Source organism: Streptomyces sp. NPDC101151, from assembly GCF_044768335.1.
Classification (GTDB): Bacteria; Actinomycetota; Actinomycetes; order Streptomycetales; family Streptomycetaceae; genus Streptomyces.
This window is the reverse complement of record NZ_JBIWPP010000016.1, coordinates 55,764-113,096: the sequence shown is the minus strand read 5'-3', so window position 1 is coordinate 113,096 and position 57,333 is coordinate 55,764. Positions and strand designations below refer to the sequence as shown.

Here is a 57,333-nt window from a genome sequence, read left to right as displayed (position 1 = left end):
GCACGGAGAGATGGGCGGCCCGGCGCTCGTCGCCGGTGCCGGCGTTGCGCTCCACCAGCGCGACGATGTTCTCCAGTTCCACATCGCCCCAGGCGAACGCCATCTCGGTGGACTCGAAGGAGCCCAGGGCGGCCACGTCCGTCGCGTGCTCCGGCGGCTGGGCGGAGGTGGGCGTCCGGCGGTCGTCCTGGTCGAGACCGGGCTCCACGACGGCGACGAGGGCACGCTCGGCGACGGCGCCGTACCAGCGCAGGGCGATGAGGTCCGGATCGGCGCCGGTGCCCGAATCGGTGCTCCGGCCGGCCAGTTCGCGGGCGAAGTCACGGACCAGGGCGTGCGGGGCGTAGCGGCCGTACGCCGTCTCCTCCAGCAGGGCCACGTCGACGAGCCGGTCCAGGGCGGCCTCGGCGCGGCGCGGGTCGGTGCCGGTGAGGCGGGCGACCAGCGGGGCGCCGTAGGTGGGCAGGTCGAGCGCGCCGATGTGACGCAGGGCCAGGGCCGCGTCCCGGTCGGCCTCGCGCTCGGCGGCGGCGAGCGCGTCGTGGGCGACGGCGAGAGAGCGGCGGACGCTCAGGTCGTCGTACTCCAGGTGGTGCAAGCGGCCTTCCGTGGCGGCCAGTTGACCGGCCAGCACGTCGGGGGTGAGGGCCCGGCGGGCGGCCAGCCGGGCGGCGACGACGCGCAGCGCGAGCGGAAGTCTGCCGGTCAGCTCGACCAGGGGATGACCGGCGTCGAGCCCCTCGCGGCCGCTCACCGCGCGCAGCAGTGCCGCGCTGTCCTCACCGGTCAGCGGGCCGAGCGGGAAGCGCCGGGCGCCGTCCAGGGCCGTCAGCGGCGACCGGCTGGTGACGATCACGGCGCAGCCGGGCCCGGCCGGCAGCAGCGGCCGCACCTGGGCCGCGCTCGCCGCGTCGTCCAGCACCAGCAGGATGCGGGCCGGGGCGAGCAGCGAGCGGAGCAACGCGGCCGCGGCGTCCGGGTGTTCCGGGATGTTCCGGGGCTCGGCGCCGAGGTCCCGTAGCAGCGCGACGAGCGCCTGGGCCGCGGTGAGCGGCGGCATGCCGGGCGTCGCACCGTGCAGGTTGACGTACAGCTGGCCATCGGGGAAACGTTCCCGCAGCCCATGGGCGACATGCAGGGCCAGCGCGCTCTTGCCCACGCCGGCCATGCCGCTGATCACGGCGAGGTGGCTCCGCCGGCCGGCGAGGGTGTCCTGGAGCGCCTCGCTCTCGGCCGCTCTTCCGGTGAAGTGCGCCGGCGGTGCGGGAAGTTGGGCCGGTACAGGTGCGGCTGCGGTCGCGGATGCGGGGGCTTGGGCATGGGCGGGTACCCGGCCCTCGGCCGGATTCCGGTTCCCACCCGCATCGCCCGTACCGCCTTCGTCGCCGGGTGTGGGGTGCCCCTGCGGGGTGTGCTCGCCGTCGGCGGCTGCGGGTGCGTGGGTGCGCTGTGCGGGAACCCGGGCGGTGATGCCCCCGGCGCCCGGTGCCGACGGGCCCCGCAGGACCTCCACGTGGGCCTCGCGGACCCCCGCGCCCGGTTCGATGCCGAGTTCCTCGATCAGGCGGGCACGCAGGTCGCGGTGGACGGCCAGGGCCTCGGCCTGACGGCCGGTGCGATGCAGGGCCAGCATCAACTGGCGGTGGTACGCCTCGCGCAGCGGATGCTCGGCGACCAGGGCCGCCACCTCCGGGACGAGCTCGGCCAACCGCGATCCGCCGAGGGCCAGTTCGGCGTCGTACCGCCACTCCAGCAGGAGCAGCCGCGCCTCCTCCAGGCGCTGCACGAGGGCGTAGCCGCCGAGATCGGCGGGGAGGCCGCTGAGCGGTGTGCCGCGCCAGAGCGCGAGCGCGGCCGCACAGGGGCGCACGACACCCGCCCAGTCCCGCCGGGCGTGCGCGGCGCGCGCCTCGGCGACCCGGGCGTCGAACACGTGCACGTCCAGCTCGCCGTCGTCCACGCGCAGCAGATAGCCGGGCGCCACGGCCCTGAGGCGCTCGGGGTCGTCCAGGAGCCGACGCAGCCGGGTGACGTGGTTGTGCAGGGAGGCCTGCGCGGAGACGGGGGGCGCCCCGCCCCACAGGGCGTCTTTCAGCGACTCGACGGACACCACCCGGCCGGCCTCCAGCAGCAGCGCGGCGAGCAGGGCACGGACCTTGGGGCTGCCGATGGCGCGGACGAGGTTGTCGGAATGGTCGGCCGTGCTGTCGAGGGCGCCGGGGACGTCATGGGGGTCGTACGAAATCCCGTACGGCTGTCGGTCGTACAGGACAGGTGGTCCCAGCAGTCCGAACCGCAGCTCGCACCGCCGCATCCCGCTCCACTGCCTTCCCGCGCGATCCGTCCGACCACGCCGCACGATGGGTGCACACCCATCGTTCCCTGGCGGAAATCCGCCCTGCCCACAGCGGTTTCCCGCCACCTTCCACCTGCCGGCCGGGGCCGGAATCCGTTAGGGTTCCTGCCTACTGGCGCTGCCACCCGGCATCTTCCGGCCAACCGGTCCGCGACCTGCGGGCGAACCGTTGGCCACATGTTAGCGATCCGTTGGTGGGCCCTGATGTGATCTTTCCATCGGATCCGGCCCGACGGCGCGCGCGGCAAGTCGCGTAACTCGGGGGAGTGTCGCCGCAGGCCTGGTCCGGGGACGCACAGGGGTCCCGGTCGGCGGAGGTGAACGACCGGGGCCCTGTCCCGTACCTGTCGCGTCCTTCGCTCAGACGACGGGCGGGCGCCCGAGCCGGGTGAGCCGCCACACCGTCCGCCAGCGCATGGGCCGCCGCTCGCCGGCCGGCTCCCGCAGCCCTTCCATGAATCCGCCGAACCAGGCGCGCAGCCCGGCCGCGGAGCGGGTGCGGGCGAGGGTGAGCAGCAGCCACGCCCCGAGATGCACGGGGATGAGCGGCACGGGCAGCCGGCGCCGGACCAGCCAGACCCGGTTGCGGGCGTTGACGCGGTAGTAGATGGCATGCCGGGCCGGCGAGGTCTTGGGGTGTTGCAGGAGCAGCTCGGGGGCGTAGAGAATCTTCCAGTCGGCGTCGGCGGCCCTCCAGGCGAGGTCGGTCTCCTCGTGCGCGAAGAAGAACTCGGCGGGCCAGTCCCCGGTCTCGGCCAGCATCGCCGTCCGAAGGGCATGCCCGCCGCCGAGGAACCCGGTGACATATCCGCCGCGCAGGGGGTCGGACTTGCCGACCCGGGGCACGTGCCGCTGCTGGGTCTCGCCGTGCTCGTCGGCGATGCGGAAGCCGACGATGCCGAGGCGGGGGTCGGCCGCGTACAGCTCGCGCACCCGGCGCAGCACGTCGGCGTCGACGAGCAGCCCGTCGTCGTCCAGTTCCACGACCACGTCGACATCGCCGTACTCGCGCAGCCGGGCCAGGGCGATGTTCCGCCCGCCCGGGCAGCCGAGGTTGTCCTCGACGTCGATGGTGGTGACCTCGCCCGGCAGGCAGAGCCGCCGGGCGAACTCGGGCAGCCGGCAGCCGTTGCCGACGATCACGATGCGGGCGGGGGCGACGCCCTGCTTGGCCACGGACTCCAGCAGGGCGTCGACTTCGGCGGGCCGGTTGCCCATGGTCACCACGGCGACGGCGATCCTCGGCTCCACCACGTCCTCACCCCATCCGGCCGACGGCGGCACCGGCGTCCTGACCGCACGGCGCCCACCGTTCACCAAGATGTTGCCTCAGGTGCGCCGGTTCACCAGACGCCGATTCACTTTGCTGCGCCTTTGCTGCGGTTTTGTCCACACATTTCTCTGCGCCACAGGAACCTCGGCGCCGGCCTGACCAAGGCCCCGCTGGACAAGCGGCCGGAAAGGGGCGTGGGCGCAGGCTGATCCCCGGCCACGAGCGGCCGTCCGGGGCGCGGGCACAGTGCTCGTCCCACGGTCGCCGGCCCGTCGACCTGGGCCCTGGTCGACGACACCGTCGCCGTCCGGAACCGGCACCGCAAGCAGCGGCAGGCAACCGCGGCCGCCGCGCAGCGCCTAGTCGGCCTGTTCAAGCCTTTTGTCCGGCGCGCAGACCTCGCACGGCGCGAGGTAGCCGAGGGGATCGCGGAGCGCGATGCGGATCTGGTCCGGTGTGACGCGTGACGTCTTGCGTCGGGGCATGGCGCAGTCGGCCAGGTGGTAGAGCGCGGGCTGGGGGTGCTTCGGATGCTTTTTCGGCTCGACGACGAATCCGGTCGCCCGGGGCTCACCGGAGTCGGGTTGGGTGGCGAGGGGTGGCACTGGACGCCGTGGCCGGGATCGCCGCTGCGGCGAGGACGCGGCTTGCCGTTCGGCGGCAGCGAGGGCCTCGCGGGCGGCTTCGCGCTGGAGCCGCAGATAGACGCCGACGGTCTCGTTGTCGGCGACCCGGCTGTCGAGGTACGCCAGGATCGCTCTCAGGCGAGTCGGATCAGGCGGCAGCTCAGACACATGTTCGATTCTAGGGGGGACGGGGGCACCTGCAATCCCTGAGGCGTGTGTCCTGTGCCATCGGACTCCGGGTCGGGCTGCCCGGCCGTTCCGGTCGGCTACGGAGCGCCTTGCCCGGTCGGCGGAGGCCGGTCGAGGCGTTGGATCGCGCCGCGTGGGGTGTTCCCCGGACTGTCATGGCTGCTTCACTGAGCAACGAGACGCATTCGGAGGGTAGGCATGTCTGATCTGGAAGATGCTGCCGCTGCTCATGCACGCCGGCTGAGGAGGGAGGCCGAGGCCGCAGCCGCACAGCGCGCCGAGGCGCAGCGTGCCGCGGAGCAAGAGCTTGCGCGCTTGCGTGCGCGTGCCCGGGAGTTCTTTGCCTTCGCCCGTGACCATGGCGCCCCTGTGTTCCGCCGTTACGACCCTGCAGAACCCATGGCCAACACCAAGCTGACTCGTACTGACGAGGTCTGCGTAGTTGTTGTGTCCATCAAGTACGAGGTCGGGGGCCCGAAGGCGGTCACCAGCAGTGGCCTGGTCTACCCCTGGGCGCGGCTCCATCAGAAACGGAGATTCCTCAACCCCTGGTTCCAGGGCATTCGCGACAACGTCTTCGTCACCGCCGACATTCACTCACGCAGCTACGGCGCCCCCGGGAACCTCATCGACTGGGTGGCCGCCGCGGCGGCGTTGCTCGATCCAGTGGCAGGGGCCGGCGTGCAAAAGGACGGATCGATCAAGTACCTCTAGGGCGGAAGGACGCTCCCACCTGCCGAAGGACGCGATGCGCCGCACGGGCGACCGCCTCATGTCCGGCCCGGGGCCGACAACTGGGACCAGAACTGCCCACGGACACCCGCGCGGACCGCACCCGGCGTCGCCGCCGTATGTACTGAACGAGAAAACCCCAGGTCGGAGAAGATCCGATCCGGGGTTTCAGAAGAGCCGCCTTCGGGATTCGAACCCGAGACCTACGCATTACGAGTGCGTTGCTCTGGCCATCTGAGCTAAGGCGGCACGCCGTCCGCACTATGGTGCGATCAGCAACGTCGGTAAGTCTACACAGTTTCCGGAGGTGCTCCGTACCACCCCCCGGAGCACCCCGAGCCACCGCGCCATCAGGGCTATGAGCAGCGTTTTCCCTCCGCCGGAGGGGTTCCGTGGAGGAGGTACGTGTCGATCGCCGAGTCGATGCAGGTACTGCCGCGCCCATAGGCGGTGTGGCCGTCTCCGACGTAGGTCAGCAACCGGCCCGAGGAGAGTTGGCGGGCGAGGGACCTCGCCCAGGGGTAGGGGGTCGCCGGGTCACGGGTGGTGCCGACCACGACGATGGGTGCCGCACCCTTCGCCTCGATGCGGTGCGGCTCGCCCGTCGCCTTCACCGGCCAGTACGCGCAGTTCAGCGAGGCCCAGGCCAGGCCCTTGCCGAAGACCGGGGACGCCTTCTCGAACTCCGGCAGAGCCTTCTCCACCTGCTCGGGGCCGGCGAAGGCGGGCGGCAGGTCGAGGCAGTTCACGGCGGCGTTGGCCATCATCAGATTGCTGTAGTGGCCATCCGAGTCGCGTTCGAAGTAACTGTCGGAGAGGGCGAGCAGGCCCGCGCCGTCGTTCTTCTTCATCGCCGAGGTCAGCGCGTCGCGCAGCTGCTCCCAGGTCCCCTGGTCGTACATCGCCGCGATCACCCCGGTGGTGGCCAGCGACTCGCCGAGCTTGCGGTGCTCGGCGCCGCCCGCCGGGACGGGGTGGGCGTCCAGCTTGCGGAAGAAGGCCTGGAGGTGCTCGCCGACCTGCGCGGGCGTCGTGCCCTTGCCGCCGAGCGGGCAGTCGGGCTGCCGTACACAGTCCTTCGCGAACGCCTGGAACGCCGTTTCGAAGCCCGCCGTCTGGTCCAGGTTGAGCCTGCGGGCGTCGAGGGAGGGGTCCATCGCCCCGTCCAGCACCAGGCGGCCCACCCGGCCCGGGAACAGCCCGGCGTACGTCGCCCCGAGGAAGGTGCCGTACGACGCCCCCACATAGTTCAGCCTGGAATCGCCGAGCACCGCCCGCAGGATGTCCATGTCCCGCGCCGCCTCGACGGTGGACACGTGCCGCAGCAGCCGCGCCGAGTGCTCCCCGCAGCTCTCCGCGAACTTCTCGTACGCGCCGACCAGCGCATTCGTCTCCTTCTGGTCGTCGGGTGTGCTGTCCGTCTGCGTATAGGTGTCCATCTGGCGACGGCCCAGGCATTCGACGGGCTCGCTGCGGGCGACGCCCCGTGGATCCATCGCGACCATGTCGTACCGGGCGCGGACCCCGGCGGGATAGCCGACGCCCGCGTAGCTCTGGAGGTAGTCGATCGCCGAGCCGCCCGGTCCGCCCGGGTTGACCAGCAGTGAGCCGAGCGGCTTGGCCTTGCCGGTGGCCTTCTTGCGGGCGACGGCGAGCCGGACGTCACCCGAGCCGGGCATGGCGTAATCCAGCGGCGCCTTCATCGTGGCGCACTGGAAACCGGGGACACCGCAGCTGCGCCAGTGCAGCTTCTGGGTGTAGTACGGCGACAGCGCCGAGGGCGTGGCACGCGGCAGCGCGACCAGCGCCGCCTGCGCGGTGTCGCCGGACGGCGTGGTCGAGTTCCCGGGGGAACAGGCGGACACGAGCAGCGCGGCGGCCGCAAGAAGGGTGTCCGTGACGCGCACCGTCGCCCGGGTCCGGTTTCGGGTCCGAGTTCCGGTCCGGGTCCGGGGGTTCCGGCGGGGGGATGACCAGGTCTGCATCAGGCGAGCGTAACGCTGAGCAACAGAATGGGTGCGGTACGTGCGGACCGACGCCTCGTACGAGGGACGCGGTCCGTCAACCACCGTACGCCCGGCTCACCCCGCCCGCAGTGCCATCGTCATCGCCTCCACCGCCAGCAGCGGAGCCACATTCCGGTCAAGGGCCTCCCGGCAGGCGGCGATCGCCTCGATGCGGCGGAGCGTGGACTCCGGGCTGCTGCCGTGGGCCAGCCGCCCCAGGGCGTCCTCGGCGTCTCCGTTGGCGATCGCGACCTGTGAGCCGAGCTGGAGGGCGAGGACGTCGCGGTAGAAGCCGGTGAGGTCACCGAGGGCGACGTCCAGGCTGTCGCGCTGCGTACGGGTTCTGCGGCGCTTCTGCATGTCCTCGAGGTCCTTCATCACGCCGGCCGTACCGCGCGGCAGCCGGCCGCCCTGGGCCGCGCCCAGTGCCGCCTTCAGCTCCTCGGTCTCCTTGCCGTCCATCTCCTCGGCGAGCTGCTTGGCGTCCTCGGCGGCCGCGTCGACCAGTTCCTGGGCCGCCCTGAGGCAGGCGCCCACCTCGTCCAGGCGCAGGGGCAGCTTGAGGACCGCGGCTCGGCGCTCGCGGGCCGCCGGGTCGGTGGCCAGGCGGCGGGCCCGGTCGACATGGCCCTGGGTGGCGCGGGCGGCGGCCGCGGCGACCGCGGGTTCGATGCCGTCCCGGCGTACGAGCATGTCGGCGACCGCGTCGACCGAGGGCGTGCGCAGGTTCAGATGGCGGCAGCGGGAGCGGATCGTGGGCAGGACGTCCTCGATCGAGGGGGCGCACAGCAGCCAGACCGTACGCGGGGCGGGCTCCTCGACGGCCTTGAGGACGGCGTTCGCCGACTTCTCGTTCAGCCGCTCGGCGTCCTCGACGAGGATGATCTGCCAGCGGCCGTTCGCCGGCGCGGTGAACGACTTGCGGACCGTGTCCCGCATGTCCTTCACCAGGATCTCGGCTCCGACGGCGGCGACCGTGGTGACGTCCGCGTGCGTGCCGAGCAGCGCGGTGTGACAGCCGTCGCAGAAGCCGCAGCCGGGGGATCCGCCGAGGGCGCGGTCGGGGCTCACGCACTGCAGGGCCGCGGCGAAGGCCCGCGCCGCCCGGTTCCGGCCCGCTCCGGGCGGGCCCGTGAACAGCCAGGCATGGGTCATCTTCGACGCCTCCGGCAGCGGCCGGCCCGCTGCGGCGGCCGTGACGAGGGCGTCGGCGTCCCGCGCGGCGGCGTCGAGCACCGCGCCCACCTTCTCCTGCCCGACGAGGTCGTCCCACACGGTCACGGGTCACGCCGCCCTTCCGTCGCACTGCGCGTTCCGGTGTCCATTGTGCGGGTGGCCACTGACAACGAAGGCCGCCGCCCGTCAGCGAAGAGCGGCGCTTGTCGACGAAGAGCGGCGCCCGTCGGATCTCCGACGGGCGCCGCCCCATGTCCTCGCTCAGCCGCGGCGACCGCGACCCCGGCCCTGGCGGCCCGGGTCCTCGCCGGGCTCCCCGTACTCCTGCTCGTCGTACGACCCCAGCAGCTCGTCCGCCAGGGTCGGCAGGTCGTCCAGCGGGGTCTCCTCGGCCCAGTCCGAGCGCGGCCGACGGCGGGGCGTGCCGTCGGCGTCGACCTGGGGCATCTCGCGCGTACGCGGCTCGGAGCCGTCGGGCCCCGCCGCGGGCCGCTCGTCCCGGAAGAGACCGGGCGGCATCCGGTCCGCCGGGGCGTCACCGCGTACGGGCCGCAGTACGGCGGTCTCGTCCACCGCGCCCGGGGTCACAGGCGGAAGCACTGCCGTCTCGTCCGCCGCGCCCGGGGCCACCGGTGGACGTACGGCCCTGTCGCGGGCCGGGACGGGCGGAAGCACCGCCGTCTCGTCCACCGCGCCGGGGGCGACCGGCGGCTGCGGCAGCTCTGCCGTCACCTCGGATTCGGGGCCGGGCCCGGCCCGCAGTGCGTCGCCGCCCCGCTCCTCCCGCACCGGCCGCAGCACCGTCGTCTCCTCGGCACCCCGGGAATCGGCCGGCGTCGGCACAGTCCCGTCCGCACCCGGCGAGACCACCGGCGTCGGCACGGTCACCGCGTCCGGTGCCAGGCCCGGCACCGTCGGCTGCGGGGTGCTGGGCCGCAGTGCCGCCGCGTCGGCCGCAGCCGCGGCCTCGGCCGCCTGGCGGCGGGCCTCCTCGGCGCGCAGCAGGGCCTCCTCGGCCTTGCGCTGCTTCTCCAGGCGTCGCGCATCCTCCTCGGCGCGCAGCCGGGCCTGTCGTGCCTCTTCCTCGGCGCGCAGCCGGGCCTCCTCCTCGGCCTGCTTGCGCCGCTGCTCCTCCTCGGCCCTGCGGCGGGCCTCCTCCTCGGCGCGGGCCTTCTCCTCCGCGAGGAGTCGCTGTCGCTCCTCCTCCGCCCGGCGCCGGGCTTCCTCGGCCCGCTGCCGGGCCTCCTCCGCCTGCCGCTCGGCCTCGCGGCGCTGCGCCTCCTCCAGCTCGCGGCGCTTGCGCTCCTCCTCCTCGGCGCGCAGCTTGGCGAGCTGCTCCTGGCGCTCACGCTCCAGGCGCTCCTCCTCGGCCTTCCTCCGCGCCTCCTCCTGGGCCTTGATCTCGGCCTCGGACAGCGGCAGCACGGTGTCGAGCCGGCGCCGGATCACGGTGGTGACGGACTCGGGCTCCTGCCCGGCGTCCACGACCAGATAGCGGCCGGGATCAGAGGCGGCGAGCGTGAGGAAACCGGCCCGCACCCGCGCGTGGAACTCGGCCGGCTCCGACTCCAGCCGGTCCGGCGCCTCCGTGAACCGCTCGCGGGCAAGCTCGGGCGAGACGTCCAGCAGGACGGTGAGGTGCGGGACGAGCCCGTTGGTGGCCCAGCGGCTGATGCGGGCGATCTCGGTCGGGGACAGGTCGCGGCCCGCGCCCTGGTAGGCCACGGACGAGTCGATGTACCGGTCCGAGATGACGACCGCGCCGCGCTCCAGGGCGGGCCGTACGACGGTGTCGACGTGCTCGGCGCGGTCGGCCGCGTACAGCAGCGCCTCCGCGCGGTGCGACAGGCCCGCCGAGGACACGTCAAGCAGGATCGAGCGCAGCCGCTTGCCCACGGGGGTGGCCCCCGGCTCGCGGGTGAGCACGACCTCGTGGCCCTTGGCACGGATCCACTCCGCGAGCGCCTCGGCCTGGGTGGACTTGCCGGCGCCGTCGCCGCCCTCCAGGGCGATGAAGAATCCGTTCGCCGCCGGTGCCGTGACCGGGTCGTCGCCGCCCAGCAGCGCGTCCTTGAGGTCCTGCCGCAGCGGGACGCCCGAGCGGTCGTCGACCTTGGCGAGCACCAGCGCGGCCACCGGCAGCAGCAGCGCGCCGACCAGCATCAGCGTGAAGGCGGCGCCGCCGTGCTCGAAGACGAACTTGCCGTTCTCCATCCGGTGCGGGCCGATCAGGGCCGCGACCAGGGGCGCGATCAGGGCGCCGAGCGCTATGACGACACGTACGACCGCGTGCAGGTGCTCGGTGGCGCGGGCCCTGCGGTACTCCTCGGTCTCCTGGTCGAGCAGCGCATGCCCGGTGTTGGCGGCCACGCCCGCGCCGATGCCGGCCAGCGTGACGATCAGCAGCACCGTGGTGACGTCCGGGACGAGCCCGGCGGCCAGCAGGGCGATGCCGGTGAAGGCGATCGCCAGGGCGAGCAGCCGGCGGCGCGAGAGCGAGGGCAGCACCGAGGGCGCTGTACGGATGCCGACGGCGACGCCGCCGGTCAGGCCCAGCACGAGCAGGCCGTAGAGGACCGGGCCGCCGCCCAGGTCGGTGGCGTGCAGCACGCACACCGCGACCGCGGCGGCGATCGCTCCGGCCACGGCGGCGCAGGCCGGGACGAGCAGCGGAATGGCGCCCGTACGGCCCTTGTCGACGCCCGTGCCGGTGCGCGGGCGACGCAGTCCCTCCAGCGGGGACCGCGGGCGCGGAGTGCGCGTGTCGGGCAGCTCCAGGAAGGTCAGCACGGACAGGGACGCGGCGAACAGACCTGCTGCCACATACGACCCGAGGGCCGCCTGGTGCTGGTCGAACCAGGCCACTCCGGTGCCGAGCAGGGTGTTGAGCAGGGCGGCGACGACCAGGGCGGCGGCCGCCAGCGGAACCGCGAGGAAGCTGGTGCGCAGTGCGAGACGGCGCAGGGCGTCCAGATGGTCCGGGAGCGGCCGTACCGTCGCCCCCTCCGGCGGCGGGGCGGGCAGCAGGGCGGGGGCCGCGCTCTCCCGGCACACCGTCCACAGCCGCTCGGCGACGCCGGTGACGAAGACGGTGACCAGCAGGACGGCGAGTGCGTTGTCCGGGGTCCAGTCGATCCACAGGGGCGCGACGATCAGCATCGCGGCCCGCAGTCCGTCGGCGCCGACCATGGTCCAGCGGCGGTCGAGCGGGCCCTCCTGGGCGGTGAGCGTGGTCAGCGGGCCCAGGAGGACCGCGCCGAACAGCAGGGCGGCGACGATGCGCGCGGCGAAAACGGTCGCCACTGCGAACCCCACGCCGCGGTAGCCGCCGCCGAAGGAGCCCTCGGAGATGGCCGCCTGCAGGACGAGGACGATCAGCACGAGCAGCGCGAGGGCGTCACCGACGCCACTCACGAGCTGCGCGCTCCACAGGCGCCTCAACTGTGGTCGGCGCAGCAGGGAGCGGACAGCTCGCTCGCGGGAGTCCGCGACCAGGGTGTCGTCCGGTGCTGTGGTGGGGGCCGTTGGCTGCTCGGCTCGCGTCATGCGTTCAGCCTATCCGCAGCCACCGACACCACACCCAGGCCGTCCGGGCGTGCGCACGCCCCGACACCAAAGTGATGCCGGGGCGTTCGTCTCGCGAAACCGGAATGGCGCGGCGGGCGCCGCTCCGACGGAGCGTCAGTCCTCCGCTGCGGGAGCCGTCGTCTTCTTGGCCGTCGTCTTCTTCGCCGTGGTCTTCGCGGCCGCGGTCGTCTTCTTCGCCGCCGTCTTCTTGGCCGCGGCCTTCTTCGCCGGAGCGGCCTTCTTGGCCGTGGCCTTCTTCGCCGTCTTCTTGGCGGGCGCCTTCGCCCGCTTCTCGGCGAGCAGTTCGAAGCCGCGCTCCGGAGTGATCGTTTCCACACTGTCGCCGGAGCGGAGGGTCGCGTTGGTCTCGCCGTCGGTGACGTAGGGACCGAAGCGGCCGTCCTTGACCACGACCGGCTTGGCGGAGACCGGGTCCTCGCCCAGCTCCTTCAGCGGCGGCTTGGCGGCGGCCCGTCCGCGCTGCTTCGGCTGGGCGTAGATCGCCTGCGCCTCCTCCAGCGTGATCGTGAAGAGCTGGTCCTCGGACTGCAGCGAGCGCGAGTCCGTGCCCTTCTTCAGGTACGGGCCGTAGCGGCCGTTCTGCGCGGTGATCTCCACACCGTCGGCGTCGGTGCCGACGACACGCGGCAGCGACATCAGCTTGAGCGCGTCCTCGAGGGTCACCGTGTCCAGCGACATCGACTTGAAGAGGGAGGCCGTGCGCGGCTTGACCGCGTTCTTGCCCGTCTTCGGGGTGCCCTCGGGGAGGACCTCCGTGACGTACGGGCCGTAGCGGCCGTCCTTGGCGACGATCGCGTGCCCGGTCTGCGGGTCGTTGCCCAGCTCGAAGTCGCCGCTCGGCTTGGCCAGGTACTCCTCGGCAAGCTCGACGGACAGCTCGTCCGGCGCGAGGTCGTCGGGGATGTCCGCGCGCTGGTGGCCCTCGGAGTCCTTCTCGCCGCGCTCGATGTACGGGCCGTAGCGGCCGACGCGGAGCACGATGTCGTTGCCCACCGGGAACGAGGACACCTCGCGCGCGTCGATCGCGCCCAGGTCGGTCACCAGTTCCTTGAGGCCGCCGAGGTGGTCCCCGTCGCCGTTGCCGGCGTCGGCGGCCGCACCCGCGACCGTGCCCTCGCCGAAGTAGAAGCGCTTCAGCCACGGCACGGCCTGCGCCTCGCCGCGGGCGATGCGGTCGAGGTCGTCCTCCATCCTGGCGGTGAAGTCGTAGTCGACGAGCCGACCGAAGTGCTTCTCCAGGAGGTTGACCACGGCGAAGGACAGGAAGGACGGCACCAGGGCCGTGCCCTTCTTGAACACATAGCCGCGGTCGAGGATGGTGCCGATGATCGAGGCGTAGGTCGACGGGCGGCCGATCTCGCGCTCTTCCAGCTCCTTGACCAGGGAGGCCTCGGTGTAGCGGGCCGGGGGCTTGGTGGCGTGGCCGTCGACCGTGATCTCCTCGGCCGACAGCGGGTCGCCCTCGCCGACCTGCGGCAGCCGGCGCTCGCGGTCGTCCAGCTCGGCGTTCGGGTCGTCGGCGCCCTCGACGTAGGCCTTCAGGAAGCCGTGGAAGGTGATCGTCTTGCCGGAGGCGCTGAACTCGACGTTCCGGCCGTCGGCGGCGGTGCCGCCGATCTTCACGGTCACGCTGTTCCCGGTCGCGTCCTTCATCTGGGAGGCGACGGTCCGCTTCCAGATCAGCTCGTAGAGCTTGAACTGGTCGCCGGTCAGGCCGGTCTCCGCCGGGGTGCGGAAACGATCACCCGAGGGGCGGATCGCCTCGTGCGCCTCCTGGGCGTTCTTGACCTTGGCGGCGTAGGTGCGCGGCTGCGGGGGCAGGTAGTCGGCGCCGTACAGCTGCGTGACCTGGGCGCGGGCGGCCGCGATCGCGGTGTCGCTCAGCGTCGTGGAGTCCGTACGCATGTACGTGATGTAGCCGTTCTCGTACAGCTTCTGCGCGACCTGCATGGTCGCCTTCGCGCCGAAGCCGAGCTTGCGGCTGGCCTCCTGCTGCAGCGTCGTCGTACGGAACGGGGCGTACGGCGAGCGGCGGTACGGCTTGGACTCGACGGAGCGCACGGAGAAGCGGGTGCTCTCCAGTGCGGCGGCGAGGGCGCGGGCGTTCGCCTCGTCGAGATGGAGGGTGTTCTCGCTCTTCAGCTGTCCGACGGAGTCGAAGTCGCGGCCCTGCGCGACCCGCCTCCCGTCGACGGTCTGCAGGCGGGCGACCAGCGACGACGGGTCCGAGGAATCCCCCGCGCGGCCGGTCGCGAAGGTGCCCGTCAGGTCCCAGTACTCAGCAGAACGGAAAGCGATGCGCTCGCGTTCCCGCTCCACCACGAGCCGGGTCGCGACCGACTGGACACGGCCGGCCGACAGGCGCGGCATGACCTTCTTCCACAGGACCGGCGAGACCTCGTAGCCGTAGAGACGGTCGAGGATGCGGCGGGTCTCCTGGGCGTCGACCATGCGCTGGTTCAGGTCGCGCGGGTTGGCGACGGCCTCGCGGATCGCGTCCTTGGTGATCTCGTGGAAGACCATCCGCTTGACCGGGACCTTGGGCTTCAGGACCTCCATGAGGTGCCACGCGATGGCCTCGCCCTCGCGGTCCTCATCGGTGGCGAGGAAGAGCTCGTCGGAGTCCTTCAGCAGGTCCTTGAGCTTCTTGACCTGGGCCTTCTTGTCGGCGTTGACGACATAGATCGGCTCGAAGTCGTGTTCGACGTCCACGCCGAGACGGCGTACCTCGCCGGTGTACTTCTCCGGCACCTCCGCGGCGCCGTTGGGAAGGTCGCGGATGTGCCCGACGCTCGCTTCGACTACGTAGCCGGGGCCCAGGTAGCCCTTGATCGTCTTCGCCTTGGCAGGCGACTCGACGATGACGAGTCGGCGGCCGCCCTGTGCGGTCTCGCTGGTCGGGGACAACTTCGCTCTTCTCTCCGGTCGACGCTGGGGCCTCCCCAGGCCTGTGTCCCGGGGTTCGCGGCGTGCTTCTGGCTCGTGTGACGCTGCGGAGTGTGACGGTACATCCCGCCCCCGTGTCAAACGGGAAAAGCCCACAACGGCCACTCGAACGGTAACCCGACTACCGGCATTCCTGCCGCCCGGAGTGTTCGGCGACCCCTTGTCCCCTGTCCGGAGCGTGACGCTCCAATTACCTGTGATTACCCGTACGGCAGTACGGGCGCCGACGTCAGAGGCGGCTGAGGCAGTAAGCGCCCAGGCCGAGCGCGATGACGCCGACGGCGCCGGCGAGGGTGGCCGATGCGACCGGACTCACACCGTGGGCGACCGGCTCGTTCCGCCGCACCCGGGTGCCGGTCCATACCAGCAGGGCGCCCCCGAACAGGGCGAACACCACTCCCGCGAAGATCGCCGGCCCGCTCTCCATGCCCCGTCCGCCCCTTCCGTGCCGTCCGCCCGTACCCAGCGCGGGGAGGGTGGCACGCGCGGGAGACGGGCGGGCGACATCGGGGTGAACGCAAGGTCGACACCCCGCCGAACGATCACCCGAACAGGGCCGGCTCGGCCCGGCGCAGGTATTTTCCGGCCGTTTTGCCGGCATGGGCGCGTCCTGGCCCGTGCCACCGGCATACGACGTCGATCCGGACGCGGTACGACGGCCCGGGTACCCGTGTCCACGGCACCCGGCCCGGCGACCGTGAGGGCGTCACGCACCCCGCCTCACACCACCGGCTCCAGGAAGCCCTGCTCCACCAGCAGCCGGATCTGTGCGGGCGTGCGGTCGCGCAGCAACAGCGGGTCCTCGCCGACGAGTTGCGCGATGGCGTCCAGGATGCGGCCGGCGCTCAGCGTGCCGTCGCAGACACCCGCGAAGCCCGCGCCGACCGTGTCCACCTTCGTGGCGCGCCGCATCCCGCGGTGCTGGCGCAGCACCACGTGCTCCGGGTCCTCGGCGCCGGGCAGCCCGACCTGCTCCTGGACGACCTCGGCGACCAACTTGAAGTGACCTTCGAGCAGGGCCGCGTCGTCGTACTCCCGCAGGTAGTCGAGACGGTCGAAGTGCGCCCGGATCGCCTCCCCGAGCGGCTGTTCGACCGGGTGCGGCCACTCCTCCACGGTGACGGACGGCTCGGCGGCCCCGGTCCTGCGCAGGGTGATCCATCCGAAGCCGACCGCCTTGACCTTGCGCGCCTCGAACTCGTCGAGCCAGGCGTCGTACCGGGCCTGGTACTCCGCGGGGTCCCCGCGGTGGTCACCGGCGTCCCTGAGCCACAGCTCGGCGTACTGTGTGACGTCCTGCACCTCGCGCTGCACGACCCAGGCATCGCACCCGCGCGGCACCCATGACCTGAGCCGGTCCTGCCAGTCCTCCCCCGCGACGTGCTGCCAGTTGGCGAGGAACTGCGCGAACCCGCCCTCGTTCAGCCGCTCCCCCGCCTGTTGAACGAGCGAGCGGCACAGATCGTCCCCGCCCATACCGCCGTCGCGGTACGTCAGCCGGGCGCCCGGCGAGATCACGAAGGGCGGGTTGGACACGATCAGGTCGAACGTCTCGCCCTCCTTGACCGGCTCGAAGAGCGACCCCTCGCGCAGGTCCGCGGCGCGCGCGCCGGAGAGCGCGAGCGTGAGAGCCGTGATGTGCAGCGCGCGCGGGTTGAGGTCGGTGGCCGTCACGCGCGTGGCGTGCTGGGAGGCGTGCAGCGCCTGGATGCCGGAGCCGGTGCCGAGGTCGAGTGCGGAGGCGACGGGCGTACGGACGGTGATGCCGGCGAGGGTGGTGGAGGCGCCACCGACGCCCAGCACGACGCCCTCGTTCCGCTGTCCGATGCCGCCCGCGCCGCCGACCGCGCAGCCCAGGTCGGACACGATGAACCAGTCCTCACCGCCGGGACCTCCGTAGGGACGTACGTCCACCGTCGCGGCCACCTCGTCGCCGCCCACACGCGTGAGCCACCCGCACTCCACGGCCTCCTCGGCCGGCAGAACGGCCGCCACGCGCGCGTGGGGCACCGGTTGCTGGAGCAGGAAGAGCCGTACGAGCGTCTCCAGCGGCGTGTCGCCGCGGGTGGCCCGGAGGGCGGGCACGGTCTCGCTGCGGGCCAGCGCCGCGTAGGCGGGGGCGCCGAGCAGATCGAGCAGCCCGTCGGCGGTGAAGGAGGCCGCGAGCAGGGCGTCGCGCAGGCGTGCCGCGACGTCGGGCCGGTCGGTGGCGGGCAGGGGGGCGAGGCCGGAGTCAGTCACGCCCCCCATTGTGGCCCGCGGCGGGCGCCGGAGGCTGCCTCAGCGCGGGCCGTCTCCCGGCTCAGCCGGCCGCCGGCGAGGCCGCGGCCGACGCGGCGACCTTGCAGCTGGGCTGCTCAGCGATCGCCGCCTTGACGTCGCCCTGCTCCAGCCGCTTCAGCGCCTCCGTGCCGCTGTTGCTCTGGGTGCCGATCTCCTTGGTCTCGTCGGCGACCTCGTGCAGGCCCTTGGCGAACTTGCCCTGGTCCTTGGTGTCGAGTCCGTCGACCTTCTTCTGCAGGCCGGCGTACGAGGTGGCGAGGCCGCTGAGGTTCTTGGCCGCGTCCTGCTGCCGCTTGGCGCCGTCGTCCACCCCGGGAGGCGCCCCGGCGCTCTTGATGGCGGCGGCGAGCGCCTTGTAGCCGTCGGCCATGTCCTGGAAGGCCTGCGAGTACGTTTCCTTGGCGGTCTTGGGCGGCAGGTTGCCGTCCGTGGCGATCTTGGCGATCGACGCGTTCGCCGCCCGGATCTTCGCGTCCTGTGCGGGCACCGCGTCGCACACCGTCTTGGCCCAGGCCACCAGCTTGGGGTCGGGTCCGCTGTCCTTGTTGCTGCTGCACCCCGACAGCGCCACTACCAGTACCGCACCGCTGGACAGTGCGGCCGCGAGCTTCTTGTTCACCGGATTGGTCCCTTCCATGGCTCTCGGCCCCCGGAATCTACACGGCGGACCGACGCGCTCCACATGCCGAACGCATATAAGTCAGCTTTTGTGACTTTTTACACCATGCGAGAGAAGGCTCACGACGTGGACGGGCCGCACACGGGAGCGGAGGGGCCACACACGGAAAGCGGTTGGGTCCGCACACGGAAAGCGGTTGGGTCCGCACACGGAAAGCGGGCGGCCGGCGCGTCAGTACGCGCCGCCCGCCCGCCCGTTGAGCAGGCCCGACCGGGACTGCCTACGAAACCACCGCCGGATCTGCCGAGTTGGAGATCCGCTCGGCGCTCTCGTCGTCACCGACCGCGATGCCGCGCCGCTTGGACACGTACACCGAGACGACGATCACCACGAGCGCGAAGATCGCGATCGCGATCCGTACGCCGATGCTCTTGTCGCTGCCGTAGGAGAACTTGATCACTGCGGGCGCGATGAGCAGGGAGACGAGGTTCATGACTTTCAGCAGCGGGTTGATCGCCGGCCCCGCGGTGTCCTTGAAGGGGTCACCGACCGTGTCGCCGATCACCGTGGCCGCATGGGCGTCACTGCCCTTGCCGCCGTGATGACCGTCCTCGACCAGCTTCTTGGCGTTGTCCCAGGCGCCACCGGAGTTGGCGAGGAACACCGCCATCAGTGTGCCCGTGCCGATGGCGCCCGCCAGATAGGAGCCGAGCGCGCCGACACCGAGGGTGAACCCGATGAAGATCGGCGCCATGACGGCGAGCAGACCTGGCGTGGCCAGCTCCCGCAGGGCGTCCTTGGTGCAGATGTCGACGACGCGCCCGTACTCGGGCTTCTCGGTGTAGTCCATGATCCCGGGGTGCTCGCGGAACTGCCGCCGTACCTCGAACACCACCGAACCGGCCGAGCGCGACACGGCGTTGATGGCGAGTCCGGAGAAGAGGAAGACGACCGCGGCGCCGGCGATGAGGCCGACCAGGTTGTTGGGCTGCGAGATGTCCAACGACAGGCTCATCGGCGAGCCCGGCCCGGTGAGCCTCGCCCCGACCTCCTGCACGTTGGTGGTGATCGCGTCCCGGTACGACCCGAAGAGCGCCGAGGCCGCGAGGACGGCGGTGGCGATGGCGATGCCCTTGGTGATGGCCTTGGTCGTGTTGCCGACCGCGTCCAGGTTGGTGAGCACCTGCGCGCCCGCGCCCTCGACGTCACCGGACATCTCGGCGATGCCCTGGGCGTTGTCGGAGACCGGCCCGAAGGTGTCCATGGCGACGATCACGCCGACCGTGGTGAGCAGGCCGGTGCCGGCCAGCGCCACCGCGAACAGCGCCAGCATGATCGACGTACCGCCGAGCAGGAACGCGCCGTACACGCTCAGGCCGATGAGCAGGGCGGTGTAGACGGCCGATTCCAGGCCCAGCGAGATGCCGGAGAGGATGACCGTGGCCGGGCCCGTGAGGGAGGTCTTGCCGATGTCCCTGACCGGGCGCCGGTTGGTCTCGGTGAAGTAGCCGGTCAGCTGCTGGATCACAGCCGCCAGCAGAATGCCGATGGCGACCGCCACCAGGGCGAGGACCCGCGGATCGCCGTCCTTGGCCTTGATCGCCGCGTCACCGACACCCTTGAGGCCGGAGTACGTCGACGGCAGGTAGACGAAGACCGCGATCGCGACCAGGACGAGTGAGATCACCGCGGAGATGAAGAAACCGCGGTTGATCGCCGACATACCGCTGCGATCGGTCCGCCGCGGGGCGACCGCGAAGATGCCGATCATGGCCGTGATCACACCGATGGCGGGTACGAGCAGCGGGAAGGCGAGCCCGGAGTCGCCGAAGGCGGTCTTGCCGAGGATCAGCGCGGCCACCAGGGTGACGGCGTACGACTCGAACAGGTCGGCCGCCATGCCCGCACAGTCGCCGACGTTGTCGCCCACGTTGTCGGCGATGGTCGCGGCATTGCGCGGATCGTCCTCCGGAATGCCCTGTTCGACCTTGCCGACCAGGTCGGCGCCGACGTCGGCGGCCTTGGTGAAGATGCCGCCGCCCACACGCATGAACATGGCGATCAGGGCGGCGCCGAGGCCGAAGCCCTCGAGCACCTTCGGCGCGTCGGCCGCGTACACCAGCACCACACAGGAGGCGCCCAGCAGGCCGAGGCCCACCGTGAACATGCCTACTACGCCACCCGTGCGAAATGCGATCTTCATCGCGGTGTGTGAAACGGTGGTGAGATCCTTTTCCGGCTCTCCCGGGGCCGGGGTTGCTTCCCGGGCCGCCGCGGCGACCCGCACATTGCTGCGCACGGCCAGCCACATGCCGATATAGCCGGTGACCGCCGAGAACACCGCGCCGATCAGGAAGAACACCGATCGTCCGGCACGCTGATTCCAGTCGTCCGCGGGCAGCAGCAGGAGCAGGAAGAAGACGACGACGGCGAATACGCCGAGCGTGCGCAGTTGCCGTGCCAGATACGCCTTGGCGCCCTCCTGGACCGCCTCGGCGATCCGTTTCATGCTCTCGGTGCCCTCGCCCGCTGCCAGCACCTGGCGCACCAGGACTCCCGCGACCACGAGCGCGGCCAGGGCGACGGCCGCGATCACCGCCACGATGATCCGGTTGTCGTCGGTCAGAACTGCGGCTGCGAAGGTTGTGGGTTGGCCCAACTGATGAGGGGTAGAAAGCCCCGCCATTCGTCCTCCTTGACGCTTGGGCTGAGCTCAAGATGTGGACGGATTGTAGGTACCCGATCGTGATCTAAACAGGGCGCGGTAAGCGGAATTGGCCTTCTTGTGCTCTTCAGCAAATGATCGAGGTCGCACGAGGGGGCCCGAAAGAGGTAATGCCTCAAAGGCATTGACGGCCCGATTGATGCTTGATCAAATTATCGGGATATTGATCGTGAATTCCTTCACGAAATCGCGGGGCGTCCGGAAACAGCACGAAGGGCCCTGCTCAGCAGGGCCCTTCGATGCGCTGTACGGGGTTCAGGCGAGCGCGGCGGCCGGCGGAGCGGTGGGCCAGCTCATGCGGATCAGCCCGCCGTTCTCGCCCGTGGTGACCTCCACGTCGTCCACGAGGCCGCTGATGACCGCGAGGCCCATCTCGTCCTCCTCCGCCTCGACATCCGCGTCCGCGGAGGCACCGCCGGCCACCCGTTCGGCGGGGACGGCATGCGGAGCCTCGTCGCCGACCTCGATGGAGAACTGTTTCTCCTCCTCGATCAGCGCCACCTTCACAGGTGCGGTGATGCCACTGCTCTGGTGCAGTCCGACGGCACGGGAACAGGCCTCGCCCACGGCGAGCCGGACCTCGTCCAGGGCGGCCTCGTCCACTCCGGCCCTGCGCGCCACCGCAGCCGCCACCAAGCGGGCGGTCCGGACGTGCTCGGGTAGCGCGCTGAAGCGGAGTTCGACGGTGGCCATGCATCCCCCTCGCAACTACGGGCGTGCGGTTCGGGGGCGGGGCCGCCGAAAGCCCGCACCCCCTGTGAACTTCTGGCCCCGGCCGAACCGGCCCGGGCCGGGGCCGACCGGCGTCCGGACCGAGGTGCGGTCCGGACCCGGTGACCGGCCCGGGGTCAGTCGGTGGCCGCGACCGCTTCCTCGACCGAGGTGTGGATCGGGAACACCTTGGTGAGTCCGGTGATGCGGAAGATCTTCAAAATGCGCTCCTGGTTGCAGACCAGGCGCAGCGAGCCCTCATGGGCACGCACCCGCTTCAGGCCGCCGACCAGCACGCCGAGCCCGGTGGAGTCGAGGAAGTCCACGCCCTCCATGTCTACGACGAGGTGAAAATTCCCGTCGTTCACCAGCTCGACCAGCTGCTCGCGCAGCTTGGGCGCGGTGTATACATCGATTTCGCCACCGACCTCGACGACCGTACGATCGCCGACGGTACGGGTCGACAGGGACAGGTCCACGGATCCTCCAGCACCTTGCTATCGAGCGGTCGCCCCTCGGGACACCTCGGCTTGCGGCCCCCAAGACGCATCGCCAGCCGCGATGGCATTCAATCACTTACCGGCAGGCGTGCACGACGCCTTGGCTCCATTGTCCGTCACGCCAGTGACAGACTCGGTGCCAATGGCCAAGAATCACCGATCCGATCGACCCCTGGCAGACCCGGCGTCCCGCCCGTCTCCGGGCACGGTCCTGGACCGGCTCGCCTCGGGGCCGAGCCGCTCCGCGCGCATCACTCATACGGAGCATGTGCCCCCGCGCGCCGGTCGGCATGCCGTCTGGCCTGATCGAATTCGCTCGGAGGTGATCGCGGCCGTGCAGGCGTGCGGCATCGAGCACCCCTGGGCCCATCAGGCACTGGCGGCCGAGCACGCCCTGGACGGCGACTCGGTGGTGGTCGCCACCGGCACCGCCTCGGGCAAGTCCCTCGCCTACCTCGTGCCGGTCCTGTCGACCCTCCTGGACGGCTCCGAGGCCCCCAACGGCCGTGGCGCCACCGCCCTCTACCTCGCGCCCACCAAGGCGCTTGCGGCGGACCAGTGCCGATCGGTGAAGGAACTTTCACAACCGTTGGGCAGCGCCGTACGCCCGGCCGTGTACGACGGCGACACGCCGTTCGAGGAACGCGAGTGGATCCGCCAGTACGCGAACTACGTCCTGACCAACCCCGACATGCTGCACCGGGGCATATTGCCCTCCCACGCCCGCTGGTCCTCCTTCCTGAAGTCGCTCAAGTACGTGGTCATCGACGAGTGCCACACCTACCGGGGTGTGTTCGGCTCGCACGTCGCCCAGGTGCTGCGCCGGCTGCGCCGCCTGTGCGCCCGCTACGGCGCCTCGCCCGTCTTCCTGCTGGCCTCCGCGACCGCCGCCGAGCCCGCCGTCGCCGCCCGCCGGCTGACCGGCGTGCCGGTGGCCGAGGTCGCCGACGACGCCTCCCCGCGCGGAGAACTGGTCTTCGCCCTCTGGGAGCCCCCGCTCACCGAGCTGCACGGCGAGAAGGGTGCACCCGTACGGCGTACCGCCACCGCCGAGACCGCCGACCTGCTGACCGACCTCACGGTGCAGGGAGTCCGCTCGGTCGCCTTCGTGCGCTCGCGGCGCGGCGCCGAGCTGATCTCGGTGATCGCCCAGGAGAGACTGGCCGAGGTCGACCGCTCCCTGGTCCGGCGTGTCGCGGCCTACCGCGGCGGCTACCTGCCCGAGGAGCGCCGCGCCCTGGAACGCGCCCTGCACTCCGGCGAGCTCCTCGGTCTGGCCGCCACGACGGCCCTGGAGCTGGGCGTGGACGTCTCTGGCCTGGACGCGGTGGTGATCGCCGGATATCCGGGCACGCGCGCGTCCCTGTGGCAGCAGGCGGGCCGTGCGGGCCGCTCCGGACAGGGCGCCCTGGCGGTCCTGGTGGCCCGCGACGATCCGCTGGACACCTTCCTCGTCCATCATCCCGAGGCCCTGTTCGGCCAACCGGTGGAATCCACGGTCCTCGATCCCGACAACCCCTACGTCCTCGCCCCGCATCTGTGCGCCGCCGCCGCGGAGATCCCGCTGACCGAGGAGGACCTGGACCTCTTCGGCCCCGCCTGCACGGAGCTGCTCCCCCAGCTGGAGGCCGCGAAGCTGCTGCGCCGCCGGACCAGGGCCTGGCACTGGACGCGCCGGGAGCGGGCCGCCGACCTGACCGACATCCGGGGCTCCGGCGGACGGCCGGTGCAGGTCGTCGAGGAGGGCACGGGCCGCCTGCTCGGCACGGTCGACGCGGGCGCCTCGCACTCCACGGTCCACGAGGGCGCGGTGCACCTGCACCAGGGCCGCACCTACCTGGTGCGCTCCCTGGACCTGGAGGACTCGGTCGCCCTGGTCGAACAGGCCGACCCGCCCTATTCGACGGTCGCCCGCGACACCACGGCCATCTCCGTCCTGGAGACGGACGTCGAGGTGCCCTGGGGCGCCGGCCGCCTCTGCTACGGCTCCGTCGAAGTCACCAACCACGTGGTCTCCTTCCTTCGCAGACGACTCATCACGGGTGAAGTGCTGGGCGAGACGAAACTCGACCTCCCTCCTCGTACGCTGCGCACGCGCGCGGTGTGGTGGACGGTCACCGAGGACCAGTTGGACGAGGCCCGGATCAACCCGGAGATCCTCGGCGGCTCCCTGCACGCCGCCGAGCACGCCTCGATCGGCATGCTGCCGCTCTTCGCCACGTGCGACCGCTGGGACATCGGCGGCGTGTCGGTCCCGCTCCACCCCGACACGCTTCTGCCCACGGTCTTCGTCTACGACGGCCACCCCGGCGGAGCGGGTTTCGCCGAGCGCGCCTTCCACACCGCCCGCGCCTGGCTCGCCGCCACCCGGGAGGCCATCGCCTCCTGCGAGTGCGAGTCCGGCTGCCCGTCCTGCATCCAGTCCCCCAAGTGCGGCAACGGCAACGATCCGTTGCACAAGAGGGGGGCCGTACGGCTCCTCACGGTGCTGTTGCGCCAGGCTCCGGAGGAGAAGCCCGAGGAGAAGCCGGACGAGGGCTGAGCCGTGCGGCGCCCGGGGCATGTGCCCGATCCGGGAGCGCGGCCGGCACCGGCCCCTGCACCGGCCCCGCAGGCCCCGCTCTGGCCCTGACCTCCGCCGCGAACGGCCCCCGTCCGGACGCCGCCGTCACGTCCGAGGTCTCGCCGACGATCGCGCACCGCACCAACCGGGCCCCCTGGGCGACCGCCACCCGCTCCGCCCGGGCGCAGGCCCCCGAAGCGCCCTCGGCCCAGTGGTCCGCCGCCGCGAGCGCCGCCAGATCCGCGCCGCCGGCTGCCCGGTGACGGACGACGACGGCCTGCCCGAGGGCGAGCACGGCACCGAAGACCACGCACAGCACGGCGATCGCCCCGAGGCTCCAGATGGTGGCGGACCCGCGGTCCGAGCACCGGAGGTCACGTCGGCGGCGCTTCACGGCCCCGCCTCCCCCGCCGGACCCGGCCCCGCCGTGCCTGCATCCTCCCCCGCCGGCCCCGCCGTGCCTGCATCTTCCGCCGCCGGACCCGAACCAGCCCCGCCGGCCTCCTCCACCGCCGCTACGGCCTCCTCCCGCACTTCGAAGGGCAGCCCGGTCAGCACGGGCGGTTCGGCCACCACCGTCACCCGGACCTGGTCACCCTCCCGTCCGACCGTCACCCGCGCCCCACGCGGTGCCGCCTGCCGGGTCACCTCCACCACCGCATCGGCCGGATCCTGCCGGGCGGCTGCGCGGGCCCCCGTGCGGGCGGCGTCCACACACCGGATCTGCGCCGCCACCACGAGCAGTCCCCAGACCAGCGCCATGGTGAACGCCACCAGCACGCACAGCACCACGGCCGACTCCGCGGTCACGAACCCCCGGTCCGCCCCTCGTTCACATCCGCGCACTGAGGGCTCGCTTCACGATGGCCTGCAACTCCGCCTTGACCTGCCCGCTGGTGACGACCTCGTAGAGCAGCAACGCGAACCCGACCGCCGCGATGATCCCCATCGCATACTCGGAGGTCACCATGCCCGCATCCCTGCGGCACCGCTCCCGCAGGCGCGCCCACAGCCCTACGGCCCTCTTTCGCATCCTGAACCTCCGCATCTCAAACCCCTTTCGCTCCCGCTCTGTTGTCCGACGTCCGCATCACCTGTTGCCGCCCATCGCGGTCCTCTTCAGCCCCCACCCCCTCCCACCACGCCGCCCGCCAGCCCGATCACCACGGGCAGCACGCCGATCGCGATGAACGCGGGCAGGAAACACAGCCCCACCGGTGCGGAGACCAGCACGGCCGCCCGGCGGGCCCGGGCCGTGGCCTCGCGTGCCCACTCCGAGCGCGCGTCCGAGGCGAGACGGGCGACGGGCCCCGCCGCGGGCAGGCCCGACTCGTCGGCCCGCTCCAGCAGCCGGGCCAGCGCCCCGGCGCCGGGCAGCGCGGCCAACCGCCGCCAGGCGTCCGCAGGTTCACCACCGAGCCGGACCTCCGCCGCGCCCCGCGCCAGTGCGTCCCCGACGGGTCCGCCGAGGGCCTCCCCCACCGCCTGCGTGGCGATCACCGGACCGGCGCCGGCCGCGATGCAGGCCGCCAGCAGATCGGCTGCGAGCGGGAGTTGGCGGGCTGCCAGGCCGGTGTCGATCTCCTCCGCCGGGTTCGTCCGTGCCTGCGTGCGCCGCCATCGCCACAGTCCCGCGGCGAGACCGAACCCCACGACCGCGCCGGCAACCCCGCCGATCAGCACCCACGCACCGCACACCGCCCCGGCAACGGGCAGCCACCGCCGCACCGCGGGCCCGGCCTCGAAGGACGGCCCGGGCCCGGCCGTCTCCACGGCCAGCAGCTCCGCCACCCTGCGCCGCGCCCGGCGCCGGCGCCGGGCCATGTCCAGCCGCCGGACGGCCCAGCCGAGAGCCAGCACCGCGGCCACGACCGTCCCCAGCCTGTGGACGACATTCCCGCTCATACGGCCTCGGCTCCCCGTACGATCCGGGCCGCCCACCACATCCCGGCGCCCTCGAACACGGCTCCCGCCACCAGGCAGCCCAGTCCCGCCCCGCTGTGCAGCAGCACCCGCAGGGGGTCGGCGCCCATCGCCGAGCCGAGCAGCAGCCCGAGGACGGGCAGCGCGGCGAGCAGCAGTGCCGTGGCCCGGGCGCCCGCCAACTGGGCACGCAGGTCGGCACGCTGGTCCCGTTCGGCGCGCAGGGCCGCCTCCAGGCGGTCGAGTCCGGCGGCGAGTCCGGCGCCCTGGTCCACGGCCACCCGCCAGCAGGCGGCGAGCCCCAGCAGCCCCTCGGCCCCGGGTTGCCGGGCCGCGACTGCCAGCGCCCCCGGCGCGTCCCCGCCGAACCGGGCCGCCGCGACCACGGCCACCTGCGCGTCCCCCAGCCCGCCGGAGTCCCGTGCGGCCCGCAGCAGCGCCTCACCGGGCTGCCGTCCCGCACGCACCTCGCCGGCGAGCGCCCCGCACAGGCCGATCACCGCGTCCGCGCGTCCTTCCCGGGCCCGCCGGGCCCGGCGGGCAAGCCGCGTCCGACGCAGCACCGGCACCCCGGCCGCCCCCGCGACGACCGGAATCAGCGAGGCGCCCAGCAGCGCGAGCAGCAGCCCGGCCGCGAGGGACCACCACTCGGCGCCCAACCTCTCCCGCAGACGCCGCAGTTCGCCGACGGCCTGCTCCCAGGAGGGCGGTCCGGTCGCCACCACCCCGCCGCCCGCCAGCAGCAGCCTCGCGCGCCGCACCCCGTAGTGCCGGCCGCCCAGCAGCAAGACCGCGGCTCCGACGCAGGCGACCGCCGCGCCCATGGATGTCTCAGTGCTCACTTCCGTCGCTCCTCTCGCTCCCGAACTCACCGCGCAGCAACTCCCGCAGCCGCTCCCAGCCGCGCTCCCGGGCGAAGGCCGGCGCGCCCCACCGCAGCGCCGGCACCGTCCGCACCAGCCCCGAGGCGTCCCGCTCCAGCACGTGCACCTCGGCGATCCGGCGCCGCCCGGACCGGTCCCGTACAAGGTGGAGCACCACCGACAGCGCGGCCGCCAACTGACTGTGCAGCGCGGCCCGGTCGAGTCCGGCCGCCGTCCCGAGTGCCTCCAGGCGGGCCGGTACGTCCCCGGCCGCGTTGGCGTGGACGGTGCCGCAGCCGCCCTCGTGGCCGGTGTTGAGCGCGGCCAGCAGATGCACCACCTCGGGACCGCGCACCTCGCCCACGACCAGCCGGTCGGGCCGCATCCGCAGCGCCTGGCGGACGAGGTCCTCCAGGGTGACCCGGCCTGCGCCCTCCTGGTTCGCCGGCCGGGTCTCCAGCCGTACGACGTGCGGGTGTTCCGGTCTCAGCTCCGCCGAGTCCTCGGCGAGCACGATCCGTTCACCGGGCCCGACGAGGCCTAGCAGGGCGCTCAGCAGGGTCGTCTTGCCGGTGCCGGTGCCACCGCTGACGAGGAAGGACAGCCGGGCCGCCAGCAGCGCCCGCAGGATCCGGTCCCCGCCGGGCGGCACGGTGCCCGCCTCGACCAGCTCCTCGAGGGTGAACGCCCGGGGCCGTACCACCCGCAGGGACAGACAGGTGCAGCCGACGGCCACCGGGGGCAGCACCGCGTGCAGGCGGGTTCCGTCCGGCAGCCGGGCGTCCGCCCAGGGCCGCGCGTCGTCCAGCCGGCGTCCGGCCACGGCGGCCAGCCGCTGCGCGAGGCGTCGTACGGCCGCCGCGTCGGGGAAGGTCACCGGGGTCAGCTCCAGGCCACCGCCGCGGTCCACCCACACCCGGTCCGGGGCCGACACCAGGACGTCGGTGACGCGCGGGTCGGCGAGCAGCGGCTCCAGGGGACCGGAGCCGACGAGTTCGGACCGCAGCTGCTCGGCCGCGCCGAGGACTTCGGCGTCGCCCAGTACCCGGCCCTGTTCGCGCAGCGCCTGGGCCACGCGCGCGGGTGTGGGTTCGGCGCCGCTCTCGGCCAGCCGGCGGCGGACTCCGTCGAGCAGGGCCGCGCCGTCGGCCCGGTCGAGTCCGGGGAGCGTCATCGCGCGCCTCCCGCCTCGACCAGGGCCTGCTCCCAGAAGGTCGTGCAGAACCGGGCGAGCGGGCCGCGTCCGGTCGCGCCGGGCGGTTTCGCGGTTCCGTGGGGGCGCAGCAGGGCCGGTTCGACGGGCACCTCGCCGGCCAGGGGCAGACCGAGCAGCCGGGCCACCTCGCGGTCGTCGAAGCCGGGCGCGTACGGTCCCCGGACCGCCACACGCAGGTCCCGTACGACCATGCCGACCGCCGAGGCCACCCGGCCCGCGGCCGCGACCGCGCGCAGTTCGGCCGGGACGACGAGCAGGGCCAGGTCGAGCTGGGCGAGGGCCTCGGCGACCCCGTCGTCCAGGCGGCGCGGGAGATCGACCACGACCGTGCCGCCGCGCCGCCGGGCGGCGGCGAGCACCGCACGCACGGCCTGGGGCGGGATCGCCACGCTGTCGCCACGGTCCCAGCTGAGCACCCGCAACGAGTGCAGCCGGGGCAGCGACTCCTCCAGAGCGCCCCCGCCGACCCGGCCGCGAGAGGCGGCGAAGGCGGGCCAGCGCAGCCCCTCGGCACTCTCGCCGCCGAGCAGTACGTCCAGTCCGCCGCCCAGCGGATCGGCGTCCACCAGGAGTGTGCGCAGTCCCTCACGCGCGGAGGTGACGGCGAGCGCGCACGCCAGCGTGGACGCGCCGGCCCCGCCCCGGCCGCCGATGACCCCGACGGTGAGGGCCGGACGGCCGACGCCCTCGGCGACGTCGGCGATCCGGTCGACGAGCCACTGCTCGCCGTCGGGGAGGAGCAAGCGCAAAACACACATGCGAGACCAGCGGAGGACACGCAACATGGACCAGATGATCAGGACTGACTATGACGGGTGCGGTCGCTGCCTAGTCGGCGTGCGCCGTCTTTCTCGGAAGAGCGAGGCGAGCAGCAGCCCCGAGAAGCAGCTAGACCAGGTCCTGAGTGCGGCTGACTCCGTCGGTGGCCACATCATTGCGTGGGCCGATGACTGGGAGGTATCCGGCGCCACGGACCCTCTCACGCGGCCGGGACTTGGCCCGTGGCTCCGGGGCGAGGCAGGCCCGTATTCAGGGATCGTGGGCGCCGCCGTCGACCGAATCGGCCGGAACCAACGCGATGTGCTGAACACCGCGTACATGATCCACGAGTCGAATCGCCTGCTGATCACCTACGGCCATGACGGACCATGGGACCTCGACGACACCAACGACGAGATGCGCCTTTCCATGGAATCCTTCGGCGCGCAAATGGAACTTCGAGCAATCCAGAAGCGCAACCGAGAGGAGACCGAAAGGGCTCGTGCAGCAGGTCAGCCGAAGCAAAAGAACCGGTATGGATACCGATTCATTCGGCTTGTACCCACGGGAAAGGTTGATCACGTCGAGGTAGACCCCGACTCAGCCGAGGTAATCCGTAATGTCGCCCGGCGAATTCTTGCCGACGAGACCGGGGAAGTAACTGTTTTCACGGAAGCCGCAAGGCTTAACCGAGAAGGAGTCCTCTCGCCGGACGATTACCGCGCGGTTATGTATGGGCGCGAACCGAAGGGATCCATCTGGAAAAGTAGCACGGTAATCAGGCTGCTCACGGAGGAGGGATCTCTCGGATACCTAATGCATAAGGGGAGGCCGGTAATTGGCTCCGATGGTCACCCGGTACGTCTGGCCCCTCCGCTATGGGACCATGCGACGCGCGATGCGTTGATAGCAAAGACCGCACCAAGGCAAAGCCGGAAGCGCGCACAGAAGGGCACCCGTCTACTCTCTGGACTGTCTTTCTGCGGGAATTGCGGAGAACGGCTGTACGTCTATTACCGCGCAGGGAGGAAGATTGGCTATGCATGCACGGCTCGCCTAGACGGAGTGCGTACCTCCCAGGACTGCCGACCGGCCCCAGCAATGCAGGCGGTAAAGCTTGACAAAGAAGTTGGAGATTGGTTTCTCGCCAAGTACGGAAATGGTCAACTCATGCGCCGCGAGTTCGACCCTGGGACTGGCTATGCATCGCGAATTGCAGAATTGGAGGCGGATCGAAAGCGACTCCGGGACGACCGTTCAGCAGGTCTCTACGATTCCGAGGACGACGCCGATTGGTACCGGCGAGAGTACGCCCGCATGGGGCGGGAAATCGCCGAGCTCAAGAAGATGCCCGAGCGGCCCGCCGGAATGCGGATGGTACCCACCGGAAAGACGGTAGCGGATGAGTGGCGCGCCGCCCACGACGACGCGGCCCGCCGCGAGCTGCTGAATGGGTTCGACGTGCGTGTAACCCTTTTCCCGGCAAGCGCCGAGGCACGCTTCCGGATCACGGGCGCCGACATCTGGCCAAAGACCGCCTAGCACCTCATAACCCTGTAGGTGATGAGCGAGCCCCGGCAAGGACACAGACTTGCCGGGGCTTCCTTGCACCCCGAAATCCTAAACACCCGACGCGAGCAATTCGATTGACGGTAAAATGTAAAGAATCGTCAACCCGGTTCGCGTTTTGAATTCGATAGGCATTAGCCTCAACTCGCATCGCGCAAAATCGGAATCACCAACGACCGACATTCGAGATATCTCTTCGGGGTTCCACATATCGGAGCTGAACAAAAATGCTCCGATCCCTGCCTCTCCGAGCAAGGTGAAAGCAATGACCCCGTCGGCTACTTCGCTAACGAGAATCTCAACAGCAGGAGACTCGGTCAGCACTTCCCACCGACCATCGGGGGAATTCTCAATGCCGTGCACATCGCCGCCGAGTTGCCGAGCCATCACCTGCGCCACGTTTTGGGAATCTGTCGTCACGCGCCATGCGTCCAATGCCTCTGTTCGGCCGTTTGTTGCCCGGCTCGAATGAAAGTACCCCGCGTGTTCCTTACGCAGCATACTTCCACCCTTCTGCGATCAGGTCCCTTCTGATTTCCCGTAGGGTCGCTAGATCTTCGGCTATGCCGTATGCAATGTCTGCTTCAGCCGGCGAGTGCCCGGATCCCACATAACGCCAGGCCGATTCGGTGACCATCTCTCGGTCCTCCAGGGCGAGCAGGCCGCCTCCCTGGTAGTCCGCCCGGACCGCGCGCAGCGCCCCATACGTGGTGGAGTACTGGCGTGACTTGGTCAGCACGTGGCCCCGGTAGCCGAGCGTATGAGCCCAGGCCCGCAGGTTCAGAGCCTCCAGCTCCGACAGGCCACCCAGTCGCCAGCAGGCCGCCATGAGCGCCCGCAGGTGGGCATTCACCGGGGCCAGGCGGACGCTGTCGAAGTCCTCGATGCGGTAATCGATTCCGCCAGAGTCGCCCACACTCTTTGACACGTATTTCGCGACGTAGGCCGCAACGGCACTGTCAGTCACGGCTGAGGATTCCGTGAAAGCGTCACTGCGGATCGGGTGGATGTCGATCTGCTCGCCCCACTTGACGACCCGCTCACCGGTCGCCGGGGAATACGGGGTGTGCACCTCCACCAAGTCAGCCGCCGACCGCACCGCGTCTGACAGAAGGTCGGTCGTCGCCCAAAGAGGCGGGGGCGAGGAAGGGCCGTCGGGACCATCAAGCCGGATAACCGCATGAAAATGAACGGCCCCCCGCTTCTGATATTCGGCAACTTTCGCGAAGGACACCTTCAGGTGTTCGCTCAGGCGGGTTTGTGTGATTCCTGCCGACGTCGCCAAATGTCGCCTCAGCATGTGACAATAGCGATTCCACAGTGAGCCGGCACTCGCGTGCCACAGCACGTGTCCGGGGTAGTCGTAGCAGTTCCGGCACAGCGGTTGGCCTACCACGGAATCCGTGTCCGCGTGCTTCCGGCCGCAGCTCAGGGGCCGCCCGTGTTCGCAGACTCCGCCGTCCCGTCGAGGACGGCACAGAGCACCATCAGGGCCGCTCGCACGGTGCACGGGACCGAAAGAGGGAGCGGTAAGGGTGACGAAGAGCCGGGGGTGACGCCGGACGCTGTTCGTGACCCCCTTGCCGCCCAGCAGACCGGAGCGGACCAGGTGGAACGTGTCCCCCGCGTGCAGATACGAGCACGGCTCACAGCGCGTCTCACGCCGGTTGCGGCAGCGCACCGGCATACGGCCGCCAGGTTCGCCGCTGGTTTCGTAATGCCGTAGCACCTCACCCGTGACCGCATCACGCGTAGTCGTGTGCCCAGCAAGGTAAATCGGGTGCGCGCACCCGCCAATGGATTTGATCTGATCGAGCCAGCGCGAGAATCCGGGTTCGTGGACGAGCCGGATAAGGTCGCGCTCGGTAGGCGAAAGAAGGCGCAGACGCTCAGCTTCATTGAGGACTGAGCGCCGCGCCACATCCGACATCGGAAACATGGGAGGCCCTCTTTCGTGAGGGATAGGTGCGGCATTCATGGGTCAACTCCTGCTTTGACTTGGCTCAGCTATGAATTCGACTTTGCTTTAATGAGAAAGAAGAGAGTTTTTTGTTTTCACGAGAGAGGGGGATGCGGGTTATCGTTTTTTTTACGGGTTGAGGTACGCGTACTTGACCCAGCCCCTTTTACCCTTGTTCGGGCCACTGACGACCTTTCCATAGCTCCATTTGAAATCCTTGTTGCAGTACTCGGTGAATCGAGCACCCTTGTACAGAATTCCGAGAGACTTGTACTTCGTTGCGGGTCCGCTCCGCAGGTTCACGGCAGTGGAAACATTCTTGTTCTGCGGGTAGGCCCATTCCCAGTTGCATGCCTTGGGAAGGGACGTAGCCGAAGCCGCCGGGGCGACGAGTATGGAACTGCCGAGGAGCGCGGCAGCGGACGCGGCGCCCGCCGCAATGCGAGTGGCGATGAGCTTCATTGCTTCTTCTCTTCTGTGAGAGTTGCGAGGCGACCTGTTGCCGCCTCACAGGTTTTTCCTGTGTCAGCCGAAAAAAAGGCTTCCGATGGCCTGAACGATCGCCCAGACGGGATATGCGAAGGGTGTTCCGGCCAGGAGGAATCCGAATAGTGAGATCAGGGTTGCCTGATACCACTTGATTTCCCGTGACCGGGCGGTCAGGACGACGTACAGGAACAGGAATGAGTCGATAACCCAAATGTGTGTCTGTGTCATGCCGCTTCTGCTCCTTTCTGGAATGTCACGGGGTCGGGCTGGTCAGGAACGGGTTCACCGGCGGATCGGTGCGGGCGATCTCGGCCGCATCGCCAGTGGTGACCAGGCGGGAACGCGCCCGCATCCACCGGCCGCCCATGGCGACTACGGCCACGCCCTGTTCGTCTTCCGTGATGTTCTGCGCAGTGATCACGGCGTCCGGGTTGATGTCGCCCAAGGTCATCTCTGCTGACGCCTCGTCATGCGCGCGGTGGGCGACACGTCCGCCGAGCTGGGCACGGAGCGCGGTCACGCGGGGGCCGATGTCGGAGCCGACCCGCTGTCCCGCGATGACCAGGTGGACGCCGAGCGCTGCGCCGAGCTGGGCGACCCGCAGGAGCAGCGTTCCGCACCGCTCCGCCTCATCCTTCGATTCCCGCGAGCCGTCGGTGAGGTACAGCTCCGCCAGCTCATCCACGATCACGACCAGGGGCACCGGCCGCTCATCCTCGGGCAGGTCCCAGACCGAGCGTTTGCCCGCCTCACGGCACACCCGTATGCGCTCTTGGATCTCCTCGACCACGCCGGACAGCAGGCCGACCGCCTGCTTGCGGTCGATCGCCAGCGCCGAGAGCCGCCCGCCGAACAGGCCGAGTTCCATGCCGCCCTTGCAGTCGATGCCGACCAGGGCGACCGGCTGACGTGCCAGCGCGAGCACCAGCGAGGCCAACAGCGATGACTTGCCGGATTGCGTGGCTCCCGTGATCAGCCAGTGCGGAACGCGCCGCAGGTCGATCAGCCAGGGTTCCCCGTCTTCGATCCGGCCCACGTCTGCCGACAGGAGCGCGTGAGCCGGCCACCGGACAGAAGGGACATCACCCGTCAGCGGGTCCAGGGCCGTGACATGGATGACCACCTGTCCCCGGCGGGGCGAGGTGACCCGCACCCTGTGCACGTGCCAGGCGTGTTCCATGGCACGGGCCGCCGAGAAGTACGGCCCCGGAGTCTGCCCCGGATGCAGCAGCACCCGCAGCGTCACACCGGTTGCCGTCGGCACCGGCAAGGACAGCCGAGGAGGCTTGGGCCGCAGCGCCTGCCCCTGCACCACGAGATCACGGCCGATCACCCTCCGGTCCGGCCGCATGCTCACCGACAACCCGTTCAGGTAGGCCAGCCGCCGCCACGTCGACCAGATCCGCCACGTGGTACCCGGGTAGCCGACCAGCCACCACCGCCACGGCCACCGCCGGAGCACGACGCCTCGGGCCTCAAGACGCGGTTCCCACCAACGCTGAGTCATCACGCCGACCAGGAGCAGCGCCGACAGGATCCAGACCACCAGGGAGGCGGGCATCACTCGCCCCCGTCCCCGGTCTGCTCCGTGCGCGCCAGCACGAGGCGGGCGCGCATCATGGCCGCCTCGGCGTGACGAGCCGTCATGGCCAGGAGGAACCGGATCGTTGCGAGGTCATCGGACGTCGTCAGGAGCGCTTCGGTACCGGCCAGCGTACGCAGGTCCCGCAGCAGCGAACCGAAGTGACCATCCACACAGAACACCGGGTCATCCCGCCCGGCACCGTCCACGCCGTCCCCACTCTCCGGCGCTCCCGCAACTGTCCGCAGTTCATGGGCCATCTGCTCGGCCTCATCAGCGATGCGGCGCGCGCACGGCTCAGAGCACGCGAACACCTGTGACTCATCGTCGGGCGACCGGCCCACCGGAACCGAGGTGATCCGTTCCTTGAGGAAGTCGGCGCCGCACACCAGGCACGCCATGCCGTCCTTCTGCGCTGCACTCAGGTGCCAGAAGTAGCGCTCCATCAGGAGTCACCGCCCGCCGACTTGCCGCGCGGACCGGCCGCCGGAGCAGCCGAGGCCGAGCCGACCCCCGAACCCGATGCAGGCGTGATGGCATCAGCCCGATAGGTCGTACCGGAACGGCCATCCACGGCCCATTCATTCGCCCACAGGTTGGTGAGCCTGACCTCTGCACCCTCCGTAAGGCCGGTCGGCTGACCGCTGGTGACCACGTGGACGACGTCCGTGCGCCGCCCCTCCGCCTGCCGCACCGACAAGCCCGTGATCCACAACGGATTTCCCTCACGGTCCCGACGCGTCTCGCCTTCCGGAGTCGTGCGCGGTTCCGGAGCGATCACACAGCGGATCTGGCCTAGCCGCGCGACATCAATCGGCTTGTTGTCCATGACAGTTCACCTCATCTCGAATCGAACCCACCCAGACACTTATCCGGATGCGTTGAGGGGATCATCTTCAACCCGCACCGGAGTCAAGGTCAACCACTTATCCGGATGAGTGGAGTGAGGTGTACGGCGGGCGGCCAACCACTTATCCTCATGAGTGGCGCGTATACCACGGACCACTGACAAGCACCTCAGCCCACATACTCAGCTTCGAAGCGCCGATCATCCATTGACCTACTCACCGGCGACCCGAGAAGGACACCAACCATGGCAGCCCGAGAGCACATTGAGCGCGCCCCGTCGATGTACCTGCAGGTCGCTCAGCGCATGGCCAGCGACATCAAGCAAGGCCGCTACCGGCCAGGCGACCTGTTGCCGTCCGAGGCGGAGATGGTGGCGATGTACGGCGTTGGCAAGCACACTGCACGGTCCGCCGTCGCGGAGCTGCGCCGCATGGGACTGGTGGAGTCCCAGCAAGGGAAGGGCAGCATTGTGCTTCCCTCCGGCGGAGTCCTGCCCGCCACCCGCGTTGACCGCTCCATCCAGCGCACAGCAAAGGGTGATTGGCGCCTGCCCCAGATGACGGAGACCGAGGCCCCCGCAGTCAGCCGGACCACGCTCGATGGACCCCCCGCACTACTCTTGGATCAGTACGACCAGGACGCCATCAGCGTGGACCGCATGTGGCACGACCCGGCGACCGGCGCCCGTATGGCCCATCGTGTCCTCATCCCGATGGCCACCGCCGCAGACGTTCCCTCACTCGCCGAACAGCCCGACGTCGAGATCAGCGACCTGTACCGACAGCTTGCCGACGCCGGACTCAGCCTGTCGTTCACCGAGCACGTCACCGCCCGCACCCCGTTCCCAGACGAGCGCACCGCACTCGGACTCAGCGACGCCAGCCCCCTCCTGATCACCTACCGCATCACCGGCGACGCGGACCAGGACCGCCCGCTGCTGTGCGAGGAGCTGAAGGCCCCCGCCGCCACATGCCAGCTCACCTACCCCGTAACGCCGACGAAGGCCGCCGCCCAGCGCACCACCCGCCGCCGATCCCGATCGGAGTAACTTCTCTTTACTTGCTCAAGGGCGCGCCTTCGGCGCGCCGGGCGGCACTGCCGCCCCGGCCGGGCGTGCGGCCTTCGGCCGGTCCCGTCCGGTCGGCAGCCGCCCGACACCGTCACCGCACCCGACCAAGCAGAGAAGCCCCCCGCGGATTCGTTGCGGGGGGCTTAGCCGTCTGCTCTGTCGGCCACTGGGAATGTGAGCCGCACGACCGCCAGACCCACACTCCCCCATCACAGGCGCCAACTCCGCCCGATCACGCTGGTTCATGAAGGAGGCCAACGCCGCTCACCATGACATGGAACGCCGTGACGAACATGGTTGCGGGCGGTGGTACCAGGGGCGCTACAGCGCACCCCTGGACCCCGCCCAGGCGTGGCAACCTCACGCGCGAATGCTGGTTTCGTCGTGGTCAAGATCCATGCGCGCGTGAGGTCACCACGCACGTGATCAGTCGTCTTCGGCCGTCGAGGGGTAATGAGCGGACTTCTCGCCGTGAGCCGGCACTCCCTCCCTACGGCGCAGTATCCGCAGGGGGACGCCCAACTAATGTCAGGATCCGATGGGTTCACCGATCGGACGAACTCTAGTTCCGGCAGGTCCGCGCATGCTGCTCGGCTGCGAATCTGGCAGGCCCCGCACCCGTGATCAGGATCGGCCGTCGACACCCCTCGCACCGGATGAACTCCCCGCGCCTGTCCGTCTCGATCCACACGCGTGAACCCGCCGCCGTCCGCCAGTCGTCACGCCTCATCCCGTACCCCTTCCCGCTTATCCCACAGCCGCGCACCGTCACCCCGCCTGCCGCTGTTCACTCCCCACTGCACCCAGGGCCTGGGCAATCACCCGCACACCCTCCATCCGGAGCCACACCACCGGCTCACCGCGCGGCCCGGCGTGTGCGACTGCGCGCACCAGCTTTACGCCATACCCCAGTCGCTCAAGCGCAGCGTTCAGTTGCTGGGCCGCCTCGTCCGCCTCAAGCCAAGCCGACACATAGTCAACGCCCGGCACAAACACGGCGTCATCCGGACCGCCGCAGCCTCTGCCTGACGACGTGCTCTCTACCATCGCGCAACCTCCCCCAGCCACAGCCGAACTGTTCATGGGCGACCGGCCACCCTTGCGAGCCGAACCCTTTGCAAGTGGAAATCAGACCACGCAGTCTACTTTGGTTCAAGGGCATATGCACGGCCGTAGCCCCTCAACTTGCTTCCCATGTCGATCAATTCGACTCCACCAAGACGGCCCCCTCCCCGCCGAAGCAGAGAGGGGGCCCGCCCTTGTAGTGCAGACATACTGAATCGGTGATCAGTAGAGGTACTCTTCCGTGATCCAGCCGATGTATCCGCTCGGCAGTCCGCCCGCCGAGTCGCGCTGCAACATCACCTTGTCCCAGCGCTGACCGGTCCAGTCACGCGAAGACGTGATGACCTGCACCGGCTGACCTTCATAGACCAGACCGAGAACCGTCGACTGCGGACCCGGACCCGTGCGCACCCGCAGCCCGTCGACCGTTACCGACTTGAACACCGACCGATCCGTGGAATAGGTGGTCCCACCCCTGCCGGACGAATACCCCGGGTCCGGGATCATCGCCGACGCCGTCGAAACGCCCACCAGGCCAACACCGGCCACCAGGGCACCCGACACGACCAGCGTCCGCAGAGCCTTACGCCCCATGATCAATTCCCCTTCCTCGAAACAGCATGAGCGGTCTGATTCCACACCACTGCGGGGCGGTCAACCACTCATCCGAATGAGTTGCCAGCATGCGACACTCAGCCCTAGAGGTCAACCACTTATCCGGATGAGTGTAGCTCTGACGTGAGCCCTCAACCCGCAACAGATCTCAGGCAGGCGCAGAAATCACAGCTCAACCGCTGACAGACAAGGAGCGCTCATGCACGCTCATCGCCGCGCGGTTCCGGAGGTGCGGTCGAAGGAGTGCCTGCATGTTGCGGATCTTTTCGTCTGCACTCCCAGACTGGACAAGCGGATAGTCATCCAACACCTTGTCCCAGGTTGCGCACGCTTCTTCCAGGTGTCCCAGCTCTAGTTGACGCTCCGCCAAGAGCGAGTTATAGCGGACGCTGCTACGCCGGTAATGGCTGTGTCGCAATCGGTCCGACTCCTTCAGGGACTCCACAGACCCTCGCTTGTCGCCAAGGGCGTAGCGCACCTGGGAGACGTGGTAGGCCAGGGACGAGGGGGCGTAACTCCCGAACGCCTTTGCGCGGGACTCAGCCCGGTCCATGGCAACCTCCGCCTCTCTCATGAACGTGAGGGCATTGCGCCGATCCCCAGTTGCCGCGTACGAGTGAGCTTGCTGCCCGGCAAGGAAAGCGCGCATCCGAGGGCCAGCATTCGGGGACGCCGAAGCCGCAGCGTCGGCCAGACGAAGGGCGTGCGCCTCGTGGCCCAAATCCACGGCCTGAAGGCTCATGCCCCGCAAGGTCGTGCAGTACGTCAGATGATCTTCAGCAGCCCCGGCAAGTTCCAGCGCCTTCACGTAGTAGCGCTGAGCCAGCCCTTGAAGCCCTTCGTCCACGGCCATGAATCCCGTGAGGTACAGAAGGTCTGACGTTGCGGACAGCAGGGCCTTCCTCACGTCCTCCGACGCGTCCGCTTGCAGATGGGGAACCACCGTGTTCACGAGGAACGCAGCCGCCATGGGCCGAGCGTGGCGCCCTCCGAACTGATCGTCCAGTTCGGAGACCTTCTCAGTCATGGCTGCAACCGCGTCTACCTCTCGGTATCCGATGCGTCGGGCCTTACCGATCTGGACTGCTTCGAGCCGGCCGACGACATCCGGCCAGTCAGGAATGGTGAGCGCGACCGAGAACAGTGCAGCACCGAGGACGCCACGGCGGGACGGATCCATGTCTTGCCTCCCCAGCTCCATCAACCCTTCCAAGGTATCTGGACGGCTGGATGTTCCAGAAGCAGGAGAAGGGAGCCCGGCGTCCGCATACGTGATGGGGCGCCCGAGCTTTCGCGAGAACACTTCGAGGATGAACGGCCGGACGACCTTGCGCGGGATCGTGCCATCGAGCCAGTGACTCACTGCGGAGTCGTCATACCGCAAGGGAACGCCAGACTCAGTGCCAACGCGGTTCACGGCCATGGCGAACTGACCTTGGCTGCAAGCCGCTTCCGCAAGTAACCGCCCGAGCGCTGCGTTCGGTTCGCGCTTGCCCATGGTGTAACTCCCCGCGCTCCCAGAACTTTCAGGGCTTTCAAGTCCTCACGTGGTTGCCACCGTACCGCTCTCGGTGGTCGTGCGGTTGCGTAGTGACAGCGGGGCCGACCCGCAGAGTGAACAGCAATCTGACGACGGAGAAACCATGGTGCTGACGGTGGACGCCCCGGCATGGGGGCGTGTGCAAATGGGGTACCAGGCGCAGGCTGTCGCTCACCTTCCCGACGGACGGTCGGTGTACCTCGGAGGCGCAGACGCCAAGACACGGCGCCTAGCAATGCGCTGGCTCCACCGGCGCGCCGTACAAGTGGCGGACCAGTTGGACGTGCTCTATGCCCAACCCCTTCGGGCATGGCTCGACGACGACGCCGAACAGGAACGGGCGCTAGATGGTCTCGCGCGTGGCGAGCCCTACGGCACCCAAGCGAGTGACGACGGGGGGATCTATTACAGCCTCACCGTTTGGCCCGCCGTCCTGGACCTGTCCCCGTGCGGAGGCCCCATGAGAAAGGAGCGGGTGCCCTCGTGGCCGAGCGCCTAGACCACAACCTCACGAAGCGTGGGTTCTGGTACGAAAGGGTCAGGTATCGCTCGCTGGCTGACGAAGACATCTTGTCTGCTGCCTACTGGGCCACGACAAACCCCGCTCAGGCAGTCCGCAGAATCCGAATCGAGGTAAGGACGCTGGCGGGTGCCCTCCCAGAACGGGAGATGATGAGGGCCCTGTCATGGAGCGAAAGGGACGGCTGCATTGGAGCCGTCGCAGCCCTTCACCGTGGCGAGCCATGCGGGTTCTCTCTCAGCACTCATGATGCATGGGTCGAATGGACCGTCCGACCGGTCACCTTCCTCTTGGTGACCAGCTCCGACCCATTTGAGACATGCCCGCGAAGACAACGCCATTCGGAAGACGCAAGGTTGAACCCGACGCCTATCCGTCGGCGCCCTTGAGACTTCCGCCCTGTCTGGGCGTAACTCCGAATCACCGCAGGAAAACCGGCAGGGCGGGTTCACCAACAAACAGAAGGAGAGTGCAGCAGTGAGTACTACAGCTCAAATGCTCCCCTCCGCCGAGAGCGTGGCGGAGCGAGCAACGGAAATCCTCGCCGCAATCCAGGGCGACCCCGAGTTCTCGGCGTTCACGGCAGCATCGCTGAAGTATGACGCAGACTGGACGTGCTACAGCGGGACGCCGATCATCAGCAGGTACGACCAGGTAACCGATGCGCCTCCGCTTTTCGCCGAGGGTCTTCGGGCCCTCTGTCTGAAGGCCGCCGTATTCGAGAAGACCGGCGACGAGAAAACGGCGGAAATCCCGATCGCCATTCCCGTGGACGAGATGACGCACGCAATGATCGCTCAGCCTCAGATCCTCGCCCGCATCACCGCGCGGATCGGTGTTCAGGTCATCCACCAGACGGACCAGGAACACACCGACTACCGAGCCGGCGACTACACGTACCAGGCGTACGAACTGGCTTGGGGCGCACTGCCTGAGCGGTACTGGATCGGCCACGAGGAGGCACAGCGGCGGTTGGGCATTCTTCGAGTGAAGTACGAAGCGGCCGGGTTCCTCAACTTGGGCCAGGCCCACCTCATCGACTTCGCCGAAGCCGTTGCTGCGTAGCCGCTAGCTGAGTGCGCGGCGCAGCGTCGTGAGTGGGTCGAGGTCAGGGAACATTCGCCGAATCTCGGCCGATGCTTGCTCGATGAGGTCTTCGAGCAACACGGGCGCTGCGCCGTACAGCAATTCACGAAGATAGGGGATCACTTGCGCCTGCTCAGCAGGCAAGTGCACTTCAACAGCCAGCGGAGCATTCTCGCTCTTGTACCGGCCTGCCGGAAGCCCGACCTTTTCAGGGTGGACGCACACCGGCACCCCATCGGCCGTGTAGCGGTGCCCGTCCGCTGGATCGAACGGACAATCTTTCGTTGGCCGTTCGAACACGTCGAACTCCCCGACAGGAAAACGACGTGAGGGGCAGATGCCGCACGCAAGGTGGAGCGCGTCGCCACTGACGAAAGCCTCAGCCATGAACAGAGCCTAGCCCCAACGGGCAAGGCGAGACGCCCTATCCGGTCGACCCCGAATCCTTGGACAGGTCGAGCGGCCGGATCGGGTGCAGTGCCCTCTCAGGCAGCCATTGGGAGTGTGCCCGAGAGGAGGAAGAGCCCCGTTCGCCTGCCGTTTCCCCGTGGCGGTCGGGCGGGGCTCTTGCGCGGCCTCACTCTGGTGTATCCGTGGGTACCGCAGGCTCCCTTTCGGCAACAAAGGTCCCGCGCCCCGACACCGCGTAGACGAAGCCTTCTTCCGCAAGTGCAGCGAGCGCACGCCGGACCGTCGGGCGAGAGAGCCCGTACTCATCTGCTAGCGCGTTCTCGCTAGGAATGGCCCGGTTGGTCTGCCAATCGCCCCGCTCCAAGCGCGCTCGCAGAATCCCTGTCAACTGCTCAAACGGTGCGTCGGGCGCATCGCGCTCCACCTGGCCATCCGGACCGTACTTCATGCGTCGAAGGTATCCGGCCGGTGACAGGGCAGCACCCCTTGACAGGCCTTTACAGCCCTTTACAGGCTTTTACAGGTAGGGCTAGGGTCGCTCCACGAACAGACCCCGGCGACGGTGGCGACCGTCCCGGGGCGTGGCCCATCAGCTATCAAGGAGCTGACGAACGTGACAGACCTTATCGGGCGGGCACTCCACGCCCTCTGCACTTTGTTATTTCCCGCGACCGGCACCCGCCGCGCAGCGACACCCCTCACCACGGCCGAGCCGGCCACGAAGCCCCGTCGCACGACGCTGCCGTCCCACAAGAGCCCTTACGCGGTCGAGGCAGCCGCCAACCGACCTTTCGTTGACACCATCAACCCGGTGCGCCCCTACCTCAACGCACCGCCCCGAAGGCGCCCAACCACTCCAGAGCAGCGGGCTCAGGCAGAGCGCCTCTGGGCCCTCGACATGGCCACTCGCGGAATCGACGTCGGCCCCTCCGTCATCCACGGCGTCCGCATCACCTCTGGCAGCCGTACACACTGCGTGGAAGTCGCCGTATGAGCTTCCAAGTCTGCTGCCGATGCCAGCGCGCCACAGAAGCCGCCGTGCCCGTGCGTGACATCCCACGCCCGAGCGGCCCAGGTTGGACGCTGTACGCCTGCCCTGACTGCGTACACCTCATCGCACCGGGCCCGCTCACCACGGACGAACTGAGCATCAGCCAACCCCAGCGCTGACCCCGACCACAGAGCCCCGTCCGGCACCCCCTTGCCGGACGGGGCTCTCTTCTGTGTTCGTGACCACGCGAACCGAGAAGAGCCAGACTCCAAGGGATGGGGCAACGTAGAGTGTGTATAGCGTTCGCTCCTAGGCAGCATCAGGACGTGGTCGGCGCCGATCTGGACGGCTCGTTTCCACACCCCGGAGTCGTCCTGGTCACGGCCGACCAGCACCACTCCGGGCCGGCGCACGGCCCCGCGCACCCGGCGGGCGGCGTCGTCGCCGACCAGGACGAGCGGGGCCGCTTCCCAGCCGGCGCCGTGCTCCGGCAGGCCGTGGTGGACCTCTGGTGTGGCGCCCGCGGCCGCGCACAGGCGCAGCAGATCGTCGAGGAGCCGGGCGTCCTCGGTGACGATGAGCGGCCGTCCCGGCCGGCCTCCGGTGGCGGGCGGCGGGTCATGGGTGACGGTTCCGGCCACGTGTGGTCCCCCTTCGCTGTGTCTTCCGCGCAGTCCCTGCGGCCACGCGATTCCCGAAGATGTGAAGAACCGGCAAGCGGTCTCCATATGAACGGCCGATAGGAACCGGCCATACGCGCCCCGACAATCGGAACCGGCCATGAACTGCCGTGGTCGAGGCGCGCTGGAATCACGGTGCAGCGAACCGGAAAATCATGTGGATCTTGGTCCAAAACCGTGGACAACTCAGTGGTTGTGAATATCGCTGTCACCCATACCGGTGACCCCTGTACTGGCCGCTGTGCGACTTCCACAGAGCAGTCTTACGATTACGGTCAGTGACGGATCGCGGGCATGCCGAAGGGGCGGCATACGCCGCCCACTACCGGTCTCAAGACCGTTGAAAAGGGAAGAAAACCCATCCGGACATGCGACGACCCCCGCCGGGGGGGAGAGCGGGGGTCGTCCCCACGGCCGACTCGGGGGGGGAGGAGTCGGGCCGGGTTAGCACGGTCGCGAACGATCCGTGACTTCCATGGTGTACCCGAGAGCCCTCTCAGGCAAACCCACGCGCCCCACCTTACGCCGAATGGTGGGCGCCTATGCTCAGGGCGTGGAAAACCACTCCTTGCCCCGCGCAGCAGCCTTCTTCGACCTGGACAAGACGGTCATTGCGAAGTCGAGCACGCTCACCTTCAGCAAGTCCTTCTACCAAGGCGGGCTGATCAACCGCAGGGCCGCACTGCGTACCGCATATGCCCAGTTCGTCTTCCTGGTCGGCGGCCTGGACCACGATCAGATGGAGCGCATGCGCGAGTACCTGTCCGCGCTGTGCCGCGGCTGGAACGTCCAGCAGGTGAAGGAGATCGTCGCCGAGACCCTGCACGACCTGATCGACCCGATCATCTACGACGAGGCCGCCTCCCTCATCGAGGAGCACCACACGGCCGGCCGCGACGTGGTGATCGTGTCCACCTCGGGCGCCGAGGTGGTCGAGCCGATCGGCGAGCTGCTCGGCGCCGACCGGGTGGTGGCCACGCGCATGATCGTCGGCGACGACGGCTGCTTCACCGGGGAGGTGGAGTACTACGCCTACGGCCCGACCAAGGCCGAGGCGATCAGGGAGCTGGCCGCGTCCGAGGGGTACGACCTCGACCGCTGCTACGCCTACAGCGACTCGGCGACCGACCTGCCGATGCTGCAGGCGGTCGGACACGCGCACGCCGTGAACCCGGACCGGGCGCTGCGCCGCGAGGCCGTCGCGCGTGGGTGGCCCATCCTGGAGTTCCGCCGGCCGGTCCGGCTCAAGCAGCGGCTGCCCGCACTCTCCGTACCGCCGCGCCCGGCCCTGGTCGCGGCGGCGGCCATAGGAGCGGCGGCGGCCACCGCCGGCCTCGTCTGGTACGCCAGCCGGCGCCGCAGCATCGCATCCTGACCGTTTTCGCCCTGTTTGATCCTGAAAGTAAAGAAGTGCAGGCAAGGGTTCCGCTTGCCCCCTGCTTGCAGTACAAAGGAATCAGCGGCCCGCGAGACCAAAGGAAATCCGAGAGGATCCCTAACGCTACGCACATGGCCCCACGGACCCTGCATGAACACTGGGCACCCACGCGACGTCGACCCGTCGATTACGGGCCAGCCGCACCAGGTGACGGGCAAAGCACCCGACCTGATGGGCATACATCGAGGACGCTTGGTAACCGGGTGAACATGCCAGCGGCGGTACGAGTCCTCGTACCGCCGCAGCCCGTGTCCGGGCGTTTCCTCAGGCCGCCCCGCGCTGCAGCGCCTCGCACACCGCGGTGGACTCGCGCACGCCCAGCTCGACCGCCCGGCCGCAGTGGGTGATCCAGGCCGCCATGCCCTCGGGGGTACCGGAGACGTACCCGTCCAGCGCGGCAAGATAGGCGGCGCGGCCCAGTTCGGCGTGTCCCACCTCGGCCGGGCACACGGACTTCGGGTCGAGACCGCTGCCGACCAGGACGATCCGCTCGGCCGCGCGCGCGACCAGGCCGTTGTGCGAGGCGAAGGGGCGCAGGGCGAGCAGTTCGCCGTGCACCACGGCGGCCGTCACCAGCGCGGGCGCGGAGGTTCCCGCGATGATCAGGTCCGCCAGGCCCTCCAGCCGGCCGGACACCTCCTGGGCCTCCGGCAGCGGCAGCTCCATCAGCGGCTCGTCGACCGGCTCGCCCGCCCGGCGCGGCCGGCCGACCTCGTCACCCTTGCTCGCGGAGGCCACCAGATGCAGCCGGGCCAGCACCCTGAGGGGCGACTGCCGCCAGATGGACAGCAGCTGGCCCGCCTCGGCCGTCAGCCGCAGCGCCGCGCCCATCACCCGCGCCCCGTCGTCCGCCGCGCTGAAGTCGGTGCGCCGCCGCACCTCCTCCAGGGCCCAGTCGGCGCCGGACAGCGCCGCCGAACCGCGGGCGCCGCGCAGCGCGGCCTCTGAGGTGATCTCGTTGCTGCGGCGCCGCATGACCCGGTGGCCGTAGACCCGGTCCACGGCCTTGCGCACGGACTCCACGGACTCGGCCACGCCGGGCAGCGAGCCCAGGGCCTCAAGCGGATCGGCGGTCGCGCCTGTCGTACTCATGAGTACGACACTACGCGCCGACCCGTCACCCGACCGCCGCCCCCCAACGAGCTTCGCACCCCTTTTGATCACCCGAACCCTCGAAGGAGTGGTCTTCTTCACTCCGACTGACACATACAGCTATCACCTGACTACCCTTGGTGAACATGAAAATTGCTTTCGTCGGGAAGGGCGGCAGCGGCAAGACCACGCTCTCCTCCCTCTTCATCCGCCACCTCGTGGCCACCGGCGCCCCGGTGGTCGCCATCGACGCGGACATCAACCAGCACCTCGGCCCCGCGCTCGGCCTCGACGAGACGCAGGCAGCCGCACTGCCCGCCATGGGCGAACGCCTGTCGCTGATCAAGGACCACCTGCGCGGCTCCAACCCCCGCATCGCCTCCGCGGCGACGATGATCAAGACGACCCCGCCCGGCGAGGGCTCACGGCTGGTCCGGGTGCGGGAGCCCAACCCGGTGTACGACGCCTGCGCGCGCCCGGTGGAACTCGACGGCGGCGCCGCCCGTTTGATGGTCACCGGCCCCTTCACGGACGCCGACCTGGGGGTCGCCTGTTACCACTCCAAGACGGGAGCGGTGGAGCTGTTCCTGAACCACCTCGTCGACGGCCCCGACGAATACGTCGTGGTCGACATGACGGCGGGTTCCGACTCCTTCGCCTCCGGCCTGTTCACCCGCTTCGACATGACGTTCCTCGTCGCCGAGCCGACCCGGAAGGGGGTCTCCGTCTACCGCCAGTACAAGGAGTACGCCCGCGACTTCGGCGTCGCCCTGAAGGTCATCGGCAACAAGGTCCAGGCGCAGGACGACATCGACTTCCTCCGCGCGGAGGCCGGGGACGACCTGCTCGTGACCGTCGGGCACTCGGACTGGGTGCGCGCGATGGAGAAGGGCCGTCCGCCACGGTTCGACCTCCTCGAGGAGGCCAACGCCCGCGCCCTGCACACCCTCCGGACCGCTGCCGACGCCAGGTACGAGGCGCGCGACTGGGAGCACTACACACGCCAGATGGTGCACTTCCACCTGAAGAACGCCGAGGCGTGGGGCAACGAGCGAACCGGGGCCGACCTGGCGGCGCAGGTCGACCCCGGGTTCGTGCTCGGCGAGAGCGTGGCAACTCCCGCCTGACGGCTACCGCTTGACGGCTACTGCTTGACGGCCGGCGCCCCCGGGACGCCCTTCGGCGCCGGAGCCGGGCGGCCGGAGAGGAGCGATGCCCAGCCCTGCCGGGGCGCCTCACCCACCTTCAGGGTCCGCAGCTTCGCCAGCGTCTGCGGATCCTGCGCGTCCAGCCAGTCGACGAGCTGGTGGAAGGAGACGCAGCGCACCTCGGGCTTGTTGCACATCTCCTTCACCACCTCGTCGATGGCACGCATATAGGTGCCCCCGTTCCAGGACTCGAAGTGGTTGCCGATGATCAGGGGTGCGCGGTTGCCGTCGTAGGCCCGGTAGAAGCCCTTGAGCAGTCCGTCGCGCATCTGGTCGCCCCAGTAGTCGTACTTGTCGGGGTCGCCCTGGGTCTGTGTGCCGGACTGGTTGACCATGAAGTTGTAGTCCATGGTCAGCTGCTCATAGGTGTGCCCGGGGAAGGGGACCAGCTGCATCGACACGTCCCACAGCCCCTCCCGCTTCTTGGGCCAGACCTGGTCGTTGACACCGCTGGAGTCGTAGCGGAAGCCCAGCTGGCGGGCCGCCTTCATGAAGTTCTTCTGCCCTTCCAGGCAGGGGGTGCGGGCGCCGATCAGCTCCTTGTCGTAGTCGAAGGGCAGCGAGGCCGCCTTCTTCAGTCCGGTGTTGGTCTTCCAGGACTTCACGAACTCCTTGGCCTGGGCGATCTCGCTCTTCCACTCGTTCACCGACCACTCGCCGACGCCGCCGTCGGGGCCGCAGAAGTGGCCGTTGAAGTGGGTGCCGATCTCATTGCCCTCCAGCCAGGCCAGTCGCACCTGCTTGAGAGTGTCGGAGATGCCCTGCTCGTCGTTGAAGCCGATCTCCGAGCTGCCGGGCGAGTGCTGCGGCGGCCGGTAGAGGTCGCGCTTCTCCTCAGGCAGCATGTACACGCCGCTGAGGAAGTACGTCATCGTCGCGTTGTTCTCCTTGGAGACCTTGCGGAAGTGCGAGAACAGCTTCTGACTGTCCTCGCCCGCGCCGTCCCAGGAGAACACCACGAACTGCGGGGGCTTCTGACCTGGCTTCAACCGCTCGGGGACGGGCAGATGCGGCTGTGAACCGGTGTACGCGGTGGACCCGTCGCCGATCAGACGAAGCACGCTGTTGGGCGCCGGTGCCCCCTTCCGCGGGCCGGGCGCCCCTTCCTTCGCGCCGCTGGCGCTCGCACAAGCGGCGAGCGAGCCGGCACAGGCCGCGGCGACCATGGCGCCGACGGCAATCCTTTGGGTGGCGGCCATGTTCCGCCCCACCTTCTTCCTTCTCTCAGGCGAACGCTGATGAGGGCGTTTTCTGTTGATGTGTCGGTGTTGCTCCGACAGCGCCGCCAAGGTCGCACGGGGCCGAGAAGGAATTAGTACGACAAGCCGATAAAATGATCGGTTCACTCATGGGAGTGACTGGATGCGCCATTTGCCCCGAAAAGACAGGAATGATCTTTACTCTGCATTACGGTTCGTTTACCAAGCGTTGATTTCATCCCGCCGTTGCACGCCGAGACCCCACGGCCGCGACCGAGCCCCCGGCCCGACGGGGAACCGCCCAGTCCGTGACCGCGCCGCCCGGAGGAGACGGGACCATGTCAGCCTGCGCACCCCCTCGCACCCAGCAGCCCCACCCGCCGCACAGCCCCCCGCCGGCCCCGCACCGCCGCTTCCGCGTCGCGGGCGCCGATCTGTCCGCGTCCGTCGCGGTCTTCCTGATCGCTCTGCCCCTCTCCCTGGGCATCGCCCTCGCCACGGGCGCCCCGCTCCAGGCCGGCTTGGTCGCCGCTGCCGTCGGCGGACTCGTCGCAGGACGGCTCGGTGGCTGCCCGCTGCAGGTCAGCGGCCCTGCCGCCGGACTCACCGTGGTCACCGCCGACTTGATCCACCGCTATGGCTGGCAGGCCACCTGTGGCATCACCGTGCTCGCCGGACTGGCCCAACTGGGCCTCGGCTGCCTGCGCGTGGCCCGCGGCGCGCTCGCGGTCAGCCCCGCCGTGGTGCACGGCATGCTCGCCGGCATCGGCCTCACCATCGCCGTCGCCCAGCTGCACATCGTCCTCGGCGGCAGTCCGGACAGTTCCGTCCTCGCCAACCTGCTCGCCCTGCCCGCCCAGTTGGCCGACCTGCATCCGGGCGCCGTGTCGATGAGCGCGCTGACCCTGACCCTGCTGCTGGCCTGGCCGCGCATCCCCGGCCGCACCGGCCGCCTGCTGCGCAGGGTCCCGGCCGCCCTGGTCGCCGTCGCCGGAGCCACGGCGACCGCCGCCCTGACCGGGCTGGCCCTGCCCCGGGCGGACCTGCCGTCCTGGAGCAGCCACGCCCTGGCCGGGCTGCCCGAGGGCCCTGTGCTCGGCGTCGCCGCCGCCGTGCTCACCACCACGCTGGTGTGCAGCGTGCAGTCGCTGCTCGGCGCGGTCGCCGTGGACAAGCTGCTCGCGGTCCGGTCCGGACCCCAGGCCCACGTCGGGCGCTCGGGCCTCGACCGCGAACTGCTCGGCCAGGGCGCAGCCAACATCGTCTCCGGGGCGCTCGGCGGACTGCCGGTCGCGGGGGTGGCGGTGCGGAGTTCGGCGAATGTGAATTCAGGTGCCGTGAGCCGGAACTCCACGATGCTGCACGGCGTTTTCGTAGTGATCGCCGCGCTGCTGATGGTCCCGCTCCTGGAGCAGATCCCGCTCGCCTCCCTCGCCGCCCTGGTGATGGCCGTCGGCATCCAGATGGTGTCCCTCAACCACATCCGCACGGTGACCCGCCACCGCGAAGTGCTGGTGTACGCCGCCACCACACTCGGCGTGGTGTTCCTCGGAGTCCTGGAGGGCGTGGCCCTCGGGGTCGCCGTGGCGGTCGCCCTCGCCCTGCGCCGCCTCACCCGCACCCGTATCACGCACGAAGCGAAGGAAGGAGTCCATCACGTACATGTACGAGGCCAGCTGACGTTCCTCGCGGTGCCCCGGCTCAGCAGGGCCCTGCATCTCGTCCCCCAGGGCGCGCACGCCGTGGTGGAGCTGGACGGGTCGTTCATGGACCACGCGGCGTACGAGTCGCTGCAGGACTGGCAGAGCGCCCACACCGCGCGGGGCGGCTCCGCCGAGCTGACTGGTCGGCGCAGCGGAGTCCGGACCGGCGATCCGGCCCCGTCCGCCACCTGCGGGTGCCGGCCCTGGACACCGTGGCGCAACCACCAGGCCTGCATCGCGGGGGCCCCGTCGGCCCCCACCGTCCCGGCAGCCCATGAACTGGCCCGTGGCGTCAGCTCGTTCCAGCGGAACACCGCCCCGCTGGTGCGGGCGGAGCTGGCGCGGCTGGCCCGGGAGGGCCAGCGTCCCTCGCAGCTCTTCCTCACCTGTGCCGACTCCCGGCTCGTCACGTCGATGATCACCTCCAGTGGTCCCGGCGACCTGTTCGTCGTCCGCAATGTCGGCAACCTGGTGCCGCCGCCGGGCGAGGAGCACGGGGACGACTCGGTGGCGGCCGCCATCGAGTACGCGGTGGAGGTGCTCGGGGTGCGCTCCATCACGGTGTGCGGCCACTCCGGGTGCGGGGCGATGCAGGCGCTGCTGACCGCCGACCCCACGGGTCCGGTGACCCCGCTGAAGCGGTGGCTCAGACACGGGCTGCCGAGCCTCGCGCTGATGGCCGGTGAGCGCCGCGCCCGGCCCCGGCTGGCCGGGCGGGGGCCCGCCGACGCGGTGGAGCAGCTGTGCCTGACCAACGTGGTCCAGCAACTGGAGCACCTGCGGGCGCACGACGCGGTCGGGCGCGCTCTGGCGGCCGGTGCGCTGGAGCTGCACGGGATGTACTTCCACGTGGGCGAGGCTCAGGTCTATCTGCTCGGCGGAACCGAGAACCGCCACGTGTTCGAGGACGTCGGAGTGGACGGGGGAGCAGCATGGGAGGAGCGCAGTCCGGTGTGAGAGGGCGGCCCTCACGACAGGTCTAAACCAATATTGCCAACGACTCTTGTCATCGGCCCCCGGTGTCTGATGAGCTGTGGTCTGGGACACAACGGACACCCGGGGAAAGGCAGATGTCGTGAGCAATGAAAGCCTGGCCAACCTCCTGAAGGAGGAGCGACGCTTTGCGCCGCCGGCCGACCTGGCCGCGCACGCCAACGTCACGGCGGAGGCGTACGAACAGGCCAAGGCTGACAGGCTCGGCTTCTGGGCCGAGCAGGCCCGCCGGCTGACTTGGGCCAAGGAACCGTCCGAGACGCTGGACTGGTCGAACCCGCCGTTCGCGAAGTGGTTCAAGGACGGCGAGCTCAACGTCGCCTACAACTGCGTGGACCGGCATGTCGAGGCCGGCCGCGGGGACCGGGTCGCCATCCACTTCGAGGGCGAGCCCGGGGACAGCCGCGCGATCACCTACGCGGAGCTGAAGGACGAGGTCTCCAAGGCCGCCAACGCCCTGCTGGAGCTGGGTGTCCGCAAGGGTGACCGGGTCGCCATCTACATGCCGATGATCCCGGAGACCGCGATCGCGATGCTGGCCTCGGCCCGGATCGGCGCCGCGCACTCGGTCGTCTTCGGCGGCTTCTCGGCGGACGCGCTCGCCACCCGGATCCAGGACGCGGACGCCAAGGTCGTCATCACCTCCGACGGCGGCTACCGGCGCGGCAAGCCGTCCGCGCTGAAGCCTGCCGTGGACGACGCGGTCGCGCGCGTGGACAACGTCGAGCACGTGCTGGTGGTGCGCCGTACCGGGCAGGAAGTGGCCTGGGACGACGAGCGCGACGTCTGGTGGCACGAGCTGGTGGAGCGCCAGTCCGCCGAGCACACCCCGGAGGCGTTCGAGGCGGAGCACCCGCTGTTCATCCTCTACACCTCCGGCACGACGGGGAAGCCGAAGGGCATCCTGCACACCTCCGGCGGATACCTCACCCAGGCGGCGTACACGCACTGGGCGGTGTTCGACCTCAAGCCGGAGACGGACGTCTACTGGTGCACGGCGGACGTCGGCTGGGTCACCGGGCACTCGTACATCGTGTACGGGCCGCTGGCCAACGGTGCGACCCAGGTCATGTACGAGGGCACCCCGGACACCCCGCACCAGGGCCGGTTCTGGGAGATCGTGGAGAAGTACCGGGTCACGATCCTCTACACCGCGCCGACGGCGATCCGTACGTTCATGAAGTGGGGCGACGACATCCCCGCGCAGTTCGACCTGTCCTCCCTGCGGGTCCTCGGGTCGGTGGGTGAGCCGATCAACCCCGAGGCGTGGGTCTGGTACCGCAAGCACATCGGCGCCGACCGGACGCCGGTAGTGGACACCTGGTGGCAGACGGAGACCGGCGCGATGATGATCTCGCCGCTGCCCGGCGTGACCGAGGCCAAGCCCGGTTCGGCGCAGCGCGCGCTGCCCGGCATCTCCGCGACCGTCGTCGACGACGAGGCGAACGAGGTGCCCAACGGCGGCGGCGGTTACCTGGTGCTCACCGAGCCGTGGCCGTCGATGCTGCGCACCATCTGGGGCGACGACCAGCGGTTCCTCGACACCTACTGGTCGCGTTTCGAGGGCAAGTACTTCGCCGGTGACGGCGCGAAGAAGGACGACGACGGGGACATCTGGCTGCTGGGCCGGGTGGACGACGTGATGCTGGTGTCCGGGCACAACATCTCCACCACGGAGGTGGAGTCGGCGCTCGTGTCGCACCCGTCGGTCGCCGAGGCGGCCGTCGTCGGCGCCGCCGACGAGACCACCGGCCAGGCCATCGTCGCCTTCGTCATCCTGCGCGGCACGGCGTCCGAGGACGACAAGCTGATCGGCGAGCTGCGCGACCACGTCGGCACCACGCTCGGCCCGATCGCCAAGCCGAAGCGGGTCCTGCCGGTCGCCGAGCTGCCGAAGACCCGCTCCGGCAAGATCATGCGCCGGCTCCTGCGGGACGTGGCCGAGAACCGCCAGCTCGGTGACGTCACCACGCTGACCGACTCGACGGTCATGGACTTCATCCAGGCCAAGCTCCCGGCGGCGCCCAGCGAGGACTAGGCGGTACGGCACCACGCAGTACGGCACCAAGGGGCGCCCGGCGAAAACACGCCGGGTGCCCTTTTTGTGCCTAGCGTAAGAGCCACCGGATGCACCCATCGGCAACTTTAGGTAAACTAAGCAAAGTCCTCGAACGCGAAAAGATGCCCAAGGTGTGCCGGGAAGTCTGGTCGGCAGAGCCGTCGGCGACCCTCGCGACGGCCGACAACCGCCGTACCGACCCGGAGGTCCCCGCCGTGGCCGCGCCCCGCACCCCGAACACCGCCCGCAAGATCCTGGGACGCCTGTCCCTGCCCGAGCGGACGTTCGTCGCGGACGCGCTGCGCGCCGAGACCGTCGGCGGCGTCCTGCTTCTGATCGCCGCGGTGACGGCGCTGGTCTGGGCGAACATCCCGGCCCTGCACCACAGCTACGAGACGGCCGCCGACTTCCACTTCGGCCCCCAGGTCCTCGGCCTGAACCTGTCCGTGGCCCACTGGGCCGCCGACGGCCTCCTCGCCGTCTTCTTCTTCGTCGCCGGCATCGAGCTCAAGCGCGAGCTGGTCGCCGGGGACCTGCGCGACCCCCGGGCGGCTGTGCTGCCCGTGGTGGCCGCGCTGTGCGGCATGGCCGTACCGGCGCTCGTCTACACCCTCACCAACCTCACCGGGCACGGCTCCACCCAGGGCTGGGCGGTGCCCACCGCCACCGACATCGCCTTCGCGCTTGCCGTCCTCGCGGTCATCGGCACCTCACTGCCCAGTTCCCTGCGTGCCTTCCTGCTCACCCTCGCGGTCGTCGACGACCTGTTCGCGATCCTGATCATCGCGATCTTCTTCACCGACCGGATCGACTTCGCCGCGCTCGGCGGGGCGGTCGCCGGACTGGTCGTCTTCTGGCTGCTGCTGCGCAAGGGCGTACGCGGCTGGTACGTGTACGTACCGCTGGCCGTCGTCGTCTGGGCACTGATGTACAACAGCGGCGTGCACGCCACCATCGCCGGCGTGGCGATGGGCCTGATGCTGCGCTGCACCACCCGTGAGGGTGAGGAGCACTCGCCGGGCGAGCACATCGAGCACCTGGTGCGGCCGCTGTCGGCCGGTCTCGCCGTACCGCTGTTCGCACTGTTCAGCGCCGGAGTGTCGGTCTCCGGCGGGTCCCTCGGGTATGTGTTCACCAGGCCGGAGACGCTCGGGGTGGTGCTCGGGCTGGTCGTCGGCAAGACACTCGGCATCTTCGGCGGCACCTGGCTGACCGCGCGCTTCACCCGGGCCTCGCTCAGCGAGGACCTGGCCTGGGCCGATGTCTTCGCGGTGGCCTCCCTCGCCGGAATCGGCTTCACCGTCTCGCTGCTCATCGGCGAGCTGGCCTTCGAGGGTGACACGGTCCTGACCGGCGAGGTGAAGACGGCCGTCCTCGCCGGATCGCTGATCGCGGCCGTGTGTGCCACGGTGCTGCTGAAGATACGCAACGCCAGGTACCGCAGGCTGTGGGAGGAGGAAGAGCGCGACGAGGACCTGGACGGCATCCCGGACGTCTACGAGCAGGACGACCCGGCCTACCACCTGCGGATGGCGGACATCTTCGAGCGCAAGGCCGCCGAGCACCGGCGCATCGCCGCCGAGAAGGCCGCCGCGGCGCGCCACGGGCTTACGGAAGTACCGGGCGGGGCAGGCGAGGAGGACGGTCGTCCGGCATGATCTGACGAGACGGTACAAATCAAGACGGCACGTAAGACTTCAGAGGGAGAACGCGATGAGCGCACCCGACGGCAGCCCGGTCGGCGCCGAACGCAGCATCGGCCAGCTGTTCGCCTCGGCGACGACCGAAATGTCGGCGCTGGTGCACGACGAGATCGCGCTGGCCAAGGCCCAGCTCAAGCAGGACGTCAAGCGCGGCGCGACGAGCGGCGGTGCGTTCTCGGCGGCCGGCGCGGTGCTGCTGTTCTCCCTGCCCATGCTCAACTTCGCGCTGGCGTACGGCATTCGGACCTGGAGCGGCTGGAACCTGGCCATCTGCTTCGTGCTGTCCTTCGCGGCGAACGTCCTCGTCGCCGGCCTGCTCGCGCTGATCGGCGTGGTGTTCGCGAAGAAGGCCAAGAAGAGCCAGGGCCCGCAGAAGGTCGCCGCATCGATGAAGGAGACGGCGAGCGTCCTGCAGAACGCCAAGCCGCACCCTCGCCCGGAGCTGCCGCACGACCGGGTGCCGGAGGCCATCGAGGCCGCGACACGCTCGGCGTCATGACGGAGCCCGCCGCGGCATCGGCCGTAAGGATCGGACTTCCCCACGGGGAAAAGGTGACGCACCGGGACGTCGCCGCCAACGGCGCGCGCTTCCACATCGCCGAACTCGGCGACGGCCCCCTGGTGCTGCTGCTGCACGGCTTCCCCCAGTTCTGGTGGACCTGGCGGCACCAGCTGGTCGCGCTCGCCGACGCGGGATACCGGGCGGTGGCCATGGACCTGCGGGGCGTCGGCGGCAGCGACCGCACCCCGCGCGGGTACGACCCCGCCAACCTCGCCCTGGACGTCACCGGCGTGATCCGCTCGCTCGGCGAGCCGGACGCCGCCCTGGTCGGCCACGACCTGGGCGGCTATCTGGCGTGGACGGCGGCGGCGATGCGGCCCAAGCTCGTACGACGGCTCGCGGTCGTCTCGATGCCGCACCCCCGGCGCTGGCGCTCCGCGATGCTCCGGGACGCCCGGCAGACGGCGGCCAGCTCCTACATCTGGGGCTTCCAGCGGCCGTGGATCCCGGAACGGCAACTGACCGCCGACGACGGCGCGCTGGTGGGCCGGTTGATCCGGGAGTGGTCCGGGCCGCGGCTGCCGGAGGACGAGGACGTGGAGACGTATCAGCGGGCCATGTGCATTCCGTCCACCGCGCATTGTGCGATCGAGCCGTACCGCTGGCTGGTGCGCTCGCTGGCCCGCCCGGACGGCATCCAGTTCAACCGCAGGATGAAGCGGCCGGTGCGGGTGCCGACGCTCCATCTGCACGGCTCACTGGACCCGGTGACCCGGACGCGCAGTGCGGCCGGTTCGGGCGAGTACGTCGAAGCCCCTTACCGCTGGCGCCTGTTCGACGGTCTCGGCCACTTCCCGCACGAGGAGGACCCGGCGGCGTTCTCCACCGAGCTGATCAACTGGCTCAAGGATCCCGAGCCCGACCGGTGACCGGATCGATGCGTGGAGTATCCGGTTCCTGAACACTTGTTCCTCGAACGGCCACATGCCTGCCGCATAGGCCAATTGGGGAGCGCTGACGCGGTTATCGACCTTGGGGCAGGGGCACACGTCGGGGTATGGGCTGGACGCACGACTACAGTGACGCACCCCGCAACCGCCGCTCGGCCGCCGGGCCCGGGTCCTCGCAGCGAGGTACCCCGCAGCTCGCGGAAGCGGACCTCAGGGTGGGAATTCCGCGCATCCTTCGCCGCCGGGCCCGCTGGGTCTCCGTGCGTCTGCGTCACCCGCGCGGCTGAGCCCCGCGGGACGCCTCCACAACTCCCTTACAGGGCGCAGCTGTCGGTGCCCACCTGCTCGTTCGCCGTACGCCCCTGGGTGATGTCCTGCTGGATCTCGTCCGCAGTGAGCGCGTAGCCGGTGTCGGCGTCGTCGAGGGACTTGGCGAACACCACGCCGTACACCTTGCCGTCGGGCGTGAGCAGCGGGCCGCCGGAGTTGCCCTGGCGGACGGTCGCGTACAGGGAGTAGACGTCGCGGCTGACCGTGCCACGGTGGTAGATGTCCGGGCCGTTGGCCGTGATGCGCCCGCGCACGCGCGCGGCGCGGACGTCGTACGAGCCGTTCTCCGGGAAGCCCGCGACGATCGCGCCGTCGCCGCCGGCCGCGTCCCGGGTGGTGAACCGCAGGGCGTTCGCCTTCAGGTCCGGTACGTCGAGTACGGCGATGTCGCGCTTCCAGTCGTACAGGACGACCTTCGCACCGTACTTGCGGCCCTCACCGCCTATCTGCACGCTGGGCGCGTCGACGCCGCCGACCACGTGCGCGTTGGTCATGACGCGGCGGTCGGCGAAGACGAAGCCGGTGCCCTCCAGGACCTTGCCGCAGCTCTGGGCGGTGCCTGTGACCTTGACGATCGACCGCTGGGCCCGGGTGGCGACCTGGCTGTTCGCGAGGGCCGGGTCGGGCGGCCGCACGTCCTTGATCGGCTCGTTGGAGAAGGGGCTGAAGACCTGCG

General features: G+C 69.9%; 46 protein-coding genes, 1 tRNA gene and 2 pseudogenes (2 of these 49 running past the window's edge). 13 read left to right on the top strand and 36 right to left on the bottom strand.

Annotation, left to right across the window (positions count from 1 at the left end):
* The 3 genes from ACIRU3_RS26935 to ACIRU3_RS26925 all read right to left on the bottom strand — a co-directional run.
* A protein-coding gene (locus ACIRU3_RS26935) for a BTAD domain-containing putative transcriptional regulator (protein ID WP_404061029.1) crosses the window boundary here: on the bottom strand, positions 1-2,314 show its 5' portion. 872 nt of this gene lie to the left of the window's left edge; only the first 2,314 of its 3,186 coding nucleotides appear in the window; it begins with the start codon at positions 2,312-2,314; its stop codon lies beyond the left edge, outside the window.
* 402 nt (positions 2,315-2,716) lie between these two features.
* A complete protein-coding gene (locus tag ACIRU3_RS26930) occupies positions 2,717-3,610 on the bottom strand; it encodes a glycosyltransferase family 2 protein (RefSeq protein WP_404061026.1) in 894 nt (297 codons plus the stop codon).
* Positions 3,611-3,988: 378 nt separating this feature from the next.
* On the bottom strand, positions 3,989-4,423 hold the full coding sequence (locus ACIRU3_RS26925; RefSeq protein ID WP_404061023.1) for a DUF6233 domain-containing protein: 435 nt from the start codon (positions 4,421-4,423) through the stop codon (positions 3,989-3,991).
* Between the two features lie 219 nt (positions 4,424-4,642).
* Here ACIRU3_RS26925 and ACIRU3_RS26920 point away from each other — a divergent pair, with 219 nt between their 5' ends.
* Entirely contained in the window at positions 4,643-5,158 is a 516-nt protein-coding gene (locus tag ACIRU3_RS26920; RefSeq protein WP_404061020.1) for a hypothetical protein, read from the top strand.
* A gap of 193 nt (positions 5,159-5,351) precedes the next feature.
* Here ACIRU3_RS26920 and ACIRU3_RS26915 read toward each other — a convergent pair.
* The 11 genes from ACIRU3_RS26915 to bldG all read right to left on the bottom strand — a co-directional run bounded on the left by ACIRU3_RS26915 (position 5,352) and on the right by bldG (position 21,709).
* Positions 5,352-5,425, bottom strand: a tRNA-Thr gene (locus ACIRU3_RS26915).
* A 107-nt stretch (positions 5,426-5,532) separates the two neighbouring features.
* Positions 5,533-7,161: an alpha/beta hydrolase gene (locus tag ACIRU3_RS26910; RefSeq protein WP_404061018.1), complete on the bottom strand. Its 1,629-nt coding sequence runs from the start codon at positions 7,159-7,161 to the stop codon at positions 5,533-5,535.
* A gap of 96 nt (positions 7,162-7,257) precedes the next feature.
* Positions 7,258-8,463 carry a DNA polymerase III subunit delta' gene (locus tag ACIRU3_RS26905; protein ID WP_404061016.1) on the bottom strand — a complete coding sequence of 402 codons (1,206 nt, stop codon included), beginning with the start codon at positions 8,461-8,463 and terminating at the stop codon, positions 7,258-7,260.
* 156 nt (positions 8,464-8,619) lie between these two features.
* Positions 8,620-11,904 carry a dTMP kinase gene (gene tmk, locus ACIRU3_RS26900; protein ID WP_404061014.1) on the bottom strand — a complete coding sequence of 1,095 codons (3,285 nt, stop codon included), beginning with the start codon at positions 11,902-11,904 and terminating at the stop codon, positions 8,620-8,622.
* A gap of 135 nt (positions 11,905-12,039) precedes the next feature.
* On the bottom strand, positions 12,040-14,853 hold the full coding sequence (gene topA / locus ACIRU3_RS26895) for a type I DNA topoisomerase (RefSeq protein WP_404061012.1): 2,814 nt from the start codon (positions 14,851-14,853) through the stop codon (positions 12,040-12,042).
* Between the two features lie 268 nt (positions 14,854-15,121).
* On the bottom strand, positions 15,122-15,319 hold the full coding sequence (locus ACIRU3_RS26890; protein WP_404061010.1) for a hypothetical protein: 198 nt from the start codon (positions 15,317-15,319) through the stop codon (positions 15,122-15,124).
* Between the two features lie 293 nt (positions 15,320-15,612).
* Positions 15,613-17,142: a methyltransferase gene (locus ACIRU3_RS26885; protein ID WP_404061007.1), complete on the bottom strand. Its 1,530-nt coding sequence runs from the start codon at positions 17,140-17,142 to the stop codon at positions 15,613-15,615.
* A 52-nt stretch (positions 17,143-17,194) separates the two neighbouring features.
* Positions 17,195-17,794: a small secreted protein gene (locus ACIRU3_RS26880; RefSeq protein ID WP_404061005.1), complete on the bottom strand. Its 600-nt coding sequence runs from the start codon at positions 17,792-17,794 to the stop codon at positions 17,195-17,197.
* 280 nt (positions 17,795-18,074) lie between these two features.
* Positions 18,075-20,480: a sodium-translocating pyrophosphatase gene (locus tag ACIRU3_RS26875; protein WP_404061002.1), complete on the bottom strand. Its 2,406-nt coding sequence runs from the start codon at positions 20,478-20,480 to the stop codon at positions 18,075-18,077.
* A gap of 294 nt (positions 20,481-20,774) precedes the next feature.
* Positions 20,775-21,212: an ATP-binding protein gene (locus ACIRU3_RS26870; RefSeq protein ID WP_404061000.1), complete on the bottom strand. Its 438-nt coding sequence runs from the start codon at positions 21,210-21,212 to the stop codon at positions 20,775-20,777.
* A 155-nt stretch (positions 21,213-21,367) separates the two neighbouring features.
* On the bottom strand, positions 21,368-21,709 hold the full coding sequence (gene bldG / locus ACIRU3_RS26865; protein WP_010986038.1) for an anti-sigma factor antagonist BldG: 342 nt from the start codon (positions 21,707-21,709) through the stop codon (positions 21,368-21,370).
* 82 nt (positions 21,710-21,791) lie between these two features.
* On the opposite strand from bldG, the gene ACIRU3_RS26860 reads away from it, so the two are divergent.
* A complete protein-coding gene (locus tag ACIRU3_RS26860) occupies positions 21,792-24,272 on the top strand; it encodes a DEAD/DEAH box helicase (RefSeq protein WP_404060997.1) in 2,481 nt (826 codons plus the stop codon).
* Here ACIRU3_RS26860 and ACIRU3_RS26855 read toward each other — a convergent pair.
* The 7 genes and pseudogenes from ACIRU3_RS26855 to ssd all read right to left on the bottom strand — a co-directional run.
* Positions 24,211-24,687, bottom strand: coding sequence for an Rv3654c family TadE-like protein (locus tag ACIRU3_RS26855; protein ID WP_404060994.1), 477 nt, complete (start codon positions 24,685-24,687; stop codon positions 24,211-24,213). The genes ACIRU3_RS26860 and ACIRU3_RS26855 overlap by 62 nt on opposite strands.
* Entirely contained in the window at positions 24,684-25,139 is a 456-nt protein-coding gene (locus ACIRU3_RS26850) for a TadE family type IV pilus minor pilin (RefSeq protein WP_404060991.1), read from the bottom strand. Before ACIRU3_RS26850 ends, ACIRU3_RS26855 begins: the two co-directional genes overlap by 4 nt.
* Positions 25,126-25,341 (bottom strand): DUF4244 domain-containing protein, encoded by a 216-nt coding sequence (locus ACIRU3_RS26845; RefSeq protein ID WP_404060988.1) that lies wholly within the window; start codon positions 25,339-25,341, stop codon positions 25,126-25,128. Before ACIRU3_RS26845 ends, ACIRU3_RS26850 begins: the two co-directional genes overlap by 14 nt.
* A 71-nt stretch (positions 25,342-25,412) precedes the next feature.
* Positions 25,413-26,198, bottom strand: a complete 786-nt coding sequence (locus tag ACIRU3_RS26840; RefSeq protein ID WP_404060985.1) for a type II secretion system F family protein — start codon at positions 26,196-26,198, stop codon at positions 25,413-25,415.
* Positions 26,195-27,040: a type II secretion system F family protein gene (locus ACIRU3_RS26835; RefSeq protein ID WP_404061273.1), complete on the bottom strand. Its 846-nt coding sequence runs from the start codon at positions 27,038-27,040 to the stop codon at positions 26,195-26,197. Before ACIRU3_RS26835 ends, ACIRU3_RS26840 begins: the two co-directional genes overlap by 4 nt.
* 7 nt (positions 27,041-27,047) lie before the next feature.
* Positions 27,048-28,253 carry a TadA family conjugal transfer-associated ATPase gene (locus tag ACIRU3_RS26830; RefSeq protein WP_404060982.1) on the bottom strand — a complete coding sequence of 402 codons (1,206 nt, stop codon included), beginning with the start codon at positions 28,251-28,253 and terminating at the stop codon, positions 27,048-27,050.
* A pseudogene (gene ssd, locus ACIRU3_RS26825) lies at positions 28,250-29,038 on the bottom strand (septum site-determining protein Ssd); the annotation flags it as partial. The gene ACIRU3_RS26830 and the pseudogene ssd, both read right to left, overlap by 4 nt.
* Before the next feature lie 40 nt (positions 29,039-29,078).
* Here ssd and ACIRU3_RS26820 point away from each other — a divergent pair.
* On the top strand, positions 29,079-30,596 hold the full coding sequence (locus ACIRU3_RS26820; RefSeq protein ID WP_404060979.1) for a recombinase family protein: 1,518 nt from the start codon (positions 29,079-29,081) through the stop codon (positions 30,594-30,596).
* A 78-nt stretch (positions 30,597-30,674) separates the two neighbouring features.
* Here the strand turns inward: ACIRU3_RS26820 and ACIRU3_RS26815 are convergent, their stop codons facing one another.
* The 7 genes from ACIRU3_RS26815 to ACIRU3_RS26785 all read right to left on the bottom strand — a co-directional run bounded on the left by ACIRU3_RS26815 (position 30,675) and on the right by ACIRU3_RS26785 (position 35,483).
* Positions 30,675-31,124: a hypothetical protein gene (locus tag ACIRU3_RS26815; RefSeq protein ID WP_404060976.1), complete on the bottom strand. Its 450-nt coding sequence runs from the start codon at positions 31,122-31,124 to the stop codon at positions 30,675-30,677.
* Complete coding sequence (locus tag ACIRU3_RS26810) at positions 31,114-32,553, bottom strand: replication initiator (protein WP_404061270.1); 1,440 nt, start codon at positions 32,551-32,553, stop codon at positions 31,114-31,116. Before ACIRU3_RS26810 ends, ACIRU3_RS26815 begins: the two co-directional genes overlap by 11 nt.
* 159 nt (positions 32,554-32,712) lie before the next feature.
* Positions 32,713-33,045 carry an SH3 domain-containing protein gene (locus ACIRU3_RS26805; RefSeq protein WP_404060973.1) on the bottom strand — a complete coding sequence of 111 codons (333 nt, stop codon included), beginning with the start codon at positions 33,043-33,045 and terminating at the stop codon, positions 32,713-32,715.
* 63 nt (positions 33,046-33,108) lie between these two features.
* Positions 33,109-33,300, bottom strand: coding sequence for a hypothetical protein (locus ACIRU3_RS26800; RefSeq protein WP_404060970.1), 192 nt, complete (start codon positions 33,298-33,300; stop codon positions 33,109-33,111).
* A gap of 25 nt (positions 33,301-33,325) precedes the next feature.
* Positions 33,326-34,633 (bottom strand): FtsK/SpoIIIE domain-containing protein, encoded by a 1,308-nt coding sequence (locus ACIRU3_RS26795; protein WP_404060967.1) that lies wholly within the window; start codon positions 34,631-34,633, stop codon positions 33,326-33,328.
* Positions 34,633-35,100 (bottom strand): hypothetical protein, encoded by a 468-nt coding sequence (locus tag ACIRU3_RS26790; RefSeq protein WP_404060964.1) that lies wholly within the window; start codon positions 35,098-35,100, stop codon positions 34,633-34,635. Before ACIRU3_RS26790 ends, ACIRU3_RS26795 begins: the two co-directional genes overlap by 1 nt.
* A complete protein-coding gene (locus tag ACIRU3_RS26785; RefSeq protein WP_404060962.1) occupies positions 35,100-35,483 on the bottom strand; it encodes a hypothetical protein in 384 nt (127 codons plus the stop codon). The genes ACIRU3_RS26790 and ACIRU3_RS26785 overlap by 1 nt, the downstream gene beginning before the upstream one ends.
* Before the next feature lie 264 nt (positions 35,484-35,747).
* On the opposite strand from ACIRU3_RS26785, the gene ACIRU3_RS26780 reads away from it, so the two are divergent.
* The gene (locus ACIRU3_RS26780; RefSeq protein ID WP_404060959.1) at positions 35,748-36,551 is read left to right on the top strand and encodes a GntR family transcriptional regulator; all 804 of its coding nucleotides are present in this window, start codon (positions 35,748-35,750) and stop codon (positions 36,549-36,551) included.
* A 1,308-nt stretch (positions 36,552-37,859) separates the two neighbouring features.
* On the opposite strand, the gene ACIRU3_RS26775 is transcribed toward ACIRU3_RS26780, so the two are convergent.
* Together ACIRU3_RS26775 and ACIRU3_RS26770 are read right to left on the bottom strand one after the other, a co-directional pair.
* The gene (locus tag ACIRU3_RS26775) at positions 37,860-38,231 is read right to left on the bottom strand and encodes an SH3 domain-containing protein (RefSeq protein ID WP_404060957.1); all 372 of its coding nucleotides are present in this window, start codon (positions 38,229-38,231) and stop codon (positions 37,860-37,862) included.
* A gap of 193 nt (positions 38,232-38,424) precedes the next feature.
* Positions 38,425-39,750: a tol-pal system YbgF family protein gene (locus ACIRU3_RS26770; RefSeq protein ID WP_404060955.1), complete on the bottom strand. Its 1,326-nt coding sequence runs from the start codon at positions 39,748-39,750 to the stop codon at positions 38,425-38,427.
* Between the two features lie 1,057 nt (positions 39,751-40,807).
* Here ACIRU3_RS26770 and ACIRU3_RS26765 point away from each other — a divergent pair.
* A complete protein-coding gene (locus tag ACIRU3_RS26765) occupies positions 40,808-41,377 on the top strand; it encodes a hypothetical protein (RefSeq protein ID WP_404060952.1) in 570 nt (189 codons plus the stop codon).
* A gap of 3 nt (positions 41,378-41,380) precedes the next feature.
* Here ACIRU3_RS26765 and ACIRU3_RS26760 read toward each other — a convergent pair whose 3' ends face one another.
* From ACIRU3_RS26760 to ACIRU3_RS26750, 3 genes and pseudogenes are all read right to left on the bottom strand, one after another.
* Positions 41,381-41,785, bottom strand: a complete 405-nt coding sequence (locus ACIRU3_RS26760) for a hypothetical protein (protein WP_404060949.1) — start codon at positions 41,783-41,785, stop codon at positions 41,381-41,383.
* Positions 41,786-41,975: 190 nt separating this feature from the next.
* Positions 41,976-42,257 carry a GntR family transcriptional regulator gene (locus tag ACIRU3_RS26755; RefSeq protein WP_404060947.1) on the bottom strand — a complete coding sequence of 94 codons (282 nt, stop codon included), beginning with the start codon at positions 42,255-42,257 and terminating at the stop codon, positions 41,976-41,978.
* An 839-nt stretch (positions 42,258-43,096) separates the two neighbouring features.
* Positions 43,097-43,441: pseudogene (locus ACIRU3_RS26750) on the bottom strand (septum formation initiator); the annotation flags it as partial.
* A 568-nt stretch (positions 43,442-44,009) separates the two neighbouring features.
* Between ACIRU3_RS26750 and ACIRU3_RS26745 the strand changes: the two are divergent.
* Positions 44,010-44,855, top strand: a complete 846-nt coding sequence (locus ACIRU3_RS26745; protein ID WP_404060944.1) for an HAD family hydrolase — start codon at positions 44,010-44,012, stop codon at positions 44,853-44,855.
* 327 nt (positions 44,856-45,182) lie between these two features.
* On the opposite strand, the gene ACIRU3_RS26740 is transcribed toward ACIRU3_RS26745, so the two are convergent.
* Positions 45,183-46,010: an oxidoreductase gene (locus ACIRU3_RS26740; RefSeq protein WP_404060943.1), complete on the bottom strand. Its 828-nt coding sequence runs from the start codon at positions 46,008-46,010 to the stop codon at positions 45,183-45,185.
* Between the two features lie 146 nt (positions 46,011-46,156).
* Between ACIRU3_RS26740 and ACIRU3_RS26735 the strand changes: the two genes are divergently transcribed.
* Positions 46,157-47,137 carry an ATP-binding protein gene (locus ACIRU3_RS26735; RefSeq protein WP_404060940.1) on the top strand — a complete coding sequence of 327 codons (981 nt, stop codon included), beginning with the start codon at positions 46,157-46,159 and terminating at the stop codon, positions 47,135-47,137.
* Between the two features lie 17 nt (positions 47,138-47,154).
* On the opposite strand, the gene ACIRU3_RS26730 is transcribed toward ACIRU3_RS26735, so the two are convergent.
* Positions 47,155-48,417 carry a hypothetical protein gene (locus ACIRU3_RS26730; protein WP_404060937.1) on the bottom strand — a complete coding sequence of 421 codons (1,263 nt, stop codon included), beginning with the start codon at positions 48,415-48,417 and terminating at the stop codon, positions 47,155-47,157.
* Positions 48,418-48,755: 338 nt separating this feature from the next.
* Between ACIRU3_RS26730 and ACIRU3_RS26725 the strand changes: the two genes are divergently transcribed.
* The 6 genes from ACIRU3_RS26725 to ACIRU3_RS26700 all read left to right on the top strand — a co-directional run bounded on the left by ACIRU3_RS26725 (position 48,756) and on the right by ACIRU3_RS26700 (position 56,614).
* Complete coding sequence (locus ACIRU3_RS26725; RefSeq protein WP_404060934.1) at positions 48,756-51,077, top strand: SulP family inorganic anion transporter; 2,322 nt, start codon at positions 48,756-48,758, stop codon at positions 51,075-51,077.
* Between the two features lie 118 nt (positions 51,078-51,195).
* Positions 51,196-53,151, top strand: a complete 1,956-nt coding sequence (gene acs / locus ACIRU3_RS26720) for an acetate--CoA ligase (protein ID WP_404060931.1) — start codon at positions 51,196-51,198, stop codon at positions 53,149-53,151.
* Positions 53,152-53,387: 236 nt separating this feature from the next.
* Complete coding sequence (gene nhaA, locus ACIRU3_RS26715) at positions 53,388-54,830, top strand: Na+/H+ antiporter NhaA (RefSeq protein ID WP_404061267.1); 1,443 nt, start codon at positions 53,388-53,390, stop codon at positions 54,828-54,830.
* A gap of 55 nt (positions 54,831-54,885) precedes the next feature.
* Complete coding sequence (locus tag ACIRU3_RS26710; protein ID WP_404060929.1) at positions 54,886-55,374, top strand: phage holin family protein; 489 nt, start codon at positions 54,886-54,888, stop codon at positions 55,372-55,374.
* The gene (locus tag ACIRU3_RS26705) at positions 55,371-56,306 is read left to right on the top strand and encodes an alpha/beta fold hydrolase (RefSeq protein WP_404060926.1); all 936 of its coding nucleotides are present in this window, start codon (positions 55,371-55,373) and stop codon (positions 56,304-56,306) included. The genes ACIRU3_RS26710 and ACIRU3_RS26705 overlap by 4 nt, the downstream gene beginning before the upstream one ends.
* A gap of 128 nt (positions 56,307-56,434) precedes the next feature.
* Positions 56,435-56,614 carry a hypothetical protein gene (locus ACIRU3_RS26700; RefSeq protein ID WP_094218398.1) on the top strand — a complete coding sequence of 60 codons (180 nt, stop codon included), beginning with the start codon at positions 56,435-56,437 and terminating at the stop codon, positions 56,612-56,614.
* Between the two features lie 27 nt (positions 56,615-56,641).
* Here ACIRU3_RS26700 and ACIRU3_RS26695 read toward each other — a convergent pair whose 3' ends face one another.
* Positions 56,642-57,333: the 3' portion of a MarP family serine protease gene (locus ACIRU3_RS26695; protein WP_404060923.1), read on the bottom strand. The gene runs 508 nt beyond the window's last position; the window shows 692 of its 1,200 coding nt (coding positions 509-1,200); the start codon falls outside the window, past its right edge; its stop codon occupies positions 56,642-56,644.

Bases quoted from the DNA above. Each gene is read 5' to 3' on its own strand.
- ACIRU3_RS26910 (WP_404061018.1), bottom strand. From the start codon at position 7,161: ATGCAGACCTGGTCATCCCCCCGCCGGAACCCCCGGACCCGGACCGGA.
- ACIRU3_RS26845 (WP_404060988.1), bottom strand. From the start codon at position 25,341: ATGCGGAGGTTCAGGATGCGAAAGAGGGCCGTAGGGCTGTGGGCGCGC.
- ACIRU3_RS26840 (WP_404060985.1), bottom strand. From the start codon at position 26,198: ATGAGCGGGAATGTCGTCCACAGGCTGGGGACGGTCGTGGCCGCGGTG.
- ACIRU3_RS26725 (WP_404060934.1), top strand. From the start codon at position 48,756: ATGTCAGCCTGCGCACCCCCTCGCACCCAGCAGCCCCACCCGCCGCAC.
- ACIRU3_RS26765 (WP_404060952.1), top strand. From the start codon at position 40,808: ATGCTCCCCTCCGCCGAGAGCGTGGCGGAGCGAGCAACGGAAATCCTC.
- ACIRU3_RS26770 (WP_404060955.1), bottom strand. From the start codon at position 39,750: ATGGGCAAGCGCGAACCGAACGCAGCGCTCGGGCGGTTACTTGCGGAA.
- ACIRU3_RS26830 (WP_404060982.1), bottom strand. From the start codon at position 28,253: ATGACGCTCCCCGGACTCGACCGGGCCGACGGCGCGGCCCTGCTCGAC.
- ACIRU3_RS26805 (WP_404060973.1), bottom strand. From the start codon at position 33,045: ATGAAGCTCATCGCCACTCGCATTGCGGCGGGCGCCGCGTCCGCTGCC.
- ACIRU3_RS26785 (WP_404060962.1), bottom strand. From the start codon at position 35,483: ATGGACAACAAGCCGATTGATGTCGCGCGGCTAGGCCAGATCCGCTGT.
- ACIRU3_RS26755 (WP_404060947.1), bottom strand. From the start codon at position 42,257: ATGAAGTACGGTCCGGATGGCCAGGTGGAGCGCGATGCGCCCGACGCA.
- ACIRU3_RS26920 (WP_404061020.1), top strand. From the start codon at position 4,643: ATGTCTGATCTGGAAGATGCTGCCGCTGCTCATGCACGCCGGCTGAGG.
- ACIRU3_RS26810 (WP_404061270.1), bottom strand. From the start codon at position 32,553: ATGTCGGATGTGGCGCGGCGCTCAGTCCTCAATGAAGCTGAGCGTCTG.
- ACIRU3_RS26820 (WP_404060979.1), top strand. From the start codon at position 29,079: ATGGACCAGATGATCAGGACTGACTATGACGGGTGCGGTCGCTGCCTA.
- ACIRU3_RS26800 (WP_404060970.1), bottom strand. From the start codon at position 33,300: ATGACACAGACACACATTTGGGTTATCGACTCATTCCTGTTCCTGTAC.
- ACIRU3_RS26740 (WP_404060943.1), bottom strand. From the start codon at position 46,010: ATGAGTACGACAGGCGCGACCGCCGATCCGCTTGAGGCCCTGGGCTCG.
- ACIRU3_RS26700 (WP_094218398.1), top strand. From the start codon at position 56,435: ATGGGCTGGACGCACGACTACAGTGACGCACCCCGCAACCGCCGCTCG.
- ACIRU3_RS26730 (WP_404060937.1), bottom strand. From the start codon at position 48,417: ATGGCCGCCACCCAAAGGATTGCCGTCGGCGCCATGGTCGCCGCGGCC.
- ACIRU3_RS26885 (WP_404061007.1), bottom strand. From the start codon at position 17,142: ATGGGGGGCGTGACTGACTCCGGCCTCGCCCCCCTGCCCGCCACCGAC.
- ACIRU3_RS26815 (WP_404060976.1), bottom strand. From the start codon at position 31,124: ATGCTGCGTAAGGAACACGCGGGGTACTTTCATTCGAGCCGGGCAACA.
- ACIRU3_RS26710 (WP_404060929.1), top strand. From the start codon at position 54,886: ATGAGCGCACCCGACGGCAGCCCGGTCGGCGCCGAACGCAGCATCGGC.
- ACIRU3_RS26835 (WP_404061273.1), bottom strand. From the start codon at position 27,040: ATGGGCGCGGCGGTCGCCTGCGTCGGAGCCGCGGTCTTGCTGCTGGGC.
- ACIRU3_RS26860 (WP_404060997.1), top strand. From the start codon at position 21,792: ATGGCATTCAATCACTTACCGGCAGGCGTGCACGACGCCTTGGCTCCA.
- ACIRU3_RS26875 (WP_404061002.1), bottom strand. From the start codon at position 20,480: ATGGCGGGGCTTTCTACCCCTCATCAGTTGGGCCAACCCACAACCTTC.
- ACIRU3_RS26780 (WP_404060959.1), top strand. From the start codon at position 35,748: ATGGCAGCCCGAGAGCACATTGAGCGCGCCCCGTCGATGTACCTGCAG.
- ACIRU3_RS26760 (WP_404060949.1), bottom strand. From the start codon at position 41,785: ATGGCTGAGGCTTTCGTCAGTGGCGACGCGCTCCACCTTGCGTGCGGC.
- ACIRU3_RS26795 (WP_404060967.1), bottom strand. From the start codon at position 34,633: ATGCCCGCCTCCCTGGTGGTCTGGATCCTGTCGGCGCTGCTCCTGGTC.
- ACIRU3_RS26705 (WP_404060926.1), top strand. From the start codon at position 55,371: ATGACGGAGCCCGCCGCGGCATCGGCCGTAAGGATCGGACTTCCCCAC.
- tmk (WP_404061014.1), bottom strand. From the start codon at position 11,904: ATGACGCGAGCCGAGCAGCCAACGGCCCCCACCACAGCACCGGACGAC.
- ACIRU3_RS26735 (WP_404060940.1), top strand. From the start codon at position 46,157: ATGAAAATTGCTTTCGTCGGGAAGGGCGGCAGCGGCAAGACCACGCTC.
- ACIRU3_RS26745 (WP_404060944.1), top strand. From the start codon at position 44,010: ATGGTGGGCGCCTATGCTCAGGGCGTGGAAAACCACTCCTTGCCCCGC.
- ACIRU3_RS26890 (WP_404061010.1), bottom strand. From the start codon at position 15,319: ATGGAGAGCGGGCCGGCGATCTTCGCGGGAGTGGTGTTCGCCCTGTTC.
- ACIRU3_RS26775 (WP_404060957.1), bottom strand. From the start codon at position 38,231: ATGGGGCGTAAGGCTCTGCGGACGCTGGTCGTGTCGGGTGCCCTGGTG.
- ACIRU3_RS26870 (WP_404061000.1), bottom strand. From the start codon at position 21,212: ATGGCCACCGTCGAACTCCGCTTCAGCGCGCTACCCGAGCACGTCCGG.
- ACIRU3_RS26790 (WP_404060964.1), bottom strand. From the start codon at position 35,100: ATGGAGCGCTACTTCTGGCACCTGAGTGCAGCGCAGAAGGACGGCATG.